This is a genomic window from Streptomyces sp. NPDC037242 (assembly GCF_055604165.1).
Map to the genome: position 1 here is coordinate 385,632 of NZ_JBVJUY010000002.1, position 57,671 is coordinate 443,302.

The 57,671-nt window shown below is 73.4% G+C and carries 44 protein-coding genes and 1 tRNA gene (2 of these 45 cut by a window edge); 31 read left to right on the forward strand and 14 right to left on the reverse strand.

Going from position 1 to position 57,671, the window contains the following annotated elements; genetic code table 11:
• Both lon and ACZ7GJ_RS04605 read left to right on the forward strand, forming a co-directional pair.
• On the forward strand, nucleotides 1-158 hold the end of the coding sequence (lon, locus tag ACZ7GJ_RS04600; RefSeq protein ID WP_470749350.1) for an endopeptidase La. Its footprint begins 2,239 nt before the window's first position; the window shows 158 of its 2,397 coding nt (coding positions 2,240-2,397); the start codon falls outside the window, past its left edge; its stop codon occupies nucleotides 156-158.
• 132 nt (nucleotides 159-290) lie between these two features.
• Nucleotides 291-731, forward strand: a complete 441-nt coding sequence (locus ACZ7GJ_RS04605) for a MarR family winged helix-turn-helix transcriptional regulator (RefSeq protein WP_365926506.1) — start codon at nucleotides 291-293, stop codon at nucleotides 729-731.
• Nucleotides 732-756: 25 nt separating this feature from the next.
• Here ACZ7GJ_RS04605 and ACZ7GJ_RS04610 read toward each other — a convergent pair whose 3' ends face one another.
• Complete coding sequence (locus ACZ7GJ_RS04610) at nucleotides 757-1,530, reverse strand: protein phosphatase 2C domain-containing protein (RefSeq protein WP_470749352.1); 774 nt, start codon at nucleotides 1,528-1,530, stop codon at nucleotides 757-759.
• Between the two features lie 403 nt (nucleotides 1,531-1,933).
• On the opposite strand from ACZ7GJ_RS04610, the gene ACZ7GJ_RS04615 reads away from it, so the two are divergent.
• Genes ACZ7GJ_RS04615 through ACZ7GJ_RS04635 form a run of 5 tightly spaced genes read left to right on the forward strand, consistent with a single transcriptional unit; the run spans nucleotide 1,934 to nucleotide 7,569 of the window.
• Nucleotides 1,934-4,747 carry a sensor histidine kinase gene (locus ACZ7GJ_RS04615; protein ID WP_470749354.1) on the forward strand — a complete coding sequence of 938 codons (2,814 nt, stop codon included), beginning with the start codon at nucleotides 1,934-1,936 and terminating at the stop codon, nucleotides 4,745-4,747.
• Entirely contained in the window at nucleotides 4,744-5,226 is a 483-nt protein-coding gene (locus ACZ7GJ_RS04620; RefSeq protein WP_470749356.1) for a roadblock/LC7 domain-containing protein, read from the forward strand. Before ACZ7GJ_RS04615 ends, ACZ7GJ_RS04620 begins: the two co-directional genes overlap by 4 nt.
• On the forward strand, nucleotides 5,223-5,618 hold the full coding sequence (locus ACZ7GJ_RS04625) for a DUF742 domain-containing protein (RefSeq protein ID WP_470749358.1): 396 nt from the start codon (nucleotides 5,223-5,225) through the stop codon (nucleotides 5,616-5,618). Before ACZ7GJ_RS04620 ends, ACZ7GJ_RS04625 begins: the two co-directional genes overlap by 4 nt.
• A complete protein-coding gene (locus ACZ7GJ_RS04630; protein ID WP_470749360.1) occupies nucleotides 5,599-6,231 on the forward strand; it encodes a GTP-binding protein in 633 nt (210 codons plus the stop codon). Before ACZ7GJ_RS04625 ends, ACZ7GJ_RS04630 begins: the two co-directional genes overlap by 20 nt.
• Before the next feature lie 27 nt (nucleotides 6,232-6,258).
• On the forward strand, nucleotides 6,259-7,569 hold the full coding sequence (locus tag ACZ7GJ_RS04635; protein ID WP_470749362.1) for a styrene monooxygenase/indole monooxygenase family protein: 1,311 nt from the start codon (nucleotides 6,259-6,261) through the stop codon (nucleotides 7,567-7,569).
• Here ACZ7GJ_RS04635 and ACZ7GJ_RS04640 read toward each other — a convergent pair.
• On the reverse strand, nucleotides 7,470-8,684 hold the full coding sequence (locus ACZ7GJ_RS04640; RefSeq protein ID WP_470749364.1) for a C40 family peptidase: 1,215 nt from the start codon (nucleotides 8,682-8,684) through the stop codon (nucleotides 7,470-7,472). The genes ACZ7GJ_RS04635 and ACZ7GJ_RS04640 overlap by 100 nt on opposite strands.
• A 311-nt stretch (nucleotides 8,685-8,995) precedes the next feature.
• On the opposite strand from ACZ7GJ_RS04640, the gene ACZ7GJ_RS04645 reads away from it, so the two are divergent.
• Nucleotides 8,996-15,181, forward strand: a complete 6,186-nt coding sequence (locus ACZ7GJ_RS04645; protein ID WP_470749366.1) for a DNRLRE domain-containing protein — start codon at nucleotides 8,996-8,998, stop codon at nucleotides 15,179-15,181.
• Between the two features lie 106 nt (nucleotides 15,182-15,287).
• On the opposite strand, the gene ACZ7GJ_RS04650 is transcribed toward ACZ7GJ_RS04645, so the two are convergent.
• Nucleotides 15,288-15,704 carry an SHOCT domain-containing protein gene (locus ACZ7GJ_RS04650; RefSeq protein WP_470749367.1) on the reverse strand — a complete coding sequence of 139 codons (417 nt, stop codon included), beginning with the start codon at nucleotides 15,702-15,704 and terminating at the stop codon, nucleotides 15,288-15,290.
• Nucleotides 15,704-16,093, reverse strand: a complete 390-nt coding sequence (locus ACZ7GJ_RS04655; RefSeq protein WP_470749369.1) for a DUF6325 family protein — start codon at nucleotides 16,091-16,093, stop codon at nucleotides 15,704-15,706. Before ACZ7GJ_RS04655 ends, ACZ7GJ_RS04650 begins: the two co-directional genes overlap by 1 nt.
• A gap of 117 nt (nucleotides 16,094-16,210) precedes the next feature.
• Here ACZ7GJ_RS04655 and ACZ7GJ_RS04660 point away from each other — a divergent pair, with 117 nt between their 5' ends.
• Together ACZ7GJ_RS04660 and ACZ7GJ_RS04665 are read left to right on the forward strand one after the other, a co-directional pair.
• Nucleotides 16,211-17,569, forward strand: coding sequence for an FtsW/RodA/SpoVE family cell cycle protein (locus ACZ7GJ_RS04660; RefSeq protein WP_470749649.1), 1,359 nt, complete (start codon nucleotides 16,211-16,213; stop codon nucleotides 17,567-17,569).
• Nucleotides 17,566-19,041 (forward strand): penicillin-binding transpeptidase domain-containing protein, encoded by a 1,476-nt coding sequence (locus tag ACZ7GJ_RS04665; protein ID WP_470749371.1) that lies wholly within the window; start codon nucleotides 17,566-17,568, stop codon nucleotides 19,039-19,041. Before ACZ7GJ_RS04660 ends, ACZ7GJ_RS04665 begins: the two co-directional genes overlap by 4 nt.
• Nucleotides 19,042-19,114: 73 nt before the next feature.
• Here the strand turns inward: ACZ7GJ_RS04665 and ACZ7GJ_RS04670 are convergent, their stop codons facing one another.
• Entirely contained in the window at nucleotides 19,115-20,221 is a 1,107-nt protein-coding gene (locus ACZ7GJ_RS04670; RefSeq protein WP_470749373.1) for a ferritin-like domain-containing protein, read from the reverse strand.
• Between the two features lie 186 nt (nucleotides 20,222-20,407).
• Here ACZ7GJ_RS04670 and ACZ7GJ_RS04675 point away from each other — a divergent pair, with 186 nt between their 5' ends.
• The 3 genes from ACZ7GJ_RS04675 to ACZ7GJ_RS04685 are packed head-to-tail and all read left to right on the forward strand — an operon-like array spanning nucleotide 20,408 to nucleotide 22,372.
• Nucleotides 20,408-21,355, forward strand: a complete 948-nt coding sequence (locus tag ACZ7GJ_RS04675) for an AurF N-oxygenase family protein (protein ID WP_470749375.1) — start codon at nucleotides 20,408-20,410, stop codon at nucleotides 21,353-21,355.
• Between the two features lie 29 nt (nucleotides 21,356-21,384).
• A complete protein-coding gene (locus ACZ7GJ_RS04680; protein ID WP_470749377.1) occupies nucleotides 21,385-22,098 on the forward strand; it encodes a TetR/AcrR family transcriptional regulator in 714 nt (237 codons plus the stop codon).
• 10 nt (nucleotides 22,099-22,108) lie between these two features.
• A complete protein-coding gene (locus tag ACZ7GJ_RS04685) occupies nucleotides 22,109-22,372 on the forward strand; it encodes a hypothetical protein (RefSeq protein ID WP_470749379.1) in 264 nt (87 codons plus the stop codon).
• 240 nt (nucleotides 22,373-22,612) lie between these two features.
• Here ACZ7GJ_RS04685 and ACZ7GJ_RS04690 read toward each other — a convergent pair whose 3' ends face one another.
• The 3 genes from ACZ7GJ_RS04690 to ACZ7GJ_RS04700 form a co-directional block, all read right to left on the reverse strand.
• Entirely contained in the window at nucleotides 22,613-23,848 is a 1,236-nt protein-coding gene (locus ACZ7GJ_RS04690) for an ATP-binding protein (RefSeq protein WP_470749380.1), read from the reverse strand.
• Nucleotides 23,845-24,540: a hypothetical protein gene (locus tag ACZ7GJ_RS04695; protein ID WP_470749382.1), complete on the reverse strand. Its 696-nt coding sequence runs from the start codon at nucleotides 24,538-24,540 to the stop codon at nucleotides 23,845-23,847. Before ACZ7GJ_RS04695 ends, ACZ7GJ_RS04690 begins: the two co-directional genes overlap by 4 nt.
• Before the next feature lie 118 nt (nucleotides 24,541-24,658).
• Nucleotides 24,659-25,264: a hypothetical protein gene (locus ACZ7GJ_RS04700; protein ID WP_470749384.1), complete on the reverse strand. Its 606-nt coding sequence runs from the start codon at nucleotides 25,262-25,264 to the stop codon at nucleotides 24,659-24,661.
• Nucleotides 25,265-25,449: 185 nt separating this feature from the next.
• Between ACZ7GJ_RS04700 and ACZ7GJ_RS04705 the strand changes: the two genes are divergently transcribed.
• Complete coding sequence (locus tag ACZ7GJ_RS04705) at nucleotides 25,450-26,268, forward strand: nuclease-related domain-containing protein (protein WP_470749386.1); 819 nt, start codon at nucleotides 25,450-25,452, stop codon at nucleotides 26,266-26,268.
• 20 nt (nucleotides 26,269-26,288) lie between these two features.
• Here ACZ7GJ_RS04705 and ku read toward each other — a convergent pair whose 3' ends face one another.
• Nucleotides 26,289-27,398, reverse strand: a complete 1,110-nt coding sequence (gene ku / locus ACZ7GJ_RS04710) for a non-homologous end joining protein Ku (RefSeq protein ID WP_470749388.1) — start codon at nucleotides 27,396-27,398, stop codon at nucleotides 26,289-26,291.
• A 31-nt stretch (nucleotides 27,399-27,429) separates the two neighbouring features.
• Here ku and ligD point away from each other — a divergent pair, with 31 nt between their 5' ends.
• Together ligD and ACZ7GJ_RS04720 are read left to right on the forward strand one after the other, a co-directional pair.
• The gene (gene ligD / locus ACZ7GJ_RS04715) at nucleotides 27,430-28,338 is read left to right on the forward strand and encodes a non-homologous end-joining DNA ligase (protein ID WP_470749390.1); all 909 of its coding nucleotides are present in this window, start codon (nucleotides 27,430-27,432) and stop codon (nucleotides 28,336-28,338) included.
• Entirely contained in the window at nucleotides 28,335-29,225 is an 891-nt protein-coding gene (locus tag ACZ7GJ_RS04720; RefSeq protein WP_470749392.1) for an ATP-dependent DNA ligase, read from the forward strand. Before ligD ends, ACZ7GJ_RS04720 begins: the two co-directional genes overlap by 4 nt.
• A 72-nt stretch (nucleotides 29,226-29,297) precedes the next feature.
• Here ACZ7GJ_RS04720 and ACZ7GJ_RS04725 read toward each other — a convergent pair whose 3' ends face one another.
• Both ACZ7GJ_RS04725 and ACZ7GJ_RS04730 read right to left on the reverse strand, forming a co-directional pair.
• A complete protein-coding gene (locus ACZ7GJ_RS04725; protein ID WP_470749394.1) occupies nucleotides 29,298-29,672 on the reverse strand; it encodes a DUF6479 family protein in 375 nt (124 codons plus the stop codon).
• A gap of 72 nt (nucleotides 29,673-29,744) precedes the next feature.
• Entirely contained in the window at nucleotides 29,745-30,728 is a 984-nt protein-coding gene (locus ACZ7GJ_RS04730) for an XdhC family protein (RefSeq protein ID WP_470749396.1), read from the reverse strand.
• Nucleotides 30,729-31,172: 444 nt separating this feature from the next.
• Here ACZ7GJ_RS04730 and ACZ7GJ_RS04735 point away from each other — a divergent pair, with 444 nt between their 5' ends.
• From ACZ7GJ_RS04735 to ACZ7GJ_RS04770, 8 genes are read left to right on the forward strand one after another with little or no spacing between them, the layout of a single operon-like run.
• Nucleotides 31,173-33,023 carry a hypothetical protein gene (locus ACZ7GJ_RS04735; protein ID WP_470749651.1) on the forward strand — a complete coding sequence of 617 codons (1,851 nt, stop codon included), beginning with the start codon at nucleotides 31,173-31,175 and terminating at the stop codon, nucleotides 33,021-33,023.
• Between the two features lie 33 nt (nucleotides 33,024-33,056).
• The gene (locus ACZ7GJ_RS04740) at nucleotides 33,057-34,235 is read left to right on the forward strand and encodes a hypothetical protein (protein WP_470749398.1); all 1,179 of its coding nucleotides are present in this window, start codon (nucleotides 33,057-33,059) and stop codon (nucleotides 34,233-34,235) included.
• Nucleotides 34,232-36,775, forward strand: coding sequence for a hypothetical protein (locus ACZ7GJ_RS04745; protein ID WP_470749400.1), 2,544 nt, complete (start codon nucleotides 34,232-34,234; stop codon nucleotides 36,773-36,775). Before ACZ7GJ_RS04740 ends, ACZ7GJ_RS04745 begins: the two co-directional genes overlap by 4 nt.
• Nucleotides 36,775-38,118: a hypothetical protein gene (locus tag ACZ7GJ_RS04750; RefSeq protein ID WP_470749402.1), complete on the forward strand. Its 1,344-nt coding sequence runs from the start codon at nucleotides 36,775-36,777 to the stop codon at nucleotides 38,116-38,118. Before ACZ7GJ_RS04745 ends, ACZ7GJ_RS04750 begins: the two co-directional genes overlap by 1 nt.
• The gene (locus tag ACZ7GJ_RS04755) at nucleotides 38,115-39,692 is read left to right on the forward strand and encodes a vWA domain-containing protein (RefSeq protein ID WP_470749404.1); all 1,578 of its coding nucleotides are present in this window, start codon (nucleotides 38,115-38,117) and stop codon (nucleotides 39,690-39,692) included. Before ACZ7GJ_RS04750 ends, ACZ7GJ_RS04755 begins: the two co-directional genes overlap by 4 nt.
• Complete coding sequence (locus ACZ7GJ_RS04760; RefSeq protein ID WP_470749406.1) at nucleotides 39,689-40,348, forward strand: 4Fe-4S single cluster domain-containing protein; 660 nt, start codon at nucleotides 39,689-39,691, stop codon at nucleotides 40,346-40,348. The genes ACZ7GJ_RS04755 and ACZ7GJ_RS04760 overlap by 4 nt, the downstream gene beginning before the upstream one ends.
• A complete protein-coding gene (locus ACZ7GJ_RS04765) occupies nucleotides 40,338-41,717 on the forward strand; it encodes a hypothetical protein (RefSeq protein WP_470749408.1) in 1,380 nt (459 codons plus the stop codon). The genes ACZ7GJ_RS04760 and ACZ7GJ_RS04765 overlap by 11 nt, the downstream gene beginning before the upstream one ends.
• Nucleotides 41,718-41,722: 5 nt before the next feature.
• A complete protein-coding gene (locus tag ACZ7GJ_RS04770) occupies nucleotides 41,723-44,407 on the forward strand; it encodes an AAA family ATPase (RefSeq protein ID WP_470749410.1) in 2,685 nt (894 codons plus the stop codon).
• On the opposite strand, the gene ACZ7GJ_RS04775 is transcribed toward ACZ7GJ_RS04770, so the two are convergent.
• Nucleotides 44,382-45,353, reverse strand: a complete 972-nt coding sequence (locus tag ACZ7GJ_RS04775; protein ID WP_470749412.1) for a hypothetical protein — start codon at nucleotides 45,351-45,353, stop codon at nucleotides 44,382-44,384. The genes ACZ7GJ_RS04770 and ACZ7GJ_RS04775 overlap by 26 nt on opposite strands.
• 110 nt (nucleotides 45,354-45,463) lie before the next feature.
• On the opposite strand from ACZ7GJ_RS04775, the gene ACZ7GJ_RS04780 reads away from it, so the two are divergent.
• Nucleotides 45,464-45,793 carry a CU044_2847 family protein gene (locus ACZ7GJ_RS04780; RefSeq protein WP_470749414.1) on the forward strand — a complete coding sequence of 110 codons (330 nt, stop codon included), beginning with the start codon at nucleotides 45,464-45,466 and terminating at the stop codon, nucleotides 45,791-45,793.
• Between the two features lie 5 nt (nucleotides 45,794-45,798).
• Nucleotides 45,799-50,331 (forward strand): tetratricopeptide repeat protein, encoded by a 4,533-nt coding sequence (locus ACZ7GJ_RS04785; RefSeq protein ID WP_470749416.1) that lies wholly within the window; start codon nucleotides 45,799-45,801, stop codon nucleotides 50,329-50,331.
• Between the two features lie 19 nt (nucleotides 50,332-50,350).
• Here the strand turns inward: ACZ7GJ_RS04785 and ACZ7GJ_RS04790 are convergent, their stop codons facing one another.
• Nucleotides 50,351-50,809: a hypothetical protein gene (locus tag ACZ7GJ_RS04790; RefSeq protein ID WP_470749418.1), complete on the reverse strand. Its 459-nt coding sequence runs from the start codon at nucleotides 50,807-50,809 to the stop codon at nucleotides 50,351-50,353.
• A 424-nt stretch (nucleotides 50,810-51,233) separates the two neighbouring features.
• Between ACZ7GJ_RS04790 and ACZ7GJ_RS04795 the strand changes: the two genes are divergently transcribed.
• Nucleotides 51,234-53,711 (forward strand): helicase-associated domain-containing protein, encoded by a 2,478-nt coding sequence (locus ACZ7GJ_RS04795; RefSeq protein ID WP_470749420.1) that lies wholly within the window; start codon nucleotides 51,234-51,236, stop codon nucleotides 53,709-53,711.
• A 110-nt stretch (nucleotides 53,712-53,821) separates the two neighbouring features.
• Here the strand turns inward: ACZ7GJ_RS04795 and ACZ7GJ_RS04800 are convergent.
• Nucleotides 53,822-53,893 (reverse strand) — tRNA-Arg (locus tag ACZ7GJ_RS04800).
• A 105-nt stretch (nucleotides 53,894-53,998) separates the two neighbouring features.
• On the opposite strand from ACZ7GJ_RS04800, the gene ACZ7GJ_RS04805 reads away from it, so the two are divergent.
• The 4 genes from ACZ7GJ_RS04805 to ACZ7GJ_RS04820 all read left to right on the forward strand — a co-directional run.
• Nucleotides 53,999-54,469 (forward strand): response regulator, encoded by a 471-nt coding sequence (locus ACZ7GJ_RS04805; protein ID WP_365922292.1) that lies wholly within the window; start codon nucleotides 53,999-54,001, stop codon nucleotides 54,467-54,469.
• A 102-nt stretch (nucleotides 54,470-54,571) separates the two neighbouring features.
• The gene (gene nrtL / locus ACZ7GJ_RS04810; RefSeq protein WP_470749422.1) at nucleotides 54,572-55,534 is read left to right on the forward strand and encodes an ArgS-related anticodon-binding protein NrtL; all 963 of its coding nucleotides are present in this window, start codon (nucleotides 54,572-54,574) and stop codon (nucleotides 55,532-55,534) included.
• A gap of 37 nt (nucleotides 55,535-55,571) precedes the next feature.
• Nucleotides 55,572-56,963 carry a diaminopimelate decarboxylase gene (gene lysA / locus ACZ7GJ_RS04815; RefSeq protein WP_470749424.1) on the forward strand — a complete coding sequence of 464 codons (1,392 nt, stop codon included), beginning with the start codon at nucleotides 55,572-55,574 and terminating at the stop codon, nucleotides 56,961-56,963.
• A gap of 124 nt (nucleotides 56,964-57,087) precedes the next feature.
• Nucleotides 57,088-57,671, forward strand: the 5' end (the start) of a protein-coding gene (locus ACZ7GJ_RS04820) for a homoserine dehydrogenase (RefSeq protein ID WP_470749426.1). Its footprint extends 709 nt past the window's final position; 584 of the gene's 1,293 nt are visible here — the first part of the coding sequence; the start codon lies at nucleotides 57,088-57,090; its stop codon lies beyond the right edge, outside the window.

Sequence of the window (57,671 nt, forward strand, 5' to 3'; positions counted from 1 at the left end):
TGACCACCGTCATCATCCCGAAGCGGAACGAGGCCGACCTGGACGATGTCCCGGCCGAGGTGCTGGAGGGGCTGGAGGTGCACCCGGTGACGGACGTGCGCCAGGTCCTGGAGCTCGCGCTCGCCCGGCAGGAGGTCTCCTTCACCACGGCCGCCTGATCCGTCAGACACCCCCTGGACGACCCGGGCCCGGGAACCCGCTCCGGCGGGGTCCCGGGCCTCGGGCGCGCCCGTTGCGAAATACTGGGGGCCGACGCGGCGGAGCGCCGCACCCCACCGAAGGAGCAGGACGTGCACGGGAGCGAAGACCAGGAGTTCCTTGCCCTGGAGCGGGAGCTGTCCGTCTTCCTCCGGCGCGCCCGGGCCTCCTCCGGCGAGATGGCCCGTGCCCTGCACCCCGAGCTGGAGCCGGCCGCGTACGGGCTCCTGACGCGTCTGGAGGCCGCGGGCCGCCAGCGGGCCACCGAACTCGCCGCGTACTTCGGGGTCGGCAAGGCCACCATGAGCCGCCAGCTGCGCGCCCTGGAGGTGCTGGGCCTGGTGGCCCGCGAGCCGGACCCGGCGGACGGCCGGGCCTTCCTCGTCGGGCTCACGGACGAGGGCCGCGAGCGCTTCTTGCGGGTACGGGACGCCCGGCGCGAGCAGTACATGCGCAAGCTCGCCGACTGGGACCGGGGCGAGGTCGCGGAACTGGCCCGGCTGCTGAACCAGTTGAACGCGGGCGTCGAGTAGCAGGGAGCCGGCCCGGGCCGCGTCCTCAGAGCTCCGCGTACACCGCCGAGGCGTCGTCGTGCCGCTTGCCGCGCGCGACCGGGCGGCCCGGGTCCGACTCCAGGGCCCGGACCCGGCCGATCAGTTCCTGCGCCCCCTCCTTGCGCAGCACCGCCAGGCACTCGGCCCAGCCGCCCTCCCCGAAGGTGTCCGTCCACCGGCTGGCCCCGTCCGTGAGCGCGGCCACCGCCCGGACCTGCGACCGCGGGGTGCGCCCGGTGACCGCCCGCGCGGCCACCGACGGGTCGGCGGCCGCGGTGAAGAAACCGCCCTCGGCGTTGCGCAGCGCGTCCGCCCGCTCCGCCGAACGCAGCGCCTCGCGCGGGATCCGGTCCAGCCGGTCGTCGAGGACGGCCGTCACCTCACCGCCGGGCGCCTGGAGCAGGAGTACGGAGTCCGAGAGCACCAGGTGCTCGACCCAGTCCTCGTCCCAGCGCACGACGACCACCGTCGCCTGCGGGGTGCGTACGTGAGAAAGGTCACAGGTGTCGCGGTGGGCCCCGGCGGTGGCGGTGATGGACTCCGCAAGGATCCGGCTCAGCGGCATGTCCCGCCGCGATCCGGACAGTTCGGTCAATCGGCCGCCGAGCCGGGTCGCGAACCAGGGCACCCCGTGCGCGCAGCCGACCTCGCCGCGCGGCGGGGTGACCCCGTCCAGGGTGACGAGCACGCCGCCGCCCGACGCGGGGATCGCGGCCGACACCCAGTCCTCATTGGGGCGTTCCGGGCTGCCGGGGACCGAGGCCAGGTCAATGCGCATACGGACATTCTGCCCGGCGGGGCCCCGCGGTGCGGCTCGGCCCGCCAAAAGTCCGTACCAATGCCGGGGCAGTTGGGGCCCATGAGGCGTGCGGAGCCGGGTGTGGCACAGGAGGCGCCGCCCGGAGATGTGGGCGGGCATACTGCCAAAAGCCGCATCGATCTTTCAACCGCCTGTCCACGGCCGCGCCCTGACACCCGATCTCCGAGTTGGTTGCCAACTCATCCGTGATGTTCACTCCTTCGAGTGGCCGGGTGGGCGATGGGCGGCTCTCTCCCCAACACACTGCGATGGTCTGTGGCGGTACGAGGGGGCAAGGAGCGTTTACTTGTTGACCGGCCGTTACCTCGGCCACACGAGTAGACGAGCAGCACGAGCAACACGTACAGGATTGCGAGCACCGGTGCAGAAGAAGCGGTCTCGGCAGAACGGCACCGCCCCCGACGGGCCGGCCCCCGCAGGACGCCGCGTCCGCGTGCGCAGCCGCCTGGTCATCGGCGTCGCCGTGGCCGGACTCACCGTCCTCGCGGCCGGCGCCCCCGCCGCCGTCTCCGCGTCGGCGGACCTGAACGACTCCCAGCGCCTGGTCACGCTCGCCGAGCAGACCCGGCAGACCCTCACCCTCTCCCACCTCCTCGGCGACGAGCGCGACGCCGTCATCGAGTACGTGGCCAAGGGCCGCCCCGGCGCCGCCGCCAAGGGCCCCGTCCAAGAGCGCTTCGCCCGCACCGACCGGCAGCTCGCCGAGGTCCAGGCGGACGCCGACGAGGAGCTCGCCCGCGCCATCGGCCGGGTCCGGGCCGTACGGACCGAGGCCGTCGACGGCAAGGGCACCGCCCTCGCCGCCCATCAGGCCTACGCCGGCGTCATCGCCGAACTCCTCGCCCCCGGAAACCGGCTCGCCGAGCTCACCCCTCCGCGCGCCGAGGCCGCCCTCGCCACCACCCGGCCGCTGGCCCCCCTGGGCCAGGCCGTGGAACAGGCCGCGGCCACCCGTGGACTGCTGCTCGCCGCGTTGGCCGTCCCCCGCGGCGAGCAGCTCCCCAACTCGGCCGTGGTGGACGAACTCACCACCGCCGCCCAGCGTGCCCGCGTACGGGAACAGGCCGCCCTGGACGACTTCGCCCGGGCCGCGCGCCCCGACGTACGCCAGACCCTCGCCGCGACCGTCACCGGACCCGAGGTCAAGACGGCCGACGACTACCTCAGACGCCTCACCGACCGGCCGACCCTCGCGCCCGCCGACCGCAGGCTCGACGGGCCCGCCGTCGGCTCCGCGCTCACCGCCCGCATCGACCGGATGCGCTCGGTGGAATCCACCCTCGCCGGCCAGCGGGCCACCGCGCTGGCCGCGCTGCGGGACGACGACGTCACCTCGCTGGAGGTGCTCGTCGCCTTCATCGGCCTGCTGTTCCTGGTCACCGTCGCCGTCTCCACGGCGGTCGCCCGCTCCCTGACCCGCCCGCTGTCGGTGCTCCGGCGCGGCGCGGCCCGGCTGGCGACCCCCGAGGGCTCGGTGGAACCGGTGCGGTTCACGGGCCGCAACGACGAGTTCGCCGAGGTCGTCCGCCACCTCAACGCGGTACGCGACCAGACGGTCTCCCTGCACACCCGGATCGCCGGGCTGGACGCGGACCGCCGCCGGATCATCGGCCGCAACGAGGCGCTGGCTTCGGGCCGCGAGGTGCTGGAGGACGAGCTCGCGCAGCTGCGGGCGGGGCTGGAGGAGCACCGCCGCATCATGTCGACGACCTCGGTCTCCCTCTCGCTGCGCACGCTCGGCCTGGTGGAGCGCCAGCTCGCCGTCATCGAGGAGCTGGAGTCCAAGGAGCAGGACCCGGACCGGCTGGCGACCCTGTTCAAGCTGGACCACCTGGCGACCGTGATGCGCCGCCACAACGAGAACCTGCTGGTCCTGGCCGGTCAGGAGCACGGCCACGGACAGGCCGCCGCGGTGCCGCTGGTGGACGTCATGCGGGCGGCGGTCAGCGAGATCGAGCGCTACGAGCGGGTCGACCTGGCCGCGCTGCCCTCGTACACGCAGGTGGCCGGCCACGCGGCCGACGACATCTCGCACGTGCTGGCGGAACTGCTAGAGAACGCGACCACCTTCTCGCCGCCGGACGCCAAGGTGAAGGTGTCCGGCCGGCTGCTGGACTCCGGTGACGTGGTGCTGTCCGTCCTGGACGCGGGCATCGGGGTCACCGGGGACCGGCTGGAGTCGCTGAACTCCCGGCTCGCCACGCCGGAGGCCTACGACGAGGAGCCCGAGTCGGAACACGGCCTGGGCCTCGGCCTGTACGTGGCCGGGCGGCTCGCGGCGCGGCACGGGGTGACGGCGGAGCTCCGCGCGGCGCAGTACGGCGGGACCGAGGCCCTGGTGGTCGTCCCGGCGGCGCTGCTGCCGGACACGCTGCCGGTCTCGCCGGTGCACACCCTGGCGGCTCCGGGGGCGCAGGCCCTGCACCTGCCGGGCGTGATCGCCGAGGCGAACCAGAACACCCTCCAGGGACGACTGCGGGACCTCACGGATCCCGAGCCGACCGCCGGGCCGGAGCCCATCGCCGAGCCCGAACCGATCGCCGAGCCCGAGCCGCAGACGGAGTTCCTCGCCGACCCCGAGCCCGAGCTCGCACCCGAGCCCGAGCCCGAGCTCGCACCCGAGCCGGAACCGGCCGCCGAGTCGGACCCCGAACCGCAGCCCGTGCCCGCGCCCGCGCGGTTCGCCGCCGAGGACGGGCAGTTGCCGCCCGCCGAGCAGGTGTTCACCGTTCCGGCCCAGGGGGACCCGGGCGAGGAACTGCTCGCGCGGGTCGTACCCGACCCGGCGCCCGAGCCGCACGGCCACGCCCCCGCCGCCGACGACGACTGGCTGCCCCGCCGGGGCAGCCACCCCGTGGCCGAGACCGTGGCCGATGCCGATGCGCACGCCGAGCCCGTCACCGACAAGGGCCTGCCCAAGCGGACCCCGCGGGTCGTGGCCGCCGGGCGCGGGGACGACGTACGGCCGCAGCCGCACCGGGTGGACGCCGACGAACTGCGCCGCCGGCTCGGCGGGTTCTACCGGGGCGCCCAGGACGGACGGCGCGTCGCCGCCGCGGAGATCGCGCAGGACCGGAGCCAGGACCGGAATCAGGGGCAGGACCAAGGGCAGGACCAAGGGCAGGACCAAAGGCAGACCGACCGGGGGGACACCGCACAGGAGGCACGCACATGACCGCGCCCAGTACGTACGGACTGAGCAGCCAGGCCCGCAACCTTCAGTGGCTGCTGACCGACCTGGTCGAGGAGGTGCCCGGCGTCGACTCCGTGGCCGTCGTGTCCTCGGACGGGCTGCTGCTGCTCTCCTCCGACCCCGTGGCGGAGCCGGACCAGCCACCCGCCGCGCGCCCCAAGGGCCCACGCGGCGCCTCCGCCGACCTGGCCACCATCGTCTCCGGCCTCGGCAGCCTCACCACCGGCGCAGCCGCCCTCATGGACGGCGGCGCGGTGAAGCAGACCATGGTGGCCATGGAGCACGGTTCCGTGTTCGTCATGGCCATCAGCGACGGCTCGCTCCTCGGCGTGCACGCCGCCCCCGACTGCGACATGAGCGTCGTCGCCTACCACATGGCCCTGTTCGTCGGCCGCGCCGGCCACGTCCTGACCCCCGAAGTCCGCAGTGAGCTGCGCCAGTCGATGGAGAGAACAGCGTGAGGAGTCCGGCCTCCGACCGGCTGCCGATACGCGGCGCCGACCGCCGCCCCGCCCGCGTCCGCCCGTACTCCCTCACGGGCGGCCGGACCCGCGTCGCGCACGTCCTGCTGGTGGAGACCTTCGTCGCCGCCCTGGACACCAAGGCGTCCCAGCCGCAGAAGCCCGACCGCATGCCCGAGATGCCCGCCATCGTCGAGGTCTGCCGCCGCATGCGCACGATCGCCGAGATCGCCGCGCTGCTGAAGCTGCCGCTCGGGGTGGTCCGCGTCCTGGTCAGCGACCTGGCCGACCAGGGAAGGCTGCGCGTCTACGGGACCGGGACCGGGCACGGCACCGGCCGCCCCGAACGCGCACTGCTCGAAAGGGTGCTCGGTGGTCTTCGCCGTCTCTGACTCCGCCGGCCGGGACGCGGGGACCGCCGACGATCCCGCACAGCCCTGGCAGTACGACCGCTCGCGCGCGCCCGTAGCCGTCAAGGTGCTGGTCGCGGGCGGGTTCGGCGTCGGCAAGACCACCTTCGTCTCCTCCGTCTCCGAGATCACCCCGCTGCGCACCGAGGCGGTGATGACCCAGGCCAGCGTCCCCACCGACGACCTGTCCGCGACCCCGGACAAGCACACCACCACCGTCGCGATGGACTTCGGGCGCGTCACGCTCGACGACGACCTCGTGCTGTACGTGTACGGGACGCCGGGGCAGGAACGTTTCTGGTTCATGTGGGACGACCTCGTCCGCGGAGCCATCGGCGGGATCGTGCTGGCCGACACGCGCAGGCTGCGCGACTGCTTCCCCGCCCTCGACTACTTCGAGAGCTGCGGGCTGCCGTACGCCGTCGCCGTCAACCACTTCGAGGGCACCCGCGCGTACGAGCCCGAGGACGTGCGCGAGGCGCTGACCATCCCGCCCCACGTGCCCGTCGTGATCATGGACGCACGGCGCCGGGCCACGGTCGTCGAGTCCCTGCTGACCCTGGTGGGCCACGCCCTCGACGCGACGCCCGAATAGCCCGTACAACCGAATCGAGAACGTGAAATGCGCAGGATACTCGTCGTCGGCGCCGGTCAGTCCGGTCTCCAGCTCGCCCTCGGACTCCAGTCCAAGGGGTACGAGGTCACCCTCATGTCCAACCGGACGGCGGACGAGATCCGCACCGGCCGGGTCATGTCCACGCAATGCATGTTCGACACCGCGCTCCAGCACGAGCGGGACCTCCAGCTGAACTTCTGGGAGCAGCAGGCACCGAGGATCCAGGGCCTGGGCGTCTCGGTCGCCGCCCCCGACTCCGGCCGCGCCGTCGACTGGCTCGGCCGGCTGAAGGGCTACGCGCAGTCCGTCGACCAGCGCGTGAAGATGGCGGGCTGGCTGGACACCTTCGCCCAGCGCGGCGGGCAGTTGGTCATCCACGGCGCGTCCGTCGCCGACCTGGACTACTTCTCCCGTACGTACGACCTCGTGCTGGTCGCCGCCGGCAAGGGCGAGCTGGTGCAGATGTTCGGGCGGGACGCCGCGCGCTCCCCGTACGACGCCCCGCAGCGGGCACTGGCGGTCAGCTACGTGCACGGGCTCGGGCCGCGCCCCGAGCACCCGGACACCGAGGCCGTGCGCTGCAACCTGGTGCCGGGCGTGGGCGAGCTGTTCACCATGCCGACGCTGACCACCTCGGGCCGGGCGGACATCCTGTTCTGGGAGGGCCTGCCGGGCGGACCGCTGGACGTGTTCAACGGGGTGCGGGACCCGGCGGAGCACCTGGCTCTGACGCTGGAGCTGATGGAGAAGTTCACGCCGTGGGAGTACGCGCGGGCGAAGAACGTGGAGCTGACGGACGCGGGCGCCACGCTCGCCGGCCGCTACGCGCCCGTCGTGCGCAACCCGATCGGCCGGCTCCCCGGCGGCGGCCTGGTGCTGGGCGTCGCGGACGTGGTCGTGGCGAACGACCCGATCACCGGGCAGGGCTCGAACTCCGCCTCCAAGTGCGCGGCCTCGTACCTCTCCTCGATCCTCATGCACGGTGACAAGCCGTTCGACGAGGCGTGGATGAAGGCGACCTTCGACAAGTTCTGGTTCACCACCGGCAAGCCGGTGACCCAGTGGACGAACGCGATGCTGGGCGTCCCGCCGGAGCACGTGCTGAACCTGATCGGGGCGGCCGGGCAGCTCCAGCCGGTGGCGAATCGATTCGCCAACGGCTTCGACAACCCGGCCGACTTCGACGCGTACTTCTACGACCCCGAGGACGCGGCGGACTACCTGGCGGAGGTCGCGTCGGCCGCCTCCGCCTCGGACCCGGCCTCCGCCGCCTCCGCCGTCGTCGACCCGGAATCCGGTCCGGACTCCGCGGAGTAGCCGGTGTCGTCCCCCGCCGCGGCCGCCTCGGGCAGCGGCGGCGGGGCGAAGGCGGCCAGGGGAGTGCCGTCCGGGTCCGGTCGGACCGCCCCGAGCAGCGGATTCGCGGCGATCGGCGAGACCTTCACGGTGGCGCCGGGCCGCGGGGCCTGGATCACCTTCCCGTCTCCGATGTACAGGGCCACGTGCGTGGCGGTGGGGAAGTACACCACCAGGTCCCCGGGCCGCAGCCGGTCGAGCGGCACCTTGGGCAGCTGTGCCCACTGCTCCTGGCTGGTACGGGGGATCGCGCGGCCGGCGTGCGCCCAGGCCTGCGAGGTCAGCCCCGAGCAGTCGAAGGACCCCGGCCCCTCGGCGCCCCAGACGTACGGTTTGCCGATCTGCGCGGTCGCGTAGGTCAGGGCCGCCCCGCCGGCCGCGGTGGGTGTACGGGTCGCGGCGGGGCCGAGCCTGCCGGAGCCGACCAACGCCCGCTGCGCGGCGGCGGTGTTCTCGGCCTCGCGGGTGCCGAGCTGGGTGAGCTGCTCGGGGGTGAGCGAGGCCAGGACCTTCTCCACCTCCTTGAGCTGGAGCGCGACCTCGGCCTGGTGCCGCTTCTTCTCCTTCGCGAGCTGCTGCTCGGAGTCCAGGGCCTTGCGGGCCGCGGTGGCGAGCGAGTCGGCCTGCCGCTCGCCCCGCGTGAGCCGGGCCAGTACGCCGGCCCGCCGGGCCCCCTCGCGGGCGGCGAGCCGGCGCTGGTCGAGGGCGCTCTGCGGGTCTCCGGAGAACAACATCCGGGCGTACGGGGAGAATCCGCGGGCCCCCCGGTACTGCTCCCGCGCCAGGCGCCCGGCGGCGGCCTGTTCGGCCCCGAGGGCGCCCCGGACCCTGTCGAGCTCGACGCTGAGGCGCTGCTCCTCGCCCTGCCGGGCGGTGAGCGCGACTTCGGCGGAGTTGTAGGCCTCGGTGGCCTGTTCGGCCTTCTGGTAGAGCCCTTGCAGCCGGGTGAGCAGCACGCCGACGGGTTCGGCGGGGGCGGCGGGTTCGGCGCGGGCGGGCGGCGCGGTCGCGGGCGCGGTCGCGGTCGCGACGAGGGCCGCGGCGACGCAGGCGGCGCGGAGCAGCCGAGCTGACACGTGATCACCTCCAGGAGCAGCCGATGCTGCCACGCCCGGTATGACAAATCGCCCACCCGGGTCGGCCAGTCCCGGAGAGGTCACTCGCGTGGCGGCCCGCAGCCGCCCCGACAGGTCCATCCGGCATTCCGGAACGGTGCGTTCCGCATCGGGAGCCGGGCTGTTTGCGGCTCCGATCTTGAAGTGCGAGGATCGCCTCCGTTTTTCCTGCCCATGAGAAAGCGTGTTCGTTGAACAGATCTTCCATATCCCCGCCGGACGCGGATCATCCCCGCTCCGCAGCGGGAAGCTCGTCCCGGCGGATCAGAACGGTGGCCGCCGCAGCGGCCCTGGTCCTGGCCGCCAACACCGTGCTCATCGCGCAGGCGGCCACTGCCGCCCCGCCGGCCCCCAAGCCGGCCGCCGGGCCTTCGACCGGCCCGGCCGAGGCCAAGGACGCGGCCACCGCGCAGCTCCTCGCGCGCCTGCAGAAGCGCCCCATCGAAATCCTGGACGAGCGCACCGACTCGACGACCTCCTTCGCGGAGCCGAACGGCAGCACCTCGGTGCGGACGTACACCGGCCCCATCCGCGTCAAGGACGCCCAGGGCCGCTGGCAGCCGATCGACACCAGCCTCGTCGACGCCGGCGACGTCGTGCGCCCGAAGGCGGCCGCGGCCGATGTGGCGCTCTCGGACGGCGGTTCGGGCGAGCCCCTCGTCAAGGTGGGCCGTGCCGGCCAGACCCTGGGGATCGGCTGGCAGGACAAGCTGCCCGCGCCGCAGCTGAAGGGCTCGACGGCCACGTACAAGAACGCCGTCGCGGGCGGTGGCGACCTCGTCGTCACCGCTCTGAAGGAAGGTTTCTCTCACTCCGTCGTCCTCCACGAGGCGCCCAAGACGCCCGTGGAGTACCGGATACCGGTCGAGGCGAGCGGCCTGAAGCTCGCCGAGACGGCCGACAAGCGGCTGCGCTGGAACGACTCGGCCGACAAGGCCAAGGCGACCGCGCCCGCGCCGGTCATGTGGGACTCCTCCTACGACCGCGCCTCCGGCGACGCCGAGCACATAGCCCCGGTCGAGGTGGAGGTCGAGGAGGCCAAGGGCGGCAAGGGCCAGGTCCTGGTCCTCAAGCCGAGCCTGGAGTTCCTGAACGACCCCAAGCTCACCTACCCGGTGACGATCGACCCGACCGACTCGCTGATGGGCCCGGTCACCGACACCTGGATCCAGTACGACGACTACCTGACCTCCCAGCGCGGCTCGACCGAGCTGAAGGCCGGTACGTACAACGGCGCCGAGAAGGCCCGCTCGTTCCTCCAGTTCAACGTCGACAAGTACAAGGGCAAGCAGATCCTCGACACGGACCTGCGCCTGTACTCGTACTACTCCTCCACCTGCTCGACGGCCAACTCGGGCAACCAGGTGAGCCGGATCACAGCCGCCTGGGACCCGTCCGCGATCACCTGGTCCAACCAGCCCGCGACGACGACCGCCGGAGCGGTGACCTCCACAGCCGCCAAGGGCTACAGCTCCGCGTGCCCCGCCGGCCACGTCTCCTGGGACGTCGACGCGATCGTGCAGGCCTGGGCCGACGGCCAGCCGAACCACGGTGTCCGCATCGCGGCCGTGAACGAGAGCGACGCCCTCACCTGGCGCCGCTACCACTCGGCGAACCAGACCGACGGATCGCACAACGCGGCCTACGAGCCCTCGCTGACGGTCAACTACAACACCAAGCCCGGGCCGGCCACCCCCGTCTCGCCGCTGTCCGGAGCGGCCACGGCCGACACCACCCCGACGCTGACCGCCAAGGCGACCGACGCCGACGGCAACAGCGTCCAGCTCAGCTACGAGATCTGGACGCCGACGGGCACCACCGCCCTGCAGGCCGGCAAGTCCGCCTTCGCGGCCTCCGGCGTCGCCGCGCCGTGGACCCCCGCCACGGCACTCGCGCCGGGCAGCTACAAGTGGCGCGCGGCCGTCTACGACGGCACGACCTGGAACGGCACCTGGTCCGCCTGGCAGACCTTCACCGTCGACACGGCCAAGCCCGCGGGCACCGCGATCTCCTCGACGGCCTTCCCGGCCGGCCAGTGGTCCGGCACCGCGGACGCGAACGGCGACTTCTCCGGCTCCTTCACCTTCACCCCGCCCGCGAGCGATGTGAAGGACATCCAGTACCGGCTGGACTCCGGCGCCTGGGTGACCGTGGCGACGACCGGCGCGGCCGTCTCGAAGACGCTCACCTTCAAGTCCGGCCCGCACACCGTCACGGCGCACACCCGCGACGCGGCCGGCAACACCTCCGCCGACGTCACGCACGCCTTCTCGGCCGGCAAGGGCGCGGCGCTGACCGCTCCCGCCGAGGGCGACCGGCCCGCGCGCCGCGTCACCCTGCTGTCCGAGGGCAAGACCACCTACACGGGCGTGCGCTACCAGTACCGTCACGGCGAGACGGACACCTGGAAGGACGTGCCGGCGCCCAACGTCCGGCGCAGCTCCGACGGCACCGCCATCACCGGCTGGCCCGTCGCCGTCACCGGCGGCAAGCCCGCCTCCCTGTACTGGAACGTCACCGACACCCTGAGCAACGACGGCCCCGTCGACGTGCGGGCGGTCTTCACCGACGGCACGCTCTCGGACTCCTCCCCGGAGGCGACGGTCACCGTCGACCGCAACGCCGGCGAGGCCCCGACCACCTCGGTCGGCCCCGGTTCGCTCAACCTGCTCACCGGTGACTACCGCCTGAGCGCCAAGGACGTCTCCGCGTTCGAGGTGTCCGTCGCCCGTACCGCCTCCTCCCGGGCCAACCCGTCCGACTCCGAGGGCCAGGCGCAGATCTACGGTCCCGGCTGGGTCTCCTCGGTCGTCGCGCAGACCTCGGGCAGCGGCTACACCCAGCTCCGCAAGACCTCCGCGACCTCCGTGGAGATCCTCGACGCTGACGGTTCCTCCACCGCGTTCACCGCCACGGCGGGCGGCGGCTGGGCCGCCGAGACCGGGGCCGGCACGCTCACCCTGACCGGATCCCTCACCTCGGGCTCCTTCACCCTCCGCGACACCGGCGACGCCACGGTCAACGTCTTCACCAAGGCCGCCGCCGGAGCCACCACCTGGACCCTGGCCACCTCCGCGGCTGCCGTGGACGACTCCACGGTCACGCAGGTCTCGGAGACCGTGGTCGCGGGCACCGAAACGGTCGCGCGTCCGAAGTACCTGATCTCGCCCACCGAGGGCGTCACCGCGGCCACCTGCCAGACCACCCCCTCCACCCGGGGCTGCCGCGTGGTGGAGTTCGTCTACGCGACGGCCACCACCGCGACGGGCTGGTCCACGGCGGCCGAGTTCGGCGACTTCGCCGGACAGGTCCAGGAGATCAAGCTCTGGGCCACCGACCCCGGCGCGGGCACCGCCCGCTCCGAGGCCCTGTCGGTCTACCGCTACGACAAGAGCGGCCGGCTGCGCCAGCAGTGGAACCCCCACTACTCGCAGGCCACCCAGGTCCAGTACTCCTACGACGCCGGCAACCGGGTCTACTGGATGCAGCCCGGCAACGAGCTGGCGTGGAACTTCCACTACGGCAAGGCCGGCTCCTCCCTCACCGCCGGTGAGGGCATGCTCCTGAAGGTGACCCGCCCGACCCTCGCACAGGGCTCGGCGACCACCGTCTCGGGCGAGGCCGCCAGCACCGTCGTCTACGACGTGCCGCTGACCGGGGCCAAGGCCCCGTTCCAGATGGACGCCGCCGCGGTGGCCACCTGGGCCCAGAACGAGGTCCCGGCCGACGCGACGGCGGTCTTCCCGGCCGACGCCGTACCTGCCTCCTCGACGGGCGGTGACCTCACGGCCACCGCCTACGCCCGCGCGAGCCTGACGTACGTCGACGCCAACGGGCGGGAGACCAACACCTCCACCCCCGGCGGCGGTCTGACCACCACCGAGTACGACGCCTTCGCCAACCCGGTCGCCTCGCTGAGCGCCGCCAACCGCGAGCTGGCCCTGGGTACCGCCCCGACCGCCGCGGCCACGCTCTCCGAGCTCGGCCTGAGCGCGCTGTCCACGGCCGAGCGCGCCGAGCGCCTGGCCGAGACGAGCGTCTACTCGCAGGACGGCCAGCGCCTCCTCGACAGCTACGGCCCGCTCCACCAGGCCGTCCTCATCGGCGACGTGGCCGCCTCGGGCGCCAACCCGGCCCTGCCCGCAGGAGCCCTGGTCCCCGTACGCCGCCACACCGCGAACAAGTACGACGAGGGCCGGCCCGCCGGCGCCGAGGTGTCCGGCCAGGTCACCTCCAGCGTGACCGGCGCGGCGATCGACGGGTACCCCCAGGACGCGGACGGCCGCACCACGGTCACCACGTACAACTGGGCCACCGGCGAGGAGCTCACCACCAAGGACGGCCAGGGCGCGCAGCTGGCCAACACCCGCTCCACCTACCGGGCGGACGGCCGCCTGGCCACCACCAGCGTCGCCGCCTCCAACGGCAGTGACGCGGGCACGCTCCTGTACACCTACTACACGGCGACGGGCAGCGGCGACTGCGCCGCCCGCCCGGAGTGGGCCGGCCTGCTCTGCAGGACGAACCCCGCCGCGGCGGTGACCGGGGGCGGCTCCAACCCCGCCGAGCTGGCCACGACCACGTACCAGTACAACCGCTGGGGCGGGGTGGCCGTCACGGCCAAGACGGCCAACGGCACCACCGTCACCAGCACCATCACCTACGACGACGCCGGTCGCCGTGCCAAGTCCTCCGCGAGCGGCGGCCCGGGCACCGCGGTGTCGGACACCGTGTTCACCTACGACTCGGAGACCGGCAAGACCAAGTCCCAGACGTCCAACGGGCAGACCGTGAGCTACGCCCACGACGCCCTCGGCCGTCTCATCTCCTACACGGACGGGTCCGGCAACACGACCCGTAGCGAGTACGACAACCTGGACCGGCCGGTGAAGTCCTCGGACTCCACCTCCGCCTCCACCACCTTCGGCTACAACGCCGCGGGTGACCTGGGCACCCTGACCGACTCCGTCGCGGGCACGTTCACCGCCGCGTACGACGTCGAGGGCCGGCTCGTCTCGCAGAGCCTGCCCGGCGGCTACCAGCTCAAGCTCGGCGCCGACACCACGGGCCGGGTGACCTCGCGCCAGTACACCGACTCCGCCGGTGTGATCGCGCTGGCCGACGTCGCCGAGTACCACATCACCGGGCGCCAGTCCGGCCACACCCAGACCGACGGCGCCACGGTCGCCAGCGGATTCCGCTACGACACCACCGGGCGCCTGACCCAGGTCACGGACTCCGCCACCGCCGGCTGCACCGTGCGCGGCTACGCGTTCGACGCCAACGGCAACCGCACCTCGAAGTCGCAGGCGACCGACGACTGCGACCCGGGCACCGCCGACGCGGTCACCGGGACGCAGGCCTACACGTACGACAGCGCGGACCGGCTGACGGGCCGCACGTACGACGCCCTCGGCCGCACCACGGCCAACGGCGGCGTGCAGCTGGAGTACTTCGCGGGTGACGTGCTGCGCTCCGAGACGGTGGGCACGCAGCGCCGGATCTGGGACCTGGACGCCGCCGGCCGCACCGCCGTCGCCACCACCCAGGCGCAGGGCACCGACGGCACCTGGAGCACGACGGGTAAGACGACGCAGCACTACGGTGACGAGTCGAGCAGCCCGGACTGGCTCACGGAGGCCGACGGCAGCATCACCCGTTTCGTCAACGACCTCGCCGGCGGGCTGGGTGCCACCACGGCCCAGACGGGCGGTGTGGTCCTGCAGTTCGCGAACCTGCGCGGTGACGTATCCGTGCGGCTCGACCTGACCGACCCGGCGGCTTCGGTCGTCCAGCGCTACGACGAGTACGGCGTGCCGCTCGACGACACCGGCGCCGCCCGCTACGGCTGGAAGGGCTCCGCGCAGGTTTCGAGCGAGACGCTCAGCGGCCTGGCGCTCACCGGTTCCCGCGTCTACGAGCCGGCCACCGGCCGGTTCCTGCAGTCCGACCCGAAGTACGCGGGCGGCTCCAACGCGTACGGCTACTGCAGCGGCGACCCCGTCGGCTGCAGTGACATCAGCGGCCAGGCCAGCTACTACCGGTACTACGACCTGGGCAAGACCGGCGCGTCCGACAAGTCGGTGTTCAAGTACTGGAAGAACCACTTCAAGGCGGTCTTCCCGATCCCGGGCCGCCCGAACAAGATCACGCACGAGGGCCAGGACTTCACGCTCCGGCCGGTGATCCACGGCATCTCGATGTACTTCCCGGTGAACGTGAACAGCATCGGCAAGAGCTACCTCCAGCTGGGCGCGCGGTTCGGGCACCCGGACTGGCCGGGCGGCTGGATCGGCTTCGACATCTACAAGTCGAAGGGCCGCATGAAGCTGGAGGTCCGGGGCTACCTGGGCGGAGCCGCGGCCATCTGCGGCCGCAGCTGCAGCGAGAGCCAGGCCAAGGGCTACTGGGACAAGCTGGGCAAGAACCTCAGGAGCGTGGTGCGCAACAAGTTCTGAGCACCGATGACACGGCGTTGAACCCCTTCGGCTTCAGCGCCGTGGCACCGGTGTCGTAGTGGAGCCCGGGCCGTCCTTCCTCCGGGGAAGGGGCCCGGGCTTCGCGTCATCCGCGCAGCAGCCGGGCCTTGGCCGCGGTGAACTCCTCCGGGGTGAGCAGGCCCTCGCGGGCCAGGTCCGCGAGCCGGGTGAGCTCCGAGACCAGGCCCGCCGGGGGAGCGGCGGCGGCCGGCGGCGGTTCCTGCGGGAAGCGGCGGCCCGGCGGCCACGGCTCGTGTTCGGGCTCCTGCTCGCGTTCCGGTTCCCGGTCCGGTTCCTGGTCCGGTTCCTGGTCCGGTTCCTGGTCCGGCTCCGGTTCCGGCTCCCAGTCCGCCGCGCCCGAGTCCTGCGCGGCCCTCACCGCCCGGCCCAGCAGGCCCCGCGGCGGGGGTCCCGCCGCGCGGGACAGCAGGCCCTGGAGCAGCGGGTGGCCCCCCGGGCGGTTCGCCGCCCGGACCGTGACCCCGACCGGCCGGATGAACATCAGGCCACCCCCACCCGCTCCGCCGGGATGCGGACCGAGCCCACGATCCGCCCGCCCGCCGCCCGTACGGCGACGGCCGCGTCCTCGGCCCACACGTGTTCGACCACCAGCAGCAGCGCGCAGTTCCCCCGGTCCAGCAGCTCGGCTGCCTCCCGTACGTCCTCGGGCCCGATCAGCCGGGCGACGTCACGGCCCGTCAGCAGGCCCTGGAGCTCGATGAACTCGTCGAACTCCGCCGCCAGCACCTCCCCCGAGGCGGTCTTCGTCGCCACGAGCCCGTCGATGAGCCGTACGACCCCGGTCTTGCGCAATCCCATCACCGCCTCGACCGCCGGCACCCGCAGCTGCTCCTCCGGAAAGGCCAGGACGATGAACTCCACAGGTCCCATGGGGCGAGACTCCCGATTCCCTACTTCACATCCGACCGGTTCTGACGACTCTTCGGCACACTATGACATAACCGGACATACGGCCCGCCTGCTTGCTACGTTTCCCGTATGACCGCTCTGACGGCAAAGGTGGCGGACCCCGCCCCGCCACCCCGAGACGCCGGCGCCCCCAAGGGCCGCGGCGTCGAGCTGTCGCTCCTCGCCGGCGCTGTCCTGATCGCCGTCCTCGGCCACCTCTACGTCGGCCTCGCCACCACCGGCCGCATCCCGGACGCCGCCGCCTCCTACGCCGGCGGACTCGCCGCCGCGGCGCTGGGCGCGCACCTCGCCGTCCGGCTGCGCGCCCCGTACGCCGATCCGCTCCTGCTCCCGATCGCGGTGCTGCTCAACGGCCTCGGCCTCGTCCTCATCCAGCGCCTCGACGCGACCACCCCGGGCCACCTCACCGCCGGGGACCAGCTGCGCTGGTCCGCCCTCGGGCTGGCGCTGTTCGTCCTCGTCGTCGCCGCGCTGCGCGACCACCGCGAACTCCAGCGCTACGCCTACCTCTCCGTGGCGGCCGCCCTCGTGCTGATGCTCGTGCCCGTCTTCTTCCCGGCGGTCAACGGAGCCCACATCTGGATCCGGTTCGCCGGACTCTCCTTCCAGCCGGGAGAGTTCGCCAAGATCCTGCTCGCCGTGTTCTTCGCCGCCTACCTCGCCGCGAACCGCACCGCGCTCGCGCTCACCGGCCGCCGGCTGTTCTGGAAGCTGAAGCTGCTGCCCGGCCGCGTCCTCGGCCCGATCCTCGCGATCTGGCTGCTCAGCGTCGGCGTCCTCGTCCTGGAGCGCGACCTCGGCACCTCGCTGCTCTTCTTCGGACTGTTCGTGATCATGCTGTTCACCGCCACCGGGCGGATCGGCTGGATCGCGATCGGGCTGCTGCTCGCCGCCGTGGGCGCGTACGCCGTCGGCACCTTCGAACCGCACGTGCACAGCCGCGTCGACGACTGGCTGAATCCTTTCGCCTCCATCGAGCGCGGCCAGGGCCCCGGCCAGCTCGCCCAGTCCCTCTTCGCCTTCGGTGCCGGCGGACTCCTCGGCGCCGGACTCGGCCACGGCCAGTCCTTCCTCATCGGCTTCGCCGCCAAATCGGACTTCATCCTCGCCACCGCCGGCGAGGAGCTCGGCCTCGTGGGCCTCACCGCGATCCTGCTCCTCTACGGGCTCCTCGTCTCCCGGGGCTTCCGCACCGGGCTCGCGCTCCGCGACCCCTTCGGCCGGCTGCTGGCCACCGGGCTCGCCTCGATCATCGCGCTCCAGGTGTTCGTCATCGCGGGCGGCGTCACCGGGCTGATCCCGCTCACCGGCATGGCCATGCCCTTCCTGGCCCAGGGCGGCTCCTCCGTCGTCACCAACTGGATCATCGTCGCCCTGCTGATCCGGCTCAGCGACAGCGCCCGCAGGCCCCGGCCCGCAGAGGGGGCGGCCGCATGATCCGCTACATCCGGTGGTGCGCGTACTTCTGCGCCCTGCTGCTCGTCGCCCTGCTGGTCAACGTCGCCCGCGTGCAGGTCTGGGAGGCCGCCGCATACGGCGCCAACCCGGCCAACAAACGCCCCGCCGTCGAGCGCTACGCCGAGCCCCGCGGCGACATCCTGGTCGACGGCCGGCCCGTCACCGGCTCCCGCGACAGCCGCCAACTGCTGCGCTACGAGCGGACGTACAAGAACGGCCCGCTCTACGCCCCGGTCACCGGCTTCTCCTCGCAGACCTACGGGACCAGCTTCCTGGAGCGCGCCGAGGACGGGATCCTCGCCGGCACCGATCCCGGGCTCTCCGCCTTCCCGCTCTGGTACGAGCTGTCGCGCGGCCGCCCCGGCGGCGGGAACGCCGTCACCACGGTCCGGGCCGGCATGCAACTGGCCGCGTACACGGGGCTCGCGGGCAAGCGGGGCGCGGTGGCGGCCGTCGAGCCGGCGACCGGCAGGATCCTCGCGCTGGTCAGCAGCCCCTCCTACGACCCGGCGCTGCTGTCCGGCACCGGCTCCGGCGTCAAGGCGGCCTGGGAGCGGCTGAACGCGGACCCGGCCAGGCCGATGCTGAACCGGGCGCTGCGCGAGACGTACCCGCCCGGCTCCACCTTCAAGATCGTGACGGCGGCGGCCGCCCTGGACGCGGGCGTGGTCAGCGACGTCGACGCGCCGACGCAGACCCCCGATCCCTACCCGCTGCCCGGCACCAGCACCCTGCTTCCGAACGCGGGCACCGGCTGCCAGGACGCCTCGATGGCGGACGCGGTGCAGTGGTCCTGCAACACGGTGATGGCGAAGATCGGCGTACAGGTCGGCCTGCGCGGGATGGTGGAGGCGGCGCGCCGGTTCGGCTTCAACGACGGCGGGCTGCGGGTGCCGTCCTGGGTGTCGCGGTCGAACTTCGACACCGACATGAGCCCGGACCAGCTGGCCCTGTCCTCGATCGGCCAGTTCAACACCACGGCCACCCCGCTGCAGATGGCGATGGTGGCGGCGGCCGTGGCGAACGGCGGGGAGGTCAAGTCGCCGCACCTGGTGGACCGTACGACGCAGGACGACGGCGACCAGGTCCGCCGCTCCGACCAGCGCACCCTCGGCCGGGCCATGAACCCGGCCACCGCGATGCGGCTCCAGGACCTGATGGTGCGGGTGGTGGAGAACGGCACGGGGCGCAACGCGGCCATCCCCGGTGCACTGGTGGGCGGCAAGACCGGCACCGCCCAGCACGGGGTCGGCAACGCGGGCACCCCGTACGCCTGGTTCATCGCCTGGGCGAAGGCCGAGGGGGCACCGCTGCCGGCCGTCGCGGTGGCGGTGGTCGTCGAGGACGCGGCGGCCGACCGCAGGGACATCAGCGGCAACAGCGCGGCCGCGCCGATCGCACGGGCGGTGATGGAGGCCGCGCTGTACGGGCCCGGGCCGTCGGCCCCGTGAGACACCCCCCAGGTCGTGTCGTCAAAGTCCCGTCCGGCCGGCCGGGCGGCCGGCGCCACTTTGACGACACTCCTTAGGCCCCGGCGCCCTCGGCGATGGCCGCACGGACCTCGGCCACCCGCTCGGCCTCCTCGGTCGCGAAGCGCTCGCGGTCCAGGGCCTCGGCGATCTCCTCGTCCTGGCTCATGAGCAGGTCGAGGTTGGAGTCGCCCATGTCGAAGACGCCCATCTCCACGTACGCCTTCTGCAGCCGCTCCCCCCACAGCCCGATGTCCTTCACGCACGGCACGATCCGGCTGAACAGCAGCTTGCGGAACAGGTGCAGGAACTCCGACTCCTCGCTGAACCGCTCCGCCTCCTGCCGCGGTATGCCGAAGTTCTCCAGCACCTCCACCCCGCGCAGCCGGTCGCGCATCAGGTAGCAGCCCTCGATCACGAACTCCTCGCGCTCGCGCAGCTCGGCGTCCGTCAACTGCTTGTAGTAGTCCCGCAGCGCCATCCGCCCGAACGCCACGTGACGGGCCTCGTCCTGCATCACGTACGCGAGGATCTGCTTCGGCAGCGGTTTGTCGGTCGTGTCGCGGATCATCCCGAAGGCGGCCAGCGCCAGTCCCTCGATGAGCACCTGCATGCCCAGGTACGGCATGTCCCAGCGGGAGTCGCGCAGGGTGTCGCCGAGCAGTCCCCGGAGGCTGTCGTTGATCGGGTAGAGCATCCCGACCTTCTCGTGCAGGAAGCGCCCGAAGATCTCGGCGTGCCGGGCCTCGTCCATGGTCTGCGTGGCGGAGTAGAACTTCGCGTCCAGGTCGGGCACCGACTCGACGATGCGCGCGGCGCACACCATCGCGCCCTGTTCGCCGTGCAGGAACTGGCTGAAGTTCCAGGCGGCGTAGTGCCGGCGCAGCTCGCCCTTGTCCTTCTCGGTGAACTTGGCCCAGTGCCGGGTGCCGTAGAGGGTCAGTGCCTCGTCAGGGGTGCCGAGAGGGTCGTACGGGTCCACCTCCAGGTCCCATGCGATGCGCTTGGCGCCGTCCCACTGCTTGTCCTTGCCCTTCTGGTAGAGGGCGAGCAGCCGCTCGCGGCCCCCGTCGTACTCCCAGCTGAAGCGGGCAGAACCGGACGCGGGGACGGGCCAGACGCCCTCGCCCGGGTCGTTGGTGTAGAGCTCGTGCGTCGACACTGACGCCCCCTCGTCTCACGTACTTCCCTACAGGACTGGACTGTTGGCAGTGTCACGCGTTGGTAGACGCGCGGTCAACAAGTCGTGCGCGGGGGATTGACGGTCTTGCTGACAAGCAGTCTCATAACAGGTGACCGCTGGTAACCCCGGCCGAATCCCCCAGACGAATGGGCGAGGTGCCCCGCCATGACGACCACGACCGACCGCAGCACCGGCACGGATCGCCGGGTCCTGCAGGACGCGCTCGGCCTCCTCAAGGACCGCGAACAGATCGCAGAACGACTGCTCGAATCCTCGGCCAAGCACTCCTTCGACCCCGACAAGGAACTCGACTGGGACGCCCCCACGATCGAGGGCAAGTACTACTGGCCGCCCGAGCTGCTCTCCCTCTACGGCACCCCGCTCTGGAAGAAGATGGGCGAGGAGCAGCGCATCGACCTCTCCCGCCACGAGGCGGCGGCGCTCGGCTCGCTCGGCATCTGGTTCGAGATCATCCTCATGCAGCTGCTGGTCCGGCACATCTACGACAAGTCCCTGACCAGCAATCACGTCCGCTACGCACTCACCGAGATCGCCGACGAGTGCCGCCACTCGATGATGTTCGCCCGCATGATCCAGAAGGGCGGCGCCCCCGCCTACCCGGTCTCGCGCACCAACCACAACCTCGCCCGGGTGCTGAAGACCATCTCCACCACCCCGGGCTCCTTCGCCTGCACCCTGCTCGGCGAGGAGATCCTCGACTGGATGCAGCGCCTCACCTTCCCGGACGAGCGCATCCAGCCCCTCGTACGCGGCGTGACCCGCATCCACGTCATCGAGGAGGCCCGGCACGTCCGCTACGCCCGCGAGGAACTGCGCCGCCAGATGCTCACCGCCCCGCGCTGGGAGCAGGAGCTCACGCGCATCAGCTGCGGCGAGGCCGCCCGCGTCTTCTCCCTCGCCTTCGTCAACCCGGCCGTCTACGACAACGTCGGCCTCGACCGGCGCGAGGCGCTCGCCCAGGTCAAGGCGAGCGGCCACCGCCGGGAAGTGATGCAGACCGGCGCGAAGCGGCTCACGGACTTCCTCGACGACATAGGCGTCCTGCGCGGGGTCGGCCGCAAGCTGTGGAAGAGCTCGGGACTCCTGGCCTGAGGCGATGGCCTTGGGGCTACCCTGCGGACATGACCGTACCCGCGTACCGCAGGCTGAGCGTCGAGGAGCGGCGGGCCCAGCTCCTCGACGCGGCCCTGTCGCTGTTCGCGCACCGGGCGCCGGAGGAGGTCTCGCTCGACGACGTCGCCGAGGCCGCCGGGGTCTCGCGCCCGCTGGTCTACCGCTACTTCCCGGGCGGCAAGCAGCAGCTCTACGAAGCCGCCCTGCGCTCGGCGGCCGACCTGCTCGAACTCTGCTTCGCGGAACCCCAGGAGGGCCCGCTGACCCAGCGGCTGTCCCGCGCCCTGGACCGCTACCTCGCCTTCGTCGACGAGCACGACGCGGGATTCGCCGCGCTGCTCCAGGGCGGCAGCGTCGTCGAGACCTCCCGTACGACGGCCACGGTCGACGGCATCCGCCGCGCGGCGGCCGAGCAGATCCTCCTCCACCTGTCCGTGCCCGCGCCGGGGCCGCGGCTGCGGATGATGGTGCGCACCTGGATCACGGCGGTCGAGGCGGCCTCGCTCGTCTGGATCGACGAGGGCAAACAGCCGCAGGTCTCGTCGCTCCGCGACTGGCTGCTGGACCAGTTCATCGCCCTGCTGACGGCCACCGCGGCCACGGACCCCGAAACGGCGGCCGCCGCGCGGGCCGCGCTCGCGATGGAATCCGCGGACGGGCCGGTCGGCGTGCTCGCCCGGCGCGTGATCCCGGTGGTCTCCGAGGCGGCGCACCTGCTGTGACACTGGTGGGGTGAAAAGCGAACCCACCCCCTTCGAGGGCGGCCCGATGGACGGCCGGGTCCTGCCGATCCTCCTCGGTCCGACCGGTCATCCCCCGAAGTGGTACGAGATCCCGGTCCCGGCGGCGGACGGGGGGCCGCCGACGGTACTGCTCTACGAGCGGGTCCCGGCGGGGTATTCGAAGCGGCTCGGTCTCCAGAAGGGCTGGAAGTACGCGTACTCCCGGTCCGGGGTGAGGCCGAGGCCGCGGTGGCCTTGGACGAAGCCTTCCTGACGCGTCCCTCGCACCGCTTCGCGGGCTTCGGCCCGCTGCGCCGGACTCCGTCCGTCGGGGTGCGGGGCGGGGCCGGGGGCGCGGGCTGCCGCTGCGCGGAGCGGTCCCCTACCCTCCCCCAGACTCCGTCCGAGGGGACCCCCGGTTCCACCGTTCCCCGGGCTCTGCCCCGACCCGGTCCTCAAACACCGGACCGGCTGAATGGCGCAGGCGGCATCAGCCAAAATCCAGCCTCGCCGGCTACGGGGGTGCGGGGAGGGTCAGGACGGCCAGGGCGCCGCCGGGGGCGGCGGTGCGGAACTCCAGCCGCGCCCCGATGACCTCGGCCTGGCCCACCGCGATCGTCAGGCCGAGCCCGTGCCCCCGGCCCCCGCTGCGGAAGCGCTGCGGGCCGTGCGCCACCAGGTACTCCGGGAACCCGTCGCCGTGGTCCCGTACGGTCACCACCGGCCCGTCCACCGTCACCACCACCGGCGCCCGGCCGTGCTTGTGCGCGTTGGCCACCAGGTTCCCCAGCACCCGCTCCAGCCGCCGCCGGTCCGTCTCGACGTGCGCGTCGCGGACGACCACGACCTCCGTCTGCGTCCCCGACGCCCGCACCACCCGCCGCGCGAGCCGCCCCAGCTGGTGCAGGTCCGTCTCCACCACCTCGCTGCCCGAGTCCAGCCGCGAGATCTCCAGCAGGTCCTCGGTCAGCCCGCGCATCGTCCGTACCCGCTCCTGCACCAGCTGCGTGGCCCGGCTCTCCGGCAGCAGTTCCGAGGCGGCCTGCAAACCGGTCAGCGGCGTGCGCAGCTCATGCGCCACGTCCGCCGTGAACCGCTGCTCGCTGAGCAGCTTCGCCTGCAGGCTCCCCGCCATCGTGTCCAGCGCGCCCGCGACCGTCGCCACCTCGTCCTGGTGCCGCGAGGGGTCCTTCGTGCGGGGATCCCCGACGCGGGCGTCCAGGTCCCCCTGCGTGATCCGCCGGGCGACGGTCGCCGTCTGGTGCAGCCGGCGCGTCACCCGCGTCACGGCGAAGGCGCCGACCAGCAGGGTCCCGCCGATCGCCAGGACCGAGGACCCGATGATCGCGTTGTCCAGCCCGCTGATCGTCCGCGCGCTCTGGCCGTAGTCGATCGCGGTGGCCAGCGCCCTCCCGTCGGCCGGAGCCGCCGCCCACATCGTCGGCCGGCCCTCGCGGTCGGCCACGATCGTCCCGCGGCGCCCGGACAGCGCCAGGGCCCGCAACGACTCCGGCAGCCCGGCCGGGTCCAGGCCGGACTCCGGCGGCAGCGCCTCGCCCGCCTCGTACGCGCGCGAGGCGTCCTGGAGCTTGCCCAGCGCCTTGTCCCGCGCCGTCGCGACCGTCTGGCGGGTCACCTCGACATGCACCAGCGCACCCAGTACCGCCGCCAGCGAGCAGCACATCACCACGATGAAGCACGCCGACTTCCAGGTCAGCGTGGCCGTCCAGGCAGGCAGCCGGAACCTCACGGCGAACTCGGGGCGGGGACCCGTACGATCTGCTCGCGCGTCGGCAGCATGCTGCGCTGCTTCTCGTCCCAGGACCAGGCGTTGATCAGCTCGTACCCGCCGAGGCCGCTCGGCATGTGCAGGATCACGTCCCGGCCGGCCAGCTCCACGCTGATCAGGGTCTGGGTGGTCGCCATGATCCGGTTGAGCCGCCCGTCGGCATCGGCGGTGTACACCCGTACGGACATCTGGTCCTCGGGCAGCCGGATGCCGACGATCAGCTCGTCCTTGCCGTTCCCGGTGAGGTCCCGGTAGTAGGGGGTCAGCACCGGGCAGTCCTGCGGCGCGGACCCGTCCTCCCCGCACTCCTCGATCGCGTCGGCGGTCTCCTTGAACAGCCCGTCGGGGCCGCTCCGGGCGTCGGGGTGCGCCCGCAGCTCGGCCTGCACGAGGGCGACGGGGTCGATGGAGTGCACGTTCTGGTCCCGCACGGGCGCGATGCCGGGCACGTACTCCGGGGGCGCGCCCCCGGGATCGGCGGGCGCCACGGACGCACCCTTGCGCCCGGGCCACAGGTGTACGGGCCCGCTCGCGGTCGGGGTGGGGCCGGCGTTGGCCAGGCCCCCGGTGTCGCCGCAGCCCGTCACCGGCAGGAGCAGGAGGAGCAGTGGCAGGGCCGCCAGGGACGCGCGGGCGCGCGAGGGGATGCTCACCACCCGTACGTCCTCCTCTCCGCGGCACGACTCTGCGTCGCGTCAACAGTAAGCAGAGATGCACGGTCTTCGCCCACGAGGCCCGCCCGGTGACCGCGGTGGCGGGCCCGGCGGCGCCTCAGGCGTCCGTACGGCCGCGGCGCAGCATCGCGAAGCCGAGTCCGGCGGCTCCGACGGCGGTGATCCCGCCGCCCGCGGCGAGCAGCATGACGCCTTCGCCCGGACCGTCGGCCAGGGTGTTCAGGCGCAGGGCCTCGACGGGCCCGGGGGCGGCGGAGACGGATGACCCGGAGGCGGAGGATCCGGAGGCGGAGGCGGGCACGACCCGGCCGTCGCGGGTGCCGGTCTTGTGCGTGACGACGTGGCTGCCGGCGGGCACGGTGCCGCCCGCCCAGGAGCTGAGCTGTCCGTCGGGCCGCAGCGCGAGGTGGAGATCCCCGGCCTCGCCGAAGCCGGTCGCGCCGTCCCGGCTGGTCAGCGTGGCGGCCGTGGCGCCGTCCGCGGTCAGGACCTCGGCCTGGTAGGCGTCCTTGGCCGTGCGGTAGACGTTGGCCTTGGAGACGCCGTCGGCGAGGGCGAGGGTCTTGACCAGGGTCCGCTGCGTGGCCGAGGCGGCCGGCACCCCCTCGGCGAGCGCGGCGTCGGCCGGGAGCGCGAGCAGGCCGGCGGCGCATGCGGTCACGGCGGCGGCGCGAACGAGGGTGCGGCGGCTGACGGTGCTCACGGGGAGTCCTTCGATGCTGGTCAGGTCCTGGGGTGTCCAGGTGGCACCAACCTAGGCACCGGCCGTTGCAGTGGGGCGCTGGTTTTGTAACAGCGAGGCAGCAGGGTTCCGTCGGAGTCGTTACACAACCGGGGGATTGCCGCGCGGCGTCCGGGCTGCTCCCATGGACGGCGGGGGTGAGGGCGATGCGGGGACTCAAGGTACTGCCGAGCGGCCGGCCGGGCCGCGGCCGGCTGTATGTCAATCTGCCCGACGGGCAGGCGGTGGCCTGGTACGACCGGCAGACCAACCGGATCAGCGTCCTGGCGGACGACCGCCGGGAGGAGGTCCTGCGGGTGTTACGGCCCTACTTGAGCGGGACGGTCTCCATCGGCCCGCCCCCCGTCCCCACGGCCGCGGACCTGCGCCGTCTCGCCCTGCCGCCGGACGCGGACCTGGCCCCGAACCGCCCGGGGGAGGGCCTGCTGGGCGAGCTGGAACACGGTTCGGCGGGCGCCCGCGCCCGGCACCGGCTGCGCCAGGACCTCACGGCCCAGCAGCGGATGGGCGAGGTCCTCGACGCGCTGCCGGAGTCGCAGGGCTTCAGAACCCTGCACGCGCTCGCCGTCCCGGGCGTCGGCACCATCGACCACCTGGTCCTGGGCCCGCCCGGGGTGTTCTGCGTCCTCAGCGTTCCGGGCCGCCGCCAGCGCGCCCAGGTCGGCGACCTCCTCCTCACGGTGGGCCGCGCCGAACCGCGCTCCGACCCGCGCCGGGCCCGGCTCGCGGCGCGTTACGCCGCCCGCGTGCTGACGGCCCCGGTCGCCCCGGTGCTGGCCCTGGTCGACGCCTCCCGCGTCGAGGTGGCCCCGAGCGTCCGCGACGTCCGCGTCGTGCAGCCCCCCACGGCGGCCCCGTACTTCACGACGGCCGCCACCACGCTCAAACCCCCGGACGTCGAGGCCCTCTACGCGCTGGCCCGCGACCACCGCACCTGGCGGCCGGCCAGCGGGCCAGCGCGCTAGCGGGCCAGCGGGCCAGCGCCTCAGGCCGAGGAGCGTTTGCGGGGCGCGGCGGTCTTCTTCGCGGCCGCGGTGGTCTTCTTCGCCGCGGCCGTGGCCGACTTCTTCGCCGAAGCCGACTTGGCGGCAGCGGACTTGGCGGTGGCCGACTTGGCCGTAGTGGATTTGGCCGTGGTGGACTTGGCGGCCGGGGCCGCCTTCTTCCCGGATCCGGCCCGGGCTCCGGCCGCCGTCGCGGTCGACTTCTTTCCGCCCACCGCCTTCGGCGCGGCCGCCGCGGCCTTCCGCCGGATCGGCGTGACCTCCGCCCCGGCCCGCGGCTCCGTTTCCGTCTCCGCCTGCGGACCGCCCTCGCCGCGCGAGGCCTTGGCCTCCCGTACGCTCTTCTCCAGCGCCGCCATCAGGTCGATCACCTGCCCGCCGGCCGGCTCCACCACCGCCTCCGAAGGCTCGAACGCGCCCCCCGCCTTCGCGGCGATCATCGCCTCCACGGCTTCCCGGTAGTCGTCGTGCAGCGACTCCATCTCCACCTCCCCCAAAGTGGCCATCAGTGCGTCCGCCAGGTCCAGTTCGGCCTCCCGCACCGACACCGTCACCTCCGGAGCCACCCCTTCCGGCGCCCGGATCTCGTCCGGCCACAACAGCCCGTGCATGGCGATCACGTCGTCGACGACCCGCAGCATGCCCAGCCGCTCCCGCCCCCGCAGCGCGTACTTGGCGATGGCGACCTTCCGGCTCCGCTTCAGCGCCTCGCGCAGCAGCGTGTAGGGCTTGGCCGCCGTGGCCCCGTTCGCCGCGAGGTAGTACGCCGCGTCCATCTGCAACGGGTCGATCTCGTCGGCCGGCACGAACGACACGATCTCGATCGTCTTGGCGGTCGCGATCGGCAGCTGCGCCAGGTCCTCGTCCGTGATCGGGATGATGGACCCGTCCGCCTCCTCGTACCCCTTGCCGATCTCGGAGGTCGACACCTCCTCGCCGTCCAGCTCGCACACCTTGCGGTAGCGGACCCGTCCGCCGTCGCTCAGGTGGATCTGGCGGAAGGAGATCGAGTGGCTCTCAGTGGCGTTCACGAGCTTGATCGGGATGCTGACCAAGCCGAAGGAGATCGCCCCGTTCCAGATGGATCGCACGGTTCCTCCTGTTTCATGGCAATCTCATCGTATGACGCCGATCACAATGGTGGAGGGGCGTCGCATCGCGCTCAGCAATCTCGACAAGGTCCTGTACCCCCGGACCGGCTTCACCAAGGGCGAGGTGCTGCACTACTACGCCACCGTCGCGCCTTCGCTGCTGGCCCACATCCACAACCGGCCGGTGTCCTTCCTGCGGTATCCCGACGGCCCGGACGGCCAGCTCTTCTTCACGAAGAATCCGCCGCCCGGAACCCCCGCATGGGTGAAGACCACACCGGTTCCCCGCTCCGAGGACCTCTCCGCCCAGCAGGTGGTCGTCGCCGACCTGGCCACCCTCATGTGGGCCGCGAACCTGGTCGTCGAATTCCACACCCCCCAGTGGCCGGCCGACACCCCGGCCGTTGCCGACCGGATGGTCCTCGACCTCGACCCCGGACCGCCCGCCACCGCCGTCGAGTGCTGCGCGGCCGCGCTCTGGCTGCGCGACCGGCTCGCGGCCGACGGGCTGCACGCCTACGCCAAGACCTCCGGGTCGAAGGGCATGCACCTGGCCGTGCCTCTGGAGCCGACCCCGTCCGACCGCGTGTCCGCGTTCGCGAAGGCCCTCGCCCAGGAGGCCGAGCGCGAGCTGCCCGGCCTGGTCGTGCACCGCATGGCCAAGGCCCTGCGCCCCGGCAAGGTCTTCGTGGACCACAGCCAGAACGCCGCGGCCAAGACCACCGCCGCCCCCTACACGCTGCGCGCCCGGGAGCTGCCGAGCGTCTCCGCGCCCGTCTCCTGGGCGGAGGTCGAGGCCTGCCGGGACCCCGCCGACCTGGTCTTCCTCGCCGACGCCGTCCCGCCCCGGCTGGAGCGCGACGGCGACCTCTTCGCTCCGCTGATCGACCCCGGCCGGGGCGGGCGGCTCCCGCGGACCCGGCCGGCCCGTACGCCATGATCACCGTCGCGCTCGCCGCCGCCGTACGCAGCCTGCCGCGGGCGCCGGGCCTCGCGTACGAGCCGAAGTTCGACGGCCACCGGCTGGTGGTGCTGCGCACCGCCGAGGGCGTGGTGCTCCAGGCCCGCTCCGGGCGCATCGTCACCGGCGCCTTCCCCGACCTCGCCGCGGCCGCCCGGCAGCTGCCCGCCGGTACCGTGCTCGACGGCGAAGTGGTCGTCTGGCACGCCGGCCGCACGGACTTCGCCCTGGTGCAGCGCCGGGCCGCCGCCGCGACGGCCGCGCGGGCCGCCGTGCTCGCGCAGACCCTGCCGGCCTCGTACGCCGCCTTCGACGTACTGGAGCTGGCCGGGCTCGACCTGCGCGCGCGCTCGTACGAACGGCGGCGCGCGCTCCTGGTCGACCTGCTGCTCCCGCTCGGGCCGCCGCTGCAGCCGGTGCCGATGACCACCGACCCGGAGCTCGCCGCCACCTGGTACGAGACCCTGCCCGCCAGCGGTATCGAGGGGCTGGTCGTCAAGCGGCTGGACCAGGCCTACCCGGCCGGGCGCCGGGCCTGGCAGAAGCTCCGCCACACCGACGTCCGCGACGCGGCGGTGGTCGGCTACACCGGCACCCCGCGGCGCCCGCTGGCCCTGGTGCTCGTCCTGCCCGTCGGTGACGAGACGCCGCTGGTGTCCAGCCCCCTGACGGCGGCGCTGCGCACGGAGGTCGCGGCGGCCGTCGCCGCCCGCGCGCAGGCGGCCGCTCCGGTCGGGACCGTCACCGCCATAGGCTTCGGCGAGGTGCCCTTCCACCCGCTCGACCCGCCGCTGACGGCGGAGGTCCGGCACGCGTCGGCACGCCACCCGCCGCCCGAGGTGCTGCGGCTGCGGACGGAACTCTGACCCGCGCCACGGGGTGGCGCGGGTCAGGGTTCAGGCGGATCGGTCCAGGCGGATCGGTTCAGGCGGATCGGTTCAGGCGGGCTTCACGCCGCCCACGGTCGGCGGCCCGCCCAGCGGCGGCCGCTTCGGGGGGTTCGGATGCTCGTACCCGGACTCGCGCTCGGCCCGGACGTCCTCCTGATGGCTGGCGGTGGTGGAGCCGAAGTTGCCGTAGCCCTGCATCTCGTGCGGGCGCAGGCCGCTCTTGGGGATCTCCACGGCTTCCCGCTCCTCGCGAACCTCGTAGACCGCACCGCCGTCGGGCAGGTGGGGCTGGCTCTCGGCAGTGGGAGGTGCGGGTTCCTGCGCCCGGACCCGCTTGCCCAGCCAGAAGCCGCCGAGCAGGAAGCCGACCACAACAAGCCCGACGACCAGGAACCACGCGATATCGGTCAGGATCGTGTCCATACGTACTATTTTCCCGCACTTCGGCGCGATATGCGCTATCCGAGGCCGGGGCCCGGCCTCGGACCGGGCGCTCTACCCGCGAAGAGGCCCGTCGGAGTCCCGCAACCCGCCGGCGTCCCGCCCGCCGAGCACCCCGAGGATCTCCGCGCAGATGGCCAGGGCCGTCTCGGCCGGGGTCTTCGCGCCGAGATCGAGCCCGATGGGCCCGTGCACGGCCCGCAGCGCCTCCTCGCCCACCCCGGCGGCGAGCAGCCCCTCGCGGCGCCTGGCCGTCGTCCGGCGCGAGCCGAGGGCCCCGATGTACGGGATCCCGAGCGCGAGCGCCGTCCTCAGCGTGGGCACGTCGAAGTCCGGCTCGTGGCTGAGGAGCACCAGGCAGGCCGCGTCCCGGTGGTCGGTGAGCAGCTTCCCGGCGTCCGCGGCCGACTCCACGATCTCCGCGCCCCACTCCAGGAGGGCGGCCTGCCGGGCGATGATCCCGGCGAGCTCGCCGCCACCGCCGATGACCAGGTGGGGCGCGGACGGGTACGCCTCCACGAGCACCAGCCCGGACCCCTCGTACAGCGCGTCCCGCCCGGGCCGGCGCGTGGCCAGCAGCTCGCCGGCGCGCCGCTCGGCGTCGTTGCCCGGGGCGTCCGCGGCCCGTACGACCTCGCTCACGGCCTCGTCGGCGGCCGCGCCGAGCCGGGTCACCAGCGCCACCCCGGCGCCCTGCCCGAGCAGTTCCCACCACGGCGCGGGGACCGAGTCCAGCGACTGGAGCAGGATCTCCGCCTGCCCGCCACAGGTCAGGCGGGCCTCGGTGGCCTCGCCGGCGCCGACCGACACCTCGCACACCCGGGCGCTCTGCCCGGGGCCCATCGCCGCGGCCTCGGCGGCGAGCTCGGCGTCGAAGACCCCGCGGTAGAGGGCCCCGACGCACTGGCCCCGGGTGTCCACGAGCATGGCCCCGGCGGGATCCCGCGGCCCGAACCCCTGCTCGGTCACGGGCCGGGCCAGGTACCCGACCCGCCCCTCGGCCGCCCACTGCCGCGCCGTCTCCGCCAGCTCACGCATCCGCGTCGCTCCATCCTTGTGCGCTTCTCTCCCGCAAAGCACCTGGTCAGCGGCACGATGCGGCCTCAAGAACCACCCTAGGCACACGCTCCTGCCCTACCCACCCCCCAGATCCCACAGACCCGCCCGACCCCCCTCGTACAGACCACCGGAACACCCGGGCGACCGCTTGCGTCCGGCTCTGTTCGAACCGGGCGAACGTTCCGAAACCGAAGGGGTGATCGGGTTGCGGGCGGGTGCGCAAAACGCGTCACATTCGGCCTCGCTTGTGCCACGATGATTCCCCGAAGCCGGGCGACCAGAGATGTTCGTCGCGCGACGTCGAGGGTTCGAAATAGCGCGCGAATGGCCGTTGTTGGCGATTTGCTCCGGGGGGGCGGGAGTCGTCGGATGCGGGGAACCCGTATTGATCAACCATGCCCTGTGTGCGCAGCTCCCGAAGAGGTGGAGGGCTTGTGCTCCGGCTGCCGCTGGCAGATGTACGGGGACCTGGTCCTGGGGGAGTTGACCGAGCAGGACACGAGTCGGGCCGCCGCGGCCCTGCAAGCCGCCGGACGCGCCTGGGACCTCCGGGGTGCGGCGCTCTGCGGCGGCGGTGGAGGCGGACCGGACGGGGGCGGCGGGATTTCGACGGTGATCCGCGGCGGGCCCCCGAGGTCCGGCGAGGACGCGCGGCGGGCCCCGGCCGGTCCGGCGGACTTACCGCAGACGCTGCCGGAGGAGATCCTCGATGATTTGATCTTCGGACGCGTCAAGGAATTACGGTTCGTCGAACTCACTCCCGATCACATGAATGTGATCAAGGTGCACGCGGACGAGAACGGAATACCCCGGCAAATCGATGCCGGATGCGCGGAATGGCGTTCCGTGGTCCCCGAGCTGGACCGGCGCCCGGACATTCGCCGATTCCAGCTCGCGGGCGGAATCGGCGAGTTGTCCCCGGTCAGCCGCAGGGAATTCGACGCGGCCGTGCTGCGCTGGCTGACGGCGTCCGCACCGGCGTCCCCCGGCCTGCCCGTGGTACTGCTGACGCGCCACAGCGGGTGGACCCTGCTGGACCGGGCCACGGCCGCGGCCCGCGCCACCTGCGCCCCGCGGGCCGAACTGGGCCGGGGGAGCGGGGCCGCCGCCGGGACCACGACGGCGCAGGCCGTACGGGAGTTGCTGCGCACGGCGCCGCTGCTCGTGGACCACACCCTGCTGCTGGCCCGGGCCGACCGCCGGACCGGCGCGGTGGACGTACAGAGCCACGTGCTCTTCCCCGCGGGCGCCCGGCTCCGGCACGGGGGGAGCGCGACCGCCACCGTCACCGTGCACGGCGGGACCACCGACAACGCCTCCGTGCTCCTGCCGGTGCTGGCCGCCGCCCCCGCCGCCGGCGGTCCCGGAGGCGGCGGTCCCGGAGGCGCGGTCCTGAGCGTGCGGCGCACCGCCCTCGGGGCACTGGAACCGGCCCGGCTGACCTTCGTCCTGCAGGGGCCCGGTGAGGTCGGCCTCGTCGGCCCCGGCGGCAGCCCGACGCAGGAGGAGCGGGCCGTACCGGACCTGCCCGCCCTGCTCAGGGGCGTGCCCCGCAGGATCGTCCGGCCGCCGCTGCTGGAGGTCTTCTGCACCGTCGAGTTGAGCGGCGCGACCGCCGCCGAGACCGAGGAGCGGCTGGCCTTCGTACGCGACCTCATCACCGCGCTGGCCCGCAACCACGGAACCGGCAAGGGCCTGCGTACCGGCATCATCGGCCACTACGACCACTCGATCCACGAGAACGGATACGCCCCCCGGGGCGTCCTCCTGATGCCGCCGGTCCCGGCCGGCCCCGCCGAGCAGGCACTCGCCGTCCTGAAGACCTGGCGGCCCGCGCGGCGCAGACAGGACACGGTGTCCTCGCTGGAGGACGCGCTCAAGTCGCTGGTCCCCCTCGCCGCGGCGCCGGCCCGCGGCGACGAGGCCGTACGCAGGATCGTCCTGATCGTCGCGCGCAGACCGCCCGCACCTCCGCGGCAGCACGCGCTGGTGCCGCCCTGCCCGCTGGGCGCCGACTGGCGGATCGAACTCGACCGCCTGCGGGCCGCCGACGTACAGGTGATGACGCGGGCGGACCCGGCCGCCGGGCCGCTGCCCGACGAACACGCACGGGCCGCCGTCAGACGCTACGAGGACGCGGCATGGGCCGCACTGTCCCGCGACGGCTCCTTCCGGCCGGGCGCCGACTCGGCCGCCCACGTGGCCAAGGCCATGGGTCCGCCCCCCCAATCGGACGGCCCGCCCTGCCCGTTGGCCTTCGCCACCCCCCTTTGACCGAACGACAGCTCCGGCGCGAGGAGAGACGCTGTGTCCGAGGAGTACTACGACCCGAACGCGAGGGCTTCCGACCCCACGCCGGCCGCCCCCGCCGAACCGCCCAAGCCCCCCATGCGGCAGCGGTCCGGTCCCGCACCCATCCCGCCGGCCCGGCCGGCCGAGAACCCCATGGCCTACGAGTACGTGATCCCGCCGGCCCCCGTCATGGACGGCAACCGGCCGCCGGGCGTGATCCCCGTACCGCCCTCGGGGGCGCAAGCAACGGACCGCGTCCGCATAGGGCTGTGGGGAGCGCCCCGCTCCGGCAAGACCAGCTTCCTCGGCGCACTGCCCATCGCGGCGATGCAGTCCCACCGCCAGGGGCAGGGCAGCTGGCGGATCAGCGGCATGACGAGAGAGGCCAACGGCTTCCTCAACGACAGCGTGACGCGCCTGTCGACCCGGCGGGTCTTCCCGCAGGCGAGCGTGGGCCTGCGCGGCATGAGCTGGTCCGTCCAGGGCGAGGAGCCGTCGTCGGGCCGCAAGTGGAGCCGTACCCGCACGACCAGCTTCGTACTGGACATCAACGACGCGGCGGGCGAGGTGTTCGAGGCGAACAACCCGCTGCACGAGGAGATCACGGACCAGCTCTCCCGCGCCCACGGCCTGATCTACCTCTTCGACCCGCTGGGCGACGCCGAGGCGGAGACGGAGAGCTTCAGCTTCTTCTTCGCGACGCTCAACGAGCTGAACTCCCGCGTCCGGGACCGGGGCGGCCACCAGGGGAACCGGCTTCCGCACCACGTCTCCGTGTGCGTGGCCAAGTTCGACCACCCCGCCATCTTCGAGCCCGCCGTGAAGGCCGGCTGGGTCACCCAGGACTCGGTGGGCTCCCGGCTCCCGCGGGTGCCCGAGGACCAGAGCGCCCGCTTCTTCCAGTGGATGTGCGAGGAGTTCCGCGGCTCCAACGCCCGACTGGTGCGCGACGGACTGGGCACCTTCTTCCACCCCGACCGCATCTCCTACTACGCGACCTCGGCCATCGGGTTCCGCCTCAATCCGCAGCACATCTTCGACTACAACAACTACGCCAACGTGGAGATGGTCGAAGGACGCCCCCGGATCTGCACCTCCCCCGAACCCATCAACGTCCTCGAACCCGTCATCGACCTGGAGCGCAGGATCCACAGCAAGCAGGCCCGTTTCGGATTCAAGCGGGGCGGTCAGTGAACGAGCTCCCCGCCGCCGTCCGGCTGCCCGCCGACTGGGCGGTCGTGGGCAAGCACCCGGGCCGGACGATGGGCTACAAGGTGCTGGCCGGCAGCCTGCCTTCCGAACGGGCCGAGCGGTACTACTGGGAAGCGGCCACCGGAACCCCCGACGACCTGGAGCCCGCGGAGGGCCTGCCCTGGCGGGTGTTCCTCGGAGGCGCCCAGGGGGAGCCCCGCAGCGCCGGCGTGCTCGTCGAGACCACCTGGGACGGCAGTTACGACGGCACCGGAGCCCCCAGCTACACCTGGCGGATGCTCGTGCTCGACTGGAACTCCGCGAGCACCGCCGGCCTGACCTGGAGCGCGCTGGACCGGGCCGCTCCGCGCGAGCAGCCCGGCCCGGACGGTGGCGCCCTGAGCATCGAGGCGTCGCCGACCGCGGCCGCCGAACTCGCCGACACCGTCGACCGGTTCGGCTTCACCTGGGCGGCCGGGGTCGCGGCCCTGCTGCTGGAGGGCCGCCAGGTGGCGATCGTGCCGCCGCCCGGAGCCCCGCTCCCGGACACGGGCGAGCGGGTCCGGATCCTCGACGCCGTCTGCTCGCTCCTGCCGTACGGGTGCCGCGCCTGGCTGAGCGCCGCCACCTGGACCGGCCAGTCCGAGCACAAGCTGCTGCTGGTCTTCGCCCCGACCGCCCGGGCGCAGCAGATCGCGACGTGGCTGGGCGCCGGCAGCCCCCCGGAGCCGCACAGCGCCGCGGCCCGCGACTACCTCAGCGAGCTGCTGAGGATCCGGGCCAAACGCGGATCCACCCACGGCCTGGTCGCGCACCTCCTGCGCGTCACCGAGATCATCGGGGGTCAGGATCCGGGCGCCGCGGTACGGGCGCTGCGGGAGGTCGACCTGGTGGACTCCGTACTCGCGGACATCGTGCAGGGGCGCGGCAACCTCCACGAGGTGCTGCGGATGCTGGAACTGCACCCGGCGAACACCCTGGGAGAACACGCCCTGGCCCTGGTCGTGCCCTTCCTCGCCGGCCACGGCGCGCGCGACGCGCTGCTGCGGTCGTGGAGCCCCCTGACGCCGGGCCTGCTGGCCGCGGACGTCCTGGAGCGACCGGCGACGAAGCAGACCTTCACCATGGCCAGGGGCTACCTGAGCATGCTCAACGGCCTGGAGGCGGAGCACCACGGCGCCTTCGAGGAGTTGTTCACGGCCCTGGTCGAGGCACCGGCCCAGGAGCCCGAGTGGGTGGCCGCGCTCATCCACATGACCGCCAACGAGTTCCGGTTCACATCGGAAGCCGTCGACCGGGTGGTGATCGGCTCGCGCGAGGTGGGGCGCAACTGGTTCCGCCAACTCGTGAGGGACCGCCGGCGCGATCCACTGCCGCCGCTCACACGGCTCGTTCCGCCGGCGCTGCGCGGGCGCGCGGCCGTCGGCCTGCCCGGATGGCTGCGGTTCGCCGGAGTGCTCACCGGCTACCTCGACGCGAGCGAGGCGGAGCCGTCGGACGTCGCCGAGTTCACCGGCGCCGGTGACGACGCCTGGTCGATCGCCCTGGACATCGCGGTGCGCAACGAGATCCCGGCCGTCGTCAGCCTCATGTGGCCCTGCCTGCGCACGATGGCCTCGCGCAGCCCGCAGCAGCTGCTCACGGCGCTGGAGGCGGTGCTCGCACCGGAGCGGTCCGCTCTCGCGCCGGAGGCGGCCGCCGACGCGGACCTCTTGGGCGCGGTGGCCCGGGCCACCGCGCAGGGGTACCAGGCCATCCCGTCGATGCCCCGGCTCGCCCGGTTCACCGATCCCGCCGACCGGGAGGCCTACGGGTCCGCCCTGGCCCGCCGGATCGACACCGACCCCGACCTGAAGGCACCGGTGATCGGGGCCCTGCTCGGCGAAGAGCCCGACGAGGGCTCCTGGGCCGTGGTGCAACGGGTGGTGAAGCGGCTGCCCAGTGCCGAGGAGTCCGTCCTCACCGGTCTGGAGCGGCGGCTGTGCCGCCCCGGGGCCGGCGCGTGGATCGACGTACTGTCCGAGGACCAGGTGTCGACCCTCAGCCGCAGGCAGCAGCTGAGCTGGCTGCGCCGGGTCTGGGAGCTGCGCACCGCCGTCCGCTCGCCCCAGCCGCTCACGGAACTGGCCACGGTCCTCGCCGAGACGCGTGTGGACCTGCACCTGTCCTTGCAGTTCCAGCACGAGCTGGTCCTCCGCCTGGAGACATGGGGGCCCGGAGCCGTGTCCGATCTCGCGGCCGAGCTGGACGCCCGGACGCCCGGACTGGGCCGCTCCCTGTACCAGGCGCTGGGGAGCATCGAGCGCGCCAGGGACCTGTGCGAGGAGCTGAAGCACTACAGCTACGCGCGGATGGAGCACCACCGCCAGAACCTCCTGGCGATGGGCGTCGCCTCCGGGGGCGCCGCGCCACCCCCGACCCCGCCCGCCCGCCCCGCCACACCGGTTCCCCGGCAGGAGTGGCCGTCGTACGAGCCTGCTGTGCAGCCCGCACAGCAGAAGGGAAGGCTGCGGCGCGGCTGGTCCGACCGGAGGAAGCGGTGATGTCGAACGACCACGCCCCCCACGACCACGTCATCGCCATCGACGCGGGCGTCCGCTTCACGCGCATCGCCCGGCTCGGCGCCGACGGCGTCCCGGAACTGGTCCCGCTGCCCGGCTCGGTCCCGGGCGACGGCCTGCCCGTACCGGCGGGGGCGCGGCCCGACTCGGCCCTGCGCGCCGCGTACGAGGCGTACCGCGCGGGCAGCGGCACCCCCGACCGGGTGGTGCTGGTCGTACGGGAGCAGGACCGCGCCGAGCGGGCGGCCCGGGCGGTGGACACGCTGGCCTCCGCGCACGGCACGGGCCGCGCGCCGCGGATCCGGGTCCTGGGCACCCCGCACGCGGTACTGGCGCTGCTGCGGCACGCGGGGGCGGCGACGGCGGAGCGGTACGCGGTGTGCGAACTCGGCGCGAGCGCCGTGGAGGTCTCGGTGTGCGTGCCCGCCGGCGGGTCGGTGGCCGTGGCCGGTACGGCACGCCACGCGCCCGCCGAGGGCTACGGCGCCGCCTTCGACCGGGAGTTGCTGGCCGCCGCGGGGCTGCCCGACGACGAAGCGGGGCTGCGGGCCCTCGCCGAGGTCCGCGCCCAGGGCGGATCCGCCGAGCGGCTCGACGTCGCACTGCGCCGCGCGGCCAGCCACCAGGGGCGGTACCTCGAAACCGTGGTCCACCGGGTCGACGGGCGGCCGATCACCGCGGCCGCGGTGCACGACGCCCTCGGGCGGCTCACGGCCGGGCTCGACCACGCGCTGGACCGGGCCCGGGGCGGTGCACCCGCCGGGCAGGCCGTCGCCGTGGGAGGCGCGGCCCGGTTCGGTCCCCTGGCCCGGTACCTCGCCGCACGCCAGGGGCCGCTCGTCGCGCTGCCCGGCGGCACAGATCCCGCCCTCGCGGCCGTGTCCGGCGCCGCGCTGGTCGCCGCCGGCCGCGTCGAACCGGGCGACCGCTACCCGTACGCCGTCTGCGTGGCCACCCACCGCGTCTTCGCCGGTACGCCCCGGACGGAGGAGCTGGTGGTCAGCGAGGCCGGCGCCCTGGAGCCCGGCGGCGCCACCGTCTTCGCGGAAACCGGCGGCCACCGCGTCCGCGTGGCGGCCGGACCCGCCCCCGCGGGTCCCGCACGGCCGGTGCGGGTACGGGTGCGCGACGCGGAGGGCGGGCACACCGCCGCCGTCGGCACCCTGACCGTCCCCGGCGGTGCCGAGGGCGACCGCTTCCACATCGGAGTACGGATCGCCGTCGACGGCACGGCCCATCTCGTGCTGCACCCGCTCGGCTCCGCCGCGCCCGCTGAATTCCCGCTCGGCACCCTGCCGACCGACCTCAAGGGAGTACGTCCGTGAAGCACCACGCCCCGGCACGGGCGCCTCGATCCGTGCGGGCCGCGCGGAGACTGGCCGCCGTGGCGGCCGCCGCGCTCCTGGCCGCCTCACCGGTGGCCGCACAGGCGGCCCCCGCCGATCCGGCACCCTCCCGCGCGGAGGTCTACAAGGCCCTCGGGCTCGACGACCAGCCCGCCGACTACGTCATCCTCGTCGACACCTCGGGGTCGATGAACCAGGACGGCCGCTACGACACCGTCCGCTCGACCCTGGGCAACTTCCTGAGCGGCATGTCGCCCAAGGACCACGTCGCGCTCTTCACCTTCGACTCCCGGCCGGTGCCCCGCTACATCGGCTCGGCCGGTGACACCGCGGCGATCGTGTCCGAGCTGCCCGGCGCCCCCGAGCCCGACGGCGACACGGACATCGGCTCCGCACTCGACGCCGCGCTGACCGAACTCGGCCGCGACCAGGCCTCCGAGGTCGCGTCCGTGGTGCTGATCACGGACGGCGAGCACCGTCCGGCCGCCGGCTCCCGCTATCCCGAGGCGACCGGAGCCCCCTGGACCGCGCTGCGCGAGCGGGCGCAGGCCCTCGCCGGGCGGATCGAACTGGCCGGGTACGCGCTTCCGCTGGGCACCGGCGCGACGGGCGCCGACCGGCTGGGCGACGTCGTGCCGAACACGACGCCGCTGAAGCCCGACAGCATCCAGGACCTCGGCTCGTACCTGGCCCGCGCGGGGGAGCGTACCCAGGTCCGCAAGGCCCAGCGGCTGCTCGCCGAGGACGTCGGCAAGGGGGTCACCGCGGAGTGGTCGCACTCCGGGCGGAGCGACGTCACGGACGGCTCCGCCACCGGGCAGCTCACCCTGCGCTCGACCACCCGCCGTACGCCGCTGGTCATCACCGGCCTGAGCGCCTCGCTCGCCGACCCGTCGGTCGAGCTCAGCGCGTTGCCCGCGGACCTGACGCTGGACCCGGGCCAGTCCCGGACCTTCGAAGTCGACCTGCGCGGAAGCCTGTCGGGGGGCCCGCTGCCGTTCCGCCGGGCCAAGGAGGACGACGCCACGCTGAAGGTGTCCGGCCGCGTGAGCACTCCGTGGGAGCAGGCGTTCGCCCCGGACGTACGGCTGAACACCCCCCAGGAGGTGCGCGTCACCGCGGCAGCGGTGCCGCTACGGGCCACGGTCGGCTCCGCCGCCTTCCTGCCGTCGCTCCTGGGCGGGGCCCTGCTGGTCCTGCTCGCCGGCTGGCTGTGGTGGCGGCACACCCAACGGCCGCCGCTGCGGGGCGAGCTGCTGGTGACCAACGTGTTCGGCGAGGGGTTCACCGACCGCATCACCCTGACCGGTCGCGGGGTGACGCTGCGCCCGCACACGGTCGGCGGTCGGGGCACGGCCCGGGGCCGGCGCCGGAAGGCCGACACCGGCTCGCAGGTCGACCTGCTGATCCGCTACACGCCCGACGGATCCACGAGCCGGGAGACCGACGCGACCTGCGCCCCGGGAGGCAATGTCGTCGTCAACGGGGTGTCGTTCACCTACCTGCCCGGGCAGCGCGCCGACCGCACGTCCGACGCGGGCCGGCCGCGATGAGCACGGCCCCCGGCACGCTCAACGTCGCCGCGACCAGGGTCGGTACGGAGGCCCTGGGACCGGGCGTGCGGTCGGTGCTGTGGGTGCAGGGATGCCCCTTCGACTGCGCCGGCTGCATGTCGCCCGACTGGATACCGGACCGCCCGGCCCGGCCGGCCGAACCGGCGGAACTGGCCGCGGAGCTGCTCGGCGACCCCCGGGTGGGCGGACTGACCTTCTCCGGGGGCGAACCGATGCGGCAGGCCGCCGGGCTCGCCGAGGTGGCGCGCTTGGCCCGGCTGGAGCGCGACGTCTCCGTGATCTGCTTCACCGGCTACCGCCTGGAACAGCTGCGCCGCAGGCCGCCCCACCCCGGGGTCGCCGAACTGCTCGCCGCCGTGGACGTGTTGATCGACGGCCGTTACGTGGCGGCGCTCGACGACGGCCGCGGCCTGCGCGGCAGCTCCAACCAGCGCGTCCACCACCTCACCCGGCGGCTCACGGACTGCGGATACGACTTCGCCCACCGCCCCCGCACAGCCGAAATCGCCGTCAGCGGTCCGGAGGCCATGCTCATCGGCGTACCTCCGCCGGGGCTGCTCGCCGCCTTCGACACCGCGGTCGACACCGTCCGCACCGGCACGACCCTCGCAAAGGAGCCGCCCCATGAGCGGTAGGAAGCGCATCCAGGTCGACGAGTCCGAGTGGTACCGCATGCAGCGCAAGGCACAGAAGCTGAAGGAGGTACTGAGCACCCTGCCCGGGCTCATCGACGACGTGCGCGCGCAGACCCGCGCGGACATCGACCGTACCTTCGCGGCGGTCGAGGAACGCCGGCGCCAGCAGGACCAGATGATCAAGAACCTCAGCGCCCAGACCCGGAAGCTGGAGGCCGACACCTCGCGAAGGCTCCAGGAGCAGGCCCGCGAACTGCGCGGGGCCCTGGACGAGACCGCGGGCCGGATCCGGGCGGAGACCCGGCAGCAGCTGGCCGAACACCAGGCGGCCGTACGCAGGGAGATCTCCGCCGAGCGCACCGAGCGCCGCGCCGAGATGGCCCGGCTCTCCGAGCGGATCGATGCGCAGGAGAAGGACAAGGCGCAGGCCGAGCAGACCCTGCGCTCCTGGCTCGCCGACGGCCGGACCATGGCCGCGCTGATCGCGGAAACGCTGCCGCACGAGCGCTACGCCCCCGGGGAACTGGAGCGGCTGACGAGCCGGCTGTCCACCGCCGAGAACAACGCGGCAACGGGCAGGTTCGACGCCGGGCTCGCCGTGGCGCAGGAGGCCTACCACTCGCTGAGCGAACTGCGGGTGGACATCGAACAGCGGGAGCTGGAGCGCTGCTCGGCCCAGACCGCGGCCGTCGAGGCGCTGGTGCGCATCGAGAAGCTGATCGAGGGCAACAAGGAGCGCCCCGTCATCGGGCCGGACGGCGCGGCCCTGCCGGGCTACAAGCTCGACGTCGTCTACTGGGCCGACGGGGAGCTCGACGAACTGCGCGGGGCCACGGCCCAGGCGCTGTCGCGCGCACGCGACGACCGGTCCGACGCCGATGAGCTGCGCGGCCTGCGGGAGCAGGCCACCGGGCTCGAAAGCGCGCTGGAAGACGTCGTGGAGCGGGCCGGCATGCGCCAGCTGGCCTCGCAGATCCGCGTGAACCTCGCCGACGCCGTGGCCCACACCCTCGGCGACTACGCGTTCTACGACCTCGTCGACGGCGAGTACCAGGACGCCGATCGCCGGGGCGCCTACTACGCCAAACTCCGCCACGACAACGGCAACGAGATCGTCCTGGACATCTCGCAGGCCCAGCGGGACTCGGGGGAGTGCGTGATCCGGGTCCACTCCTACGACCACGACGTCACCTCCGAGGCCGATCTCGCGGCCCGGGCCCGGGCGATCGGGGAGGGGCTGGCGACGCAGGGCCTCCAGGTGTCGGAGCCGGGCTGCGAGAAGGGAGCCCCCGACGAGGACCTGCGCCGCCGGGTGGGACAGCCCCGGGCCGGGGAAGCGTCGCCGGAGTCCCGGCCGGGCACCGCATGACGAGCATGGCGAAAGGCGAGCCGCCGTTCGAGTCCGGGGCCGGGGCTGATCCCGGCCCCGGCCCCGGGCCGGCGGTGGAGCGGTTCCCCGTCGCGGCCCTGCACAGCGGTGAACCCTTCGCCGTCCTCTACGGACCGGGCGCGGACGACGTCTTCGTCGACCACGGGCACCAGGTGTGCTCCCTGGAGGAGACCCTGTGGCGGGCCCTGCGGGCGGAGGGCTACGAGCGCATCGTCTTCAGCTCGTTGGCGGACCCCGTCTACTTCCGGGACAACGCCTCCAGGGACCTGTCCAGGGCCGCCGCTCCGGCGGCCCCGCGCCGGGGACCGGACAGGATGCACCACGACCGGCTCAGGGGCCCGCTCGGCTCCATGCTCGTACCCGGCTTCGGCGGCCGCGCCGCCGCCGGGGAGTCCGGTGCAGGTACGGGCGGGGCGGCGGGCGGGTCCGGCGCCGGGGGCAGCGGCCCGGTCGGCAGCGTGTCCGCGCCGTCGACGACCGGCATCTCCGATCCGTTCGGGGTGATGACGCTGACCGGATACCTCCGCCGGCGCGAGCACCGGACGGCCGTGGTGTTCCCGTACGCCGAGGAGCTCCTGCACTACAACCGCGCCGGACGGCAGCTGGCCCACGCCATGGCCGACTGGGCCCAGCAGTGCGACGGCCGCAACCTGTGGGTGCTGGTCTTCCGCCGGGCGAACCTGCAGCGCGTGGCCGAGTTCGTCGCGCAGGGGGGCGGGTTCCCGCTGCTGGAGACCTTCGTACGCCAGCAGCAGGAGACCCCGGGGCGTCCGGGCACGGGGGAGATCGGCTATCCGCAGGCGCCCGAGGTGGAGCGGCTGATCCACGCGACGCGCCTGCGCTCGGGGCTGCGGATCGCGGACTGGCGGGAGCTGGCGCCGATCGTGCGGGCGATGGCGGGCCAGCCCGTCAAGACCCGGACCTGGCGGGCCCGGCTGCAACAACTTGCCAAGGGAGACGGCACGTTGAACGGAAAATCGGTCCGGGGCTGGGTCGAAGGAGCCGACACCGACCCCCGCACGGCCATGGAGCGACTGGCGGCCATGCCGGGGCTGGAGGAGGTCAAACGGCACTTCGAGGAGCTGACGGGCGTGGTGGAGAACGCCAGGGCGCTGGAGGCGGCCGGCCACGCGGCGACGTACGATCCCCCCGCCCTCCACCTGGTGTTCACCGGCAACCCGGGCACCGGGAAGACCACCGTGGCCCGGCTCGTCGGGGAGATCTACCGCGACCTGGGCCTGCTGCGCCGGGGGCACGTCGTCGAGGTGAAGGTGCGGGACCTCATCGCGGGATTCGTGGGCCAGACGGCCGAGCGGACGGACGACGCGGTGGACCGGGCCCTGGACGGGGTGCTCTTCGTCGACGAGGCGTACGCGCTCAGCGACCAGCGCGACGGCTTCGGGGGCCAGGCGATCCAGGCGCTGCTCAGCCGTATGGAGAACGACCGCGGCCGACTGGTCGTCGTGGCGGCCGGATATCCGGGCAAGATGCGGGAGTTCCTGGCTTCCGACGTCGGCCTGAGCAGCCGGTTCCCGACCGTTCTGGACTTCCCCGACTTTCCGGCCGAGACCCTCCTCGCGATCCTGCTGGGACGGCTCACCCAGCGGGGCGAGACCCTGGAGGCGGCCACCGAGGAGCAGTTGGGGGAGGTCGTCGCCGAGATGTACCGGACCAGGGACGAGACCTTCGGCAACGCGCGGGACATGCGGACCCTGGCCGACGACGTCCTGCGGCTGTGGGGCGCCCGGGTCCGGGGCCGGGTCGAGATGCCGATCACACCCGAGGACATCCCCGAGCTCCACCGGCCCCGGCTGGGCCGGGTGATCCCCGACCCGGTCACCAACATGGCGGAACTCGACGGCTACGTCGGGCTCGACGCGGTCCGGGAGCACTTCACGACCCTGGGCAACCGGCTCCGGTTGCGCCAGGCCGCCGGGAAGGGCGGATTCGTCGCGCCCCACCTGGTGTTCACCGGGCCGCCGGGGACGGGCAAGACCACCGTGGCCCGGGTGGTCGGGCGGATGTTCCGGGATCTCGGCCTGCTGCGCCGGGGTCACGTGGTCGAGGTCACCCGCGCCGAGCTGGTGGCCAACTTCCTCGGGCAGACCGCGACGCAGGTGCAGAAGGCCGTACGGGACGCACTGGACGGCGTCCTGTTCATCGACGAGGCCTACAGCCTGACCCGCGACACCGCGTACCGCGGGGACTACGGCCAGGAAGCCGTCGACACGCTGATCCGGGAGATGGAGCACCGGCGGGGCCGCCTCGTCGTGATCGTCGCGGGCTACCCGCGGGAAATGGAGCAGTTCCTGAAGGCCAACCCCGGGATGGCGTCCCGGTTCGCGGACCCGGCGGTCTTCTTCCCGCCCTACTCCGGCGCCGATCTGGCGGAGATCCTGCGCCGGATGGCCGCCGCGGACGGCTACGCCCTGGGTGCGGGCACGGCCGACCGGGCGGTGCGCTGGCTGGAGTGGAAACGCGCGCTGGATCCGGTGGGCTTCGGCAACGGCCGGACGGTGCGCGGGCTGCTGGAGGACATGGAAGGCAGGATGGCCGCCCGGCTCGCCCGCGAGGGCTGGCCGGACGGCCAAGGCTCCGCCGTCCCACTGGAGTTCCTGCCCGCCGACATCCCGGAGGTGCCGGTCAGCCGCCGCCCGTACGCCGGATGAGGGTGCGCCCCTCGGTGTCCCGGGAGTCGCGCGCCTCCAGGACGCGGCCCAGCGCCGCGTCCGCCTCGCGCAGCCGCCGCTCGATGTCCGTGGCGGCGGCCTCCACCTGCTCCAGCGACACCGACTCGGCCGCCACGGCGTCCGCCGCCCCGGGACCGGCCGGGGCGGCGAGCGCCCGCGCCAGGTCGCGGTCGGCCTCGGCGTACAGCCTCAACGAGGCCAGCTGCCCGCCCCGTTCGGCCCGGATCTGCTCCAGCCGCTGCCGGTCGGCCGCGAGGGCCGCGTTGCCCTCGTCGTACGTGCGCTCCTCGGCGGCCAGTTCGCTCTGTACGGCCGCGGCCCGCTCCAGTACCTGCCGGGTCTGCGGCCCCAGGGCGGCGAGCCGGTCGTCCGAGAGCCGGATCAGGGCGTCGCCGCTCGTCCGCAGGGTGACGTCCACCCCGGCGTCCTTGCCGCGCAGCGCGGCGAGCCGGTCCGCGATGACCCGCTGCTGCTCGCGCAGCGCGTCCAGCGCGTCGACCAGCCGCTCCAGCCGGCGCAGCTCGTCCACCTGCCGGCGCAGCTCCTCGTGCTGCTCCAGCCGCAGGCGCAGCTCCTCCTCGGCCGCCGCGCGCTTCTTCAGCTCCGCCCTCTCGGCCGCGACCCGTTCCGCCGCCTCGGCGAGCCGGCGCACCAGCTCGTCCGTAGCGCCGCCCACGCTCTCCCCGGGCATCGCTGCGGCCAGCAGCGCCGGTACGGCGCCCATCAGTTCACGGCCCTCCTCCAGCGCGTCGTCGAGGTCGTACAGGGCCCCCAGGGCCCTGGCGCTGTCCCCGCCGCCGTCGACCCGGCGCACCGCGGCCGCGGCCCACCGGAAGGCGCAGCCCAGCGAGCGCAGGGCGGCTTCCGTGTCGTTCAGGTCGGTGGCACCCAGCGTCGCGGCCATCTCTCGCCTGGCATCGTCCACAGCGGCCACCGTATCGTCGCGAAGCCGCCCGCATCCGGTGGTTGCCCCACTACGCTGCACGCAGACCCGGCCGCCTTCGGGGCGGCCGCAGCGATGAACCTGGGGGAGCCATGGCTGAGTTGGTGCGTTTCGAGGGTCCGGATGGGACCTCGCTCCTGATCGAGGCCGAGGACGACGACCCGGGCCTGCAGCGGATCTCCCGCGACGACGACGGCGTGGTGCAGGCGGGCCGCCGGCTGCAGGACGCGCTGAACGAGGTCCGGCCCGCCATCCGGTCGGTGATCGACTCGGTCAGGTCCCTGGGCCCGGACGAGTACGAGGTCGAGTTCGGGATGAAGCTCAACGCGGAGTCCGGAGTCGTGATCGCCAAGACGGCGATAGAAGGACACTTCAGCGTCAAGATCCACTGGAGCCGGGCCGCCGCGGACACCACGGGCTGACCCCCTTGTCCGAAGACCTCTCAGCAGCCCCGGCCGCCGCTCCGGGCTCGGTATCGGGCTCGGGCTCGGCCTCCCCCGGCCCTTCGGCGGCCACGGACGCCGCCGCGGCGCGCGAGCGCCCGCCCTGGCTGGTGAGCATCCGCCGGTCCCGGGGCGAACTCCCCGTCGGGGCCGGCCTGCTGGTCACCCCCCGGCACGTCCTGACCTGCGCCCACGTCGTACGGGCGGGCACGGCGCTCGGCGTGCCGGAGGAACCGGTGTTCGTCGAGTTCCAGTACGCCGAGGCGCACGACCCGCTGCCCGCCACGGTCGTCCCCGGCGGCTGGCACCCCGCCGTCGGCGCCGAGACGGGCGACGTCGCGGTCCTCGAACTCGGCGCCCCCGCGCCCCCCGAAGCGGCGCCCGCCCTGCTGCGGACCACCGACTCCGGCACGTGGGACCACCAGTTCCGCGCGTACGGCTACCCCCGGGAGCACCCGCTCCGGGGAGTCCCGGTGCGGGGCGAGATCATCGGCCACGCCGGCAGCGAGTGGCTCCAGGTCGAGGCCAGCCCCCACAGCGGCTGGTCGCTCGAACAGGGCTTCTCCGGCTCCCCGGTCTGGGACGAGAACAGCGAGGGCGTCGTCGGCATGCTGGTCGCCCGCGACTCCGTGGCCAAGATCGACCGGCGCACGGCGTACGCGATCAGGGTCGAGACCCTGGTCCGCTACTGGCCCGAGCTCGGACCGTACGTACGCGGGGCCACGACGCGGGAGCTGCGGGACCGGCTGGAGAGCCTGCTCTGGCTCCCGCTCACCGAGGACGGGGAGATCCCGCGCGTCGACCAGGTCGACCCGCACGACATCGGAGTCTCCCGCTCCAAGTACAGCGACCGCCCCGAGCACTCGCCCTACGTACCCCGCCGCCCGCAGGACGGCCTCCTCGACGCCGCCCTGGCGGACTCGCGCTTCGTGCTGCTGGCCGGACGCTCCAAGGCCGGCAAGTCCCGCACCCTGTACGAGGCGCTGCTGCGCACGATGCCCGGCGCCCGGCTGATCGTGCCGCGCCCGGACGGCACGGACCGCCGGATCCTGGACGACCTGAGCCGGCTCGGCCTGCCGTCCGGCCAGGACCGGATCGTGCTCTGGCTGGACGACCTGCACCGCTACCTGCGCCCCGGCGGCCTGGACCTCCAGATCCTCGACCGGCTGGCCCGCAAGCAGCCCGCCGTCACGGTCGTCGCCACCATCCCGGCCAAGCAGCGCGCCGCCCTGACCGCCATGGAGAACGACCTCGGCCGCGTCGCCCGTACCGTGCTCGGCAAGACGTACACCGTCGAACTGCCGCCGCTCCTCGGTCCGGAGGACGCAGCGGTCGCCCGGGAGCTGTATCCCCGCGAGGACTTCGCCGGGCGGGGCATCGGCGAGCACATGGTCGCCGCCCCCGGAGTGGAACAGCGCTACGAGGACGGAGCCGACAGCTGCCCCGAAGGGTGGGCACTGGTCAAGGCGGTGACCGACTGGCACCGGATGGGCATGACCGGGCCGGTCCCCGAGCCCGTCCTGCTCGACCTGTTCCGCGCCTACATGTCCGAGCACCACCCGCAGTTCGTCCCCGACGAGGCGCTGTACCGGACCGGCCTGGCCTGGGCCAGAGAGCCGGTGGTCGGAGCCGTCGCCCTGGTCTACCAGGTACCGGGGTCGCACGACCTGCCCGCGTACACCGGCTTCCCCTACACCTCGGAGTACCTGGACAGCCGCGCCGACGATCCGTCCGCCCCCGTGCCCCGCTTCGCCTGGGACTACCTCGCCGACCGCCGCACGGCCACCGAGCTCCTGCCGATCGCCTACACGGCGCTGGTCCGCGAGGAGGCCGAGGTCGCCGAGCCGCTGCTGCGGCGGATCGCGGGGTCGCTGGAGGACCGGGACGGCTCTGCGTGGGCCTCGCTGATGCTCGGTCAGATCCGCCTGGTGATGGGCGACTTCGAGGCGGCCGTGGAACTGCTGGACACCGCAGCCTCCTCCGGGGCGGAGAACGTCGCCCCGCTGGCCCAGATCGAACTGGCCAGCGCGCTGGTGATGACCGGCGACCGGTCGCGCGCCAGGGGACTGCTGGAGCGCGCCCTGGGCTCCACCGACCCGCAGATCTCCCAGCTGGCGCAGGTGGGCATGGCGCGCGTACTCGTCATGGAGGGCGACACCGAACGGGCCGAACAACTGCTCGAAGCCATCATCGCGTCCGGGGACATGGAAGCCGAACCGCTGGCCACCGCCCAACTGGTCAGGTCACTGACCGAGGGCGACCTGGCCGGCGTACGGACCGGCCGCGAGCCCGGCACCGAACTCGGCAAGCCCGGCACCGGCATGGGCATCTCCCGGGGACTCGGCTCCGCGCCGCCCGTGGAGCGGCCGTGGGCCCTGACCCGCATGGTGGGCGAGGACGTCGCCGCCCAGATCACCTCCCTGGCCCGCGCGAACCTCGGCGGGGTGCTGGTCCACCAGGGCAAGCTGGAGCGCGCCGAGGCCCTGTTGCGCTCGGTCATCGACAGCGGCATGCCGCACATCGTGCCGTGGGCCCAGTCGGACCTCGGCGCACTGCTGAGCGAGCAGGAGAGGTACGAGGAGGCCCGCGAGCTGCTCGAAGCCGCGATCGACTCCGGACACCCGCTGGTCTTCCCGACAGCCCAGGTCACCCTGGCCATCGTGCTGCTGGGACTGGGCGAGGAGGAGCAGGGCCTGGCCGTACTGGGCGAGGCGGTCGCCGCCGGACACCCCAGCCAGGGGCTACGGGCGGCCTGCGCCCTCGGCGAATGGCACACGGAACTGGGCGACCCCGCCCTCGCGGAGGAGTGGCTGGAGCTGGTGGCCGGTGCCGACCACCCCGACTGGACGCCGCCGGCCCGCATCGCCCTCGCGGTGCTGCTCGCCCGCGAGGAGCCCGACGAGCCCGACGAGGCCGACGAGGCACCGGACGGGATCGGCGACGGCGGGCCGGACGGGGCGGCCGAGGGGCCGGACGGGGTGGCGCGGGCGCGTGAGCTGCTGGTGGACGTGATCGGCTCCGGGCACCCGCACCAGGGCCCGCGCGCCGCCGCCGTGCTCGGGGACCTGCTCGTACGGGAGGAACTCCCGGCGGAGGCCGAGGACGCGTACCGCATCGCGATCGACGCCGAGCACTGGCACTGGTCGCCGCCGGCCCGTATCGCCCTCGGCGTGCTGCTGTCCGGCCAGGAGGGCGGCGCGGCGCGGGCGCGCGAGCTGCTGGCCGCGGTGATCGACTCCGGGCACCCGCACCAGGGGCCGCGCGCCGCGGACCTCCTCGGGGACCTGCTCGTACGGGAGGGCCTCCTGGAGGAGGCCGAGGACGCGTACCGCATCGCGATCGAGTCCGAGCACCCGCACTGGTCCCTGATCGCCCGCTACGACCTGGCCGTCATGCTCGCCGACCGGGAGGACTTCGAGCGCGCCGAGGACCTGCTGCGGGAGCTGGCCGAAGACGAAGACGAGACCGCGGCGACCTGGGGCAGGGCCCTGCTCGGCATGGTCATCATCGGCAGCGGACGCCGGGCGGAGGGCATCGCGCACCTGCGCGCCGCGGGTGACGCGGGCGTACACCCCGCCTCGCCGATGGCCCGCTTCCAGCTCGCCAAATGCCTGATCGAGGACGACGACGACGAGGGCGCCGCCGAACTCCTGCGGGCGGTGCTCCAGGACGAGCCCTCGGACATCACGGAGGCCGCCAGGGCCTCGCTGTGCGTACTGCTGCTGCGCCAGGGCGACCGCGATGCGGCCGAGGAACTCCTGATGGGCGTGGAGAACTCGGGCGATCCCGGGGCCATCGCCCTGGCCTACCTCGGCATGGGCGAGTTCCTGCTGGACGTGGGGGAGGTCAGCGCCGCCGGCGACCTCCTCGAAACCGCGCTGGGCCTCGGTGACCCCGAGACGGCGCCGCGCGCCGGAGCCCTGCTCGGAGTCGTACGGCGCTCCATGGCCGACGACGGCTCGCCGGAGGCGCAGCGCCTCCTGGAGCAGGCCAGGAGGCTGCTGACCGCCGCCCTGGCCTCCGCGGCCGACGACCCGACGGTCGAACCAATGGCCCGGCGCTACCTCGGCAGCACCCTGTTCCGCCTGGGGCTGTACGCCGACGCGGAACGGACCCTGCTCCCCCTGGCCCAGTCCGACGACGTCCAGCACCGGCCGCAGGCGCTGCTGCTGCTCGCGCAGGTCCTGGCGGTCGGCGAGCGGCTGGCGGAGGCGTACCGGTGGTTCGAGGCGGCCATCGCCTGTGGCGACCCGGACACGGAGCCCCAGGCGCGGCGCCTGTACTGCGAACTGCTGGTGAGCGCGGGCCTGCTGGAACAGGCCGGCGCCGTCCTCGGCCCCCAGGACGCCACGCCGCCCGAGCCACTGCCCCCACCGGAGCCGCCGCCCGCACTCCCACCCCCGCCGCCCCCGCACGGGCTGTCGGCCGCGGTGCTCAGACTCCTGGGCGACGTGGCAGCGGCCGAGGGAGACCCGGAGGAAGCCCGCTACTGGTACAACCGCGCCCAGGGACGATGACCCGCCGCTTCGCCGTCGATCAGTCGCGGCGCTCGACGGCGTCGGGCTGCAACCGCAGCTCCTGCACCTGGTAGCAGTCCGAATACAGAGTGGCGACGACCGCGCCGCACGAGCACACCAGATTGGGCCCCCACTCACCGTCCATCCCGCAGCAGTAGCCGCGGCGCATGGCGAGGTCCGGGTGCCCCTCCAACCCGATGCCATCCCCGGGGTGGAGCACGATGGTGCGGCTCGGCCCGGACTCCACCAACAGCCCGGACGAGTCGTCCAGCACGTACGGCGGCCCGGACGGCTCGGGATCCACGGCAAACGCCCCCGGCGCCATCCGCACGATGGGCGCGTCGGTATGCCCCATCTCATCCATGGCGCCGGAAACGGGCTGGTGCCACCCCTCATCCACAGCCGGATCCGGCAGCCCCCGCTCGACAACCCCCGCCGAAACCGCCCGCCCACACCCACGACACACAAAAACCGTCATCAGCGACCCACTCCTCCCTCAACCATGCCCGCATCCCCAGCCCGCACGATGGGCCGCCACCCCCATCAAGGAACTTGAGGCCAAGTAAACGAGTTCAAGCAGGAACCGCACGTGGCACAGGATGCGCTGTTCGGCGCGAGGTCCGACGAATACCTACCGCTCCAGGGTATGGGCCCGCATGAGCGCGCCGTCCTCGGCCGGCTGCGTGCCACGGGTAGGCATGGTGATGCACCTACCTCGGGAGCCCGAGGGCAGTAGGCGTCGACCGTCCTCTGAGCCCCCCCCCGGGCACCCGAGTTCATACGCGCGGCGGCAAGGTGACGGGCCAGGCGGCGGGAGCCCGTGCCGGTTCTGAGCACGGCGGTCCGAGGGGCCGCGGCCGGTTCACCCCCGCGTGGTGACCGGACGGCGCTAGCCTGGCCGGGTGAACGCGCGTACCGCCCTCGTCAAGTGGCTGGACACCCTGGATCCCGAGCGGCTGACCGCCTTGCTGGAGGAGCGGGATCTGCCGCTCGCCGCCGAGCACCGACGGATCACCACCCTCCGCGACCTCGCCGAACACCTGCTCACTGACGAGTCGGTGGGCCAGGGCCTGATGGCGGGCACCGCCGGAGAAGTGGAATTGCTCGCCTCCATCGCCGCCCTCGCCCTGGAGCGCCACGGCCCCGTCGCCGATGGCGAGGCCGAGGACGGGCCCCGGTATCCCTGGCAACAGCAGAAGCTCGTTGCCGCGGTGGAGCCCGCGGACCGACTGGTGCCCGAGCGGGACGTACTGGCCTGGTTCGAGCCGGGGGAGAAGCGCCGGCGGGCGGAGCACACGCTCGCCCGACTGCGGGAGCGCGCGCTGTTGCTCCCCGCGCCCGACGGGAAACTGGCGCTGCCGCCGCTGTTGCATGTCCGGGCCGCTGGGTTCGACGGTTACGGGCGCACCGCCGACCGGCTGCTGACCCACGCCTACAACGCCCCCGAGGTCAAGCGGATCGCCGTCAGCCTCTTCGGCGAGGGCGCGGCCCGTACCCGCGACCAGGCCCAGGAGCTGATCATCGCCCTGCTCGCCGATCCCGCCCGGGTGCGGGCATTGGTAGCGGACGCTCCGGGCCGGGCGCTGGAGCTGCTGGACCACCTGGTCCCCGGCCCGCCGCTGCTGCGAACCCACTGCTTCGTCAGCCGGTACGGGTCGCAGTACGCGGGCCCGGACGCCAAGTACGTCTTCCGGGAGGGCGGCAGCGGCGACGAGGGCACCGACTGGCTGGCCGTGCGCGGACTGCTGGTCCCCGTCGGCCTCGACCTGGTGGAGCTTCCGTACGAGGTCGCCCGTGCGCTCCGTGACAGCGGCGCGGCACCCAGCCCCGAGCTGGAACCAGAGCCGTTCACCGCCACCCGGCCGCTGCCGTCCGGCTGGGACGGTGAGGGAGGCACGGCCGCCGCGGCGGCCGCATGGCGGGCCGAACTGGTGCTGCGGGCGCTGGCCGCCCAGCCGGTCGCGATCCGCAAGGCGGGCGGGATCGCTGTACGGGACACCCGGCGGCTGGCCAAGGCGGCCGGGGCCGATGAGGCCGACACCCGGCTGTGGCTGGACCTCGCGGTCAACGCCGGCCTGGCCGCGCCTCAGGACGACGAACCGGCCCCCGTCCCCCGCGGCCGCCGGAACTCCAAGGGACCCAAGCCCGCTGCCCGGCTGCTGCCGAGCGACCGCTACGACGCTTGGGCGGCCGCCCCCGCAGCGGGCAAGCTGCTGCCGCTGCTAGCCGCCTGGGCCGTGGTCCCCGCAGTGCTCAGCCACTGGCCGGACCCCGACGAGACGCCGGTCGCGCTCGTCAGCCCGCAGGACGGGGACGCCGTGACCCTGCGCACCGGGGTCCTACGAGCGCTCGCCACCCTCCCCGACGGCCACGGGCTGAGCGGGGACGCGCGGGGACTCACCGAACTCCTCGCCCTGGCCGCGTGGTTCCAGCCCGCCCTGCGCGGCCACCTGGCCGCAGACGACGCGGGGGAGCTGACCGGCCTGCACGAAGTGCTCGACCGCATGGCGGCCACCCTGACAGAGGCGGCCCTGCTGGGCATGGTCGCTCACGGCGCGCTCACTCCCGCCGGGCGGGCCCTGTGCCGACTGCTGGAGGCGGGAGCCGCACACCACTACCCGGCAGTGCCCGGCGCGGACTCCGACCCGTCCGCCCGTGGCTCGGAGGGCCTGGGCGAGGACCTCTCCCTCCGCCCCACCTTGGCGAAGGCGGTGACCACCCTCCGCGAGGAGCTGTACGCAGCGCTGCCCGAGCCCAGCGACACGGCCCGGTTCCAGAGCGACCTGACCGCCACGGTCACCGGCGCCCCCGCGCCCGCCCTCGCCGACCTGCTCTCCGCGGTCGGGGACATCGAGTCCGAGGGCCACGCGGTGGTCTGGCGCATCACGGCAACCTCCATCCGCCGGGCCCTGGACGCCGGCTGGAGCGCAGACGAACTACTCGACCGCCTCACGGCGGCAAGCGAGCGCGGCACCCCCCTCCCCCAACCACTGGCCTACACGATCAAAGACACCGCCCGCACCCACGGACAACTCAAGGTCGTCCGCTCCGCCTGCTGCATCCGCTCGGACGACACCGCCCTGATCGCCGAGGTGGCCCAGGCCCGCGGCCTGACCAAACTCCGCCTGCGCCGCATCGCCCCCACGGTCCTGATCTCCACAGCCCCGCCGGAGGAGACACTGTCAGCTCTCCGCACAGCCGGCTACGCCCCCACCCAGGAAGCCGAAACGGGCACCACGCTCATCGACCGCGCCCCCACCGACCGCGCCCCGAGCCTCCTGCCCACCCTGGACCGGGCCCACCCCGTGTACGGCGAACCGGTCCACGGTGCCCCGGCGAGCGCCCGCGCCTTGGCCGAGGCACTCACCGCAACCGGGTAGGCGCCCCACACCCGGACCGGCCTGCGCAGCACGGCAGTTGGCCGCGCATACGCGAAGACCCCGTCTCAGCTGAGGCGCTGATGGCGGGGTCTTGGGCACTTCCTGCGAAGTGCCCCCGGCAGGATTCGAACCTGCGCACACGGCTCCGGAGGCCGTTGCTCTATCCCCTGAGCTACGGGGGCGCGTCGTTCGCGTTGCGGCGACGGGTTGAACACTACCAGCTTCCGCGGGGTGATCAGAAACGGTTTGCGGGGGAGAGGGAGGTCGGTCGCCCGGAGGGGGTGGAAGTGGCAAAAACCCGGACGCGGGGGCCGGGGCGGACCTACTCTCGAGTTGTGCCAGGCGCCTCGCGCCGGGTGCTTGTTGTTGACGACAACAAGGTCATCCGGCAGCTGATCAAGGTCAATCTCGAGCTGGAGGGCTTCGAGGTCGTGACCGCGAACGATGGTGCCGAGTGCCTGGACATCGTGCACCGGGTCAACCCGGACGCGATCACCCTTGATGTGGTCATGCCTCGGCTGGACGGGTTCGGGACGGCCGCGCAGTTGCGGGCCGATCCGCGGACGCGGCACCTGCCCGTCGCCATCGTCAGTGCCTGTACGCAGCACGAGGTGGAGGCCGGGATCGCCGCCGGGGTGGATGCGTTTTTGGCTAAGCCCTTCGAGCCCGCCGAGCTGGTACGGGTCGTACGGCGGCTCATCGAGCGCCGGGACCGCCGCGAGCGGATGGGCACCCCCGCCGGGCGGGGCAGGGGCTAGGCCTGTCCGGCGGATCATGGTCGGCCGGCTACCGGCGGCGGGCTGTTCCACATGGCGAAACCATTCGCGTGACGTGGGGGCTTCTCCCCTAGGCTGGGGCACGTGACCCCCGCCGACCTCTCCCGTACCGTCGTGCGCGCCGTGCGCTGCGCCGTCGAGGACGGGGAGCTGCCCGCGGATGCGGTCGTGCCCGAGCGGGTCGTCGTCGAGCGGACGCGGCCCGGCGGGGTGGGGGAGTACGCCACCCCCGTCGCCCTCCAGCTGGCCAAGAGTGCCGCCCTCGGCCCCGGGCACGTCGCGGGCGTACTGGCCCGCCGCCTGGCCGCCGTGCCCGGCATCGAACGCGTGGAGATCACCGGCCCGGGCTTCCTGAACTTCGTCATGGGCCCGGCCCCCGTCGCCGGCCTCGTGCGCGACGTGCGGGAGCGCGGGGCGCGGTACGGGTTCGCCCCGGCCCCCGACGGCCCCGAGCTGCGGGCCGCTGTCGTACGGGCCGCCGTGCAGCGGGTGCGCGACAGCCAGGGCCTGGAATCCGGCACCCCCGTACCCGTCGCCCCCGTCGCCCGGCGCGACGGTGACGTACGGGCGGCCTACGGTGCGGGCGCCGCCGCCTGGGCCATGCTCTGCGTGCCGCCGCAGGAGACCCCGGTGTTCTCCGCGCGGCTGCTCGTCCAGGACGAGTCCAGCGAGTTCTTCCGCGTCAGGTACGCCCATGCCCGCTCCCGGGCGCTCTCGCGCAACGCCGCCGACCTCGGCTTCCGCTCCGAGCCCGGGGAGCCCGCGAACGACGCCGACGCCACCGACGCCGCCCCGCTCCTGCGCGCGCTGCGCGACTACCCCCTCGTACTCGAAGCCGCCGCGCACCACCGTGCGCCCGAGCGGCTCGTCAGGCATCTCGTCGAGCTGGCCGACGCCCTGCTCGACTTCCAGTACCGCGTCCTGCCCCAGGGGGACGAGAAACCCTCGGCCGCCCACCGCGCCCGGCTGGCCCTTGCCGAAGCCGCCGGAACGGTGCTGGCCGGCGGCCTCGCCCTGCTCGGCATCGACGCTCCCGACTGCCTGTGATCCCCGTGATCCCTGTGATCTGTGAAGAGAGACACCGATGAGCCGTTCCGCGCACCCCGCCGGCCCCCGCCACGCCGATGTGCTGCCCGAGGGCCACTACTCCCCGCCGCCCGCCGACCTGAACGTCCTCGACGAGAAGGTGTGGGCGCGGACCGTCACGCGCAACAGCGCGGGCGTGGCCTGCGTGGGCGGGATCGAAGTCACCAAGCTCGCCCAGGAGTTCGGGACCCCCGCCTACTTCCTCGACGAAGAGGACTTCCGCCAGCGCTGCCGGGCCTGGGCGCACGCCTTCGGCCCCGACGCGGACGTGTTCTACGCCGGCAAGGCGTTCCTCTCCAAGGCCGTCGTGAAGTGGCTGCGGGAAGAAGGGCTGAATCTCGACGTTTGCTCCAGTGGTGAGCTGACCACCGCCCTCGCCGCCGAGATGCCCGCCGCGCAGATCGCCTACCACGGCAACAACAAGTCCGAGCGCGAGATCCGCCGGGCCGTCGAGGCCGGAGTGGGGCGCATCGTCCTCGACTCCTTCCAGGAGATCGCCCGCGTCGCGCACATCGCCCGCGAGCTCGGCGTGCGCCAGCCCGTGCAGATCCGGGTGACCGTGGGCGTGGAGGCGCACACGCACGAGTTCATCGCGACCGCGCACGAGGACCAGAAGTTCGGGATCGCCGTCGCCGACGGGTCCGCCGCCGAGGCCGTACGCTGCGCCCTCGGGCACGACTCGCTGGAGCTGCTCGGCGTCCACTCCCACATCGGCTCGCAGATCTTCGACATGGCCGGCTTCGAGGTCTCCGCCAAGCGCGTGGTCCAGCTCCTGGCCGCCGTACGCGACGAGCACGGCGTCGAGCTGCCCGAGATCGACCTCGGCGGCGGCCTCGGCATCGCGTACACCTCCGCCGACGACCCCCGCGAGCCGCACGAGATCGCCAAGGCCCTGCACGAGATCGTCGCCCGCGAGTGCGAGAGCGCCGGCCTGCGCGCGCCCCGCATCTCCGTCGAGCCCGGCCGCGCCATCGTCGGCCCGACCGCCTTCACCCTGTACGAGGTCGGCACCATCAAGCCGCTCGAAGGGCTCCGTACGTACGTCTCCGTCGACGGCGGCATGTCCGACAACATCCGTACCGCGCTCTACGACGCCGAATACGGGGTCTCCCTCGTCTCCCGCGTCTCCGACGCCGAGCCCATGCTGGTCCGCGTCGTCGGCAAGCACTGCGAGAGCGGCGACATCGTCGTCAAGGACGCGTTCCTGCCCGCCGACCTCGCCCCGGGCGACCTGCTCGCCGTGCCCGCCACCGGCGCGTACTGCCGATCCATGGCCAGCAACTACAACCACGCGCTCCGCCCGCCCGTCGTCGCCGTGCGCGACGGACAGGCCCGAGTCATCGTCCGGCGCGAGACGGAAGAAGATCTCCTGTCTCTCGACCTCGGATAATGAAATAGACGTCTCACTCAATGGACCGAAGGTGGAAACTGCTGTCCATTGAGTGAGACTGGTTCACACCTGGCGTACAAACCGTGCGCAAGGTAGCGAAGAAAGATCGAAAGGCGTAGGTCGAATGATGCGTACGCGTCCGCTGAAGGTGGCGCTGCTGGGCTGTGGAGTGGTCGGCTCAGAGGTGGCGCGCATCATGACGACGCACGCCGACGATCTGACAGCCAGGATCGGCGTGCCCGTCGAGCTCGCCGGCGTCGCCGTGCGCCGTCCCTCCAAGGTGCGCGAGGGCATCGACCCGGCGCTCGTCACCACCGATGCGACCGCCCTGCTCAAACGCGGCGACATCGACGTGGCCATCGAGGTCATCGGCGGCATCGAGCCCGCCCGCACCCTGATCACCACCGCCTTCGAGAACGGCATCTCGGTCGTCTCGGCGAACAAGGCCCTGCTCGCCCAGGACGGCGCCTCGCTGCACGCCGCCGCCGAGGCCGCCGGGCTCGACCTCTACTACGAGGCCGCCGTCGCCGGCGCGATCCCGCTGGTCCGCCCGATGCGCGAGTCCCTCGCCGGCGACAAGATCAACCGGGTGATGGGCATCGTCAACGGCACGACGAACTTCATCCTCGACAAGATGGACTCCACCGGCGCGGGCTACCAGGAAGCACTCGACGAGGCCACCGCCCTCGGGTACGCCGAGGCCGACCC

Coding starts and splice junctions, on each gene's coding strand:
- ligD (WP_470749390.1), top strand. CDS start 27,430: ATGACGCCGATCACAATGGTGGAGGGGCGTCGCATCGCGCTCAGCAAT.
- ACZ7GJ_RS04770 (WP_470749410.1), top strand. CDS start 41,723: ATGGCGAAAGGCGAGCCGCCGTTCGAGTCCGGGGCCGGGGCTGATCCC.
- ACZ7GJ_RS04680 (WP_470749377.1), top strand. CDS start 21,385: ATGACCGTACCCGCGTACCGCAGGCTGAGCGTCGAGGAGCGGCGGGCC.
- ACZ7GJ_RS04765 (WP_470749408.1), top strand. CDS start 40,338: ATGAGCGGTAGGAAGCGCATCCAGGTCGACGAGTCCGAGTGGTACCGC.
- ACZ7GJ_RS04725 (WP_470749394.1), bottom strand. CDS start 29,672: ATGGACACGATCCTGACCGATATCGCGTGGTTCCTGGTCGTCGGGCTT.
- ACZ7GJ_RS04760 (WP_470749406.1), top strand. CDS start 39,689: ATGAGCACGGCCCCCGGCACGCTCAACGTCGCCGCGACCAGGGTCGGT.
- ACZ7GJ_RS04655 (WP_470749369.1), bottom strand. CDS start 16,093: ATGGGACCTGTGGAGTTCATCGTCCTGGCCTTTCCGGAGGAGCAGCTG.
- ACZ7GJ_RS04720 (WP_470749392.1), top strand. CDS start 28,335: ATGATCACCGTCGCGCTCGCCGCCGCCGTACGCAGCCTGCCGCGGGCG.
- ACZ7GJ_RS04650 (WP_470749367.1), bottom strand. CDS start 15,704: ATGTTCATCCGGCCGGTCGGGGTCACGGTCCGGGCGGCGAACCGCCCG.
- ACZ7GJ_RS04790 (WP_470749418.1), bottom strand. CDS start 50,809: ATGACGGTTTTTGTGTGTCGTGGGTGTGGGCGGGCGGTTTCGGCGGGG.
- ACZ7GJ_RS04780 (WP_470749414.1), top strand. CDS start 45,464: ATGGCTGAGTTGGTGCGTTTCGAGGGTCCGGATGGGACCTCGCTCCTG.
- ACZ7GJ_RS04620 (WP_470749356.1), top strand. CDS start 4,744: ATGACCGCGCCCAGTACGTACGGACTGAGCAGCCAGGCCCGCAACCTT.
- lysA (WP_470749424.1), top strand. CDS start 55,572: ATGAGCCGTTCCGCGCACCCCGCCGGCCCCCGCCACGCCGATGTGCTG.
- ACZ7GJ_RS04635 (WP_470749362.1), top strand. CDS start 6,259: ATGCGCAGGATACTCGTCGTCGGCGCCGGTCAGTCCGGTCTCCAGCTC.
- ACZ7GJ_RS04730 (WP_470749396.1), bottom strand. CDS start 30,728: ATGCGTGAGCTGGCGGAGACGGCGCGGCAGTGGGCGGCCGAGGGGCGG.
- ACZ7GJ_RS04750 (WP_470749402.1), top strand. CDS start 36,775: ATGTCGAACGACCACGCCCCCCACGACCACGTCATCGCCATCGACGCG.
- ACZ7GJ_RS04610 (WP_470749352.1), bottom strand. CDS start 1,530: ATGCGCATTGACCTGGCCTCGGTCCCCGGCAGCCCGGAACGCCCCAAT.
- ACZ7GJ_RS04665 (WP_470749371.1), top strand. CDS start 17,566: ATGATCCGCTACATCCGGTGGTGCGCGTACTTCTGCGCCCTGCTGCTC.
- ACZ7GJ_RS04675 (WP_470749375.1), top strand. CDS start 20,408: ATGACGACCACGACCGACCGCAGCACCGGCACGGATCGCCGGGTCCTG.
- ACZ7GJ_RS04705 (WP_470749386.1), top strand. CDS start 25,450: ATGCGGGGACTCAAGGTACTGCCGAGCGGCCGGCCGGGCCGCGGCCGG.